Source organism: Pelagibacterium sp. 26DY04 (assembly GCF_031202305.1).
Classification (GTDB): Bacteria; Pseudomonadota; Alphaproteobacteria; order Rhizobiales; family Devosiaceae; genus Pelagibacterium.
In genome coordinates this window covers 746312-801437 of sequence record NZ_CP101731.1, presented here as the reverse complement: position 1 = coordinate 801437, position 55126 = coordinate 746312, and the positions used below count along the sequence as shown (strand labels likewise).

Below are 55126 nucleotides of genomic sequence, written 5' to 3'. Positions count from 1 at the left end.
GAGGAGCCCCGTGAAACATTCGCGTATTTTCGCCGTCCTCGCTTCTGCGCTGCTCGCTCCTGGCGTCATGGCGCAGGAAACGCCCATTTTTTCCCAAGCCACAGAAACCGTCGAAGAACTGGTTGAGCTCTATGGCGAGGCCGATGAGCAGTGCCGCCTATCGCCGAGCCGGGACGTCAAGATCGCCGTCGCATGTCATTCGCGTACGATCTACGGGGCCGCGCTTAACGAACGGGGCTGGTGTTACGGCCGCGAAAGCCAGGCCAATGCCGAGATGATCTGGCACAAATGCACGGACGATTCCATGCACTTCCCGCCGCTGGATTTTGAAGTCTGGTAGACCGGCACCGCTGCGATAACAGGTTCGGTCATTCAAGGTTATACATTGCGCTGTAAGCTATCGTTCCCCGCCGTCCGGACGCGTAGACATCCATGCTCTTGAAAATCATTGCCGCCCTGATCGGTGCCGTGGCGTTCCCCTCGATTGCGTGGGGAGCCAACCTCTGTACCCTCATCGTCGACGCGCGGTCGGCGCAGACGCTTTACGAAGCCGGCGATTGCACGACACCCGTCACGCCCGCCTCCACCTTCAAGGTGCCGCTGGCGGTGATCGGGTTCGATAGCGGCGTGCTGGTCGATCCCCACACGCCCGCGCTGGCCTTCGAGCCTGGCGATCCCGACTGGATCGAGGCTTGGCGTCAAGATACCGATCCCGCCCGCTGGATGCAGCACTCGGTACTTTGGTATTCCCAGCGCATCGCCCATGCCCTCGGCGCCGGAGCGCTCACCGGTTACGCCCGGGCGTTCAACTACGGCAACGCCGACTTTTCCGGCGACCCCGGCATGAATAACGGCCTCGACCGCGCCTGGGTCAGTTCCTCGCTCAAGATTTCGCCGCGCAACCAGGCGCAATTCTTCCTGGCCCTGCTCGACCGCGACCTTCCTGTCTCGGCTTCGGCGATCGACAATACCCTGGCGATCATCGAAGCCTTTCCCGCCGCCGATGGCTGGGTGATGCACGGAAAGACCGGTTCGGCCTATCCCCGCAACGCAGATATGAGCTTTGACTACAATCGCGGCTGGGGCTGGTTCGTCGGCTGGGCTGAACGGGGCACCGAGCGCTATATCGTCGTCCGGCTCAATCAGGATCAGACCCGCGTCTCGGGTTCGGGCGGCGTAAGAGCGCGTGACGAATTGATCGCCGAATGGCCCACCCTCGCCGCCGCCCTTCCAGCCCAATGAACCACCGGCTGGCTGACGGAAGATGAGCGGCAAGTCTTGCCACTCATCACGTAGGAATCTCTACGTTGCCGGTGCCGGCTATTTCAAAACAGGTTGAGATTGGTGGGACCGGAGGGCAGATCGCGATCGCCCGTCACTGGCACATCCTCGGCAACAGCCTCCAACCGGAAATCTCGTGCCCAGACGATACCTGACGCCTGTAGGAAGAAACCGAAATGAATGCTGTAGGCCTCTTCTGGCACGTCCAGGACAATGGCCCGTTCGGTCCAGTCGCTGTCACCCGACAGTGCGCCCTTGGTTTTTCTCCGCATCATGTTGTCAAAGCCAAGCGATCGTCGCCCCGCTACCGGATCGATCCGCATCCAGATGGTGCCGACGCCGGCCTCTCGCACCTTCAGTTGGGCCGAGAGTTGAAGTCTTTTGCCGCGATAGGCCTCAGCCGAGATCGATTGCATCAGGCCGGCAAAGGAATCTCCAGGAATACTCCGCTTGGCTATCGCTTCGGCGACCGCCACCCCGCGCATGTCCGGATCGATGCCGGTTCGGAAATGCTTGCCGCTATACCTGCCGCAAGGCACCCATCCCGTTGGCATTCCCAGCGCAACAACGGGTGCCTCTGAAGCGTCCATTCGTGCTGACAGCACGTTCCAATTGGCGTAGCCAAGCTGTCTTGCGACCACTTCGAGGGATTGGCCGTGGGAAATGAAAATGTCCTGGTCAGCCAAAGCGCTTCGCAGCGATTTGGCCATGGTTTTGGGTGCGGGGAAATCCGACATGATCTGATCCTTGCTGGGCAAGATCTTTGTCAGCGCTCGCATTACCGACAGCCTGCCCTGTCAAGGTCAAACCGTGGTCGTCATGCCGTGCATTTACCAGACCCTTCCGGGCGCGAGCGGCCGGCTGCACGAGCCTTGGGACCGAAGTCTACATTGACCTTTCGGGTCGTCAAGGCCCACATGCAAGTCGCTATCGCCCGCCCTGTTCTCGCCGCTCATCGGCTTGGGCAAAATGGGCGACCTGATCGGCATAGGCCTTTTTGAAGGCGGGGCGGGCGCATGTGCGTTCGAGGTATCCGGCAAGCGCGGGGAAATGACCGAAGTTGCGCACGGCGCGAACCCGCAGCACGTCCGTCATCAGGATGTCTGCGACCGTGAAGCGCCCCGCGACGAGCCATTCGCGCTCGGCGAGAACCGCCTCGAGCTGTTCGAGGCGCATTTTGAGCCAGCCTTCCAGCGGGTTGTTTTCAGCGCCCGACAGACCGATGAACCACCAGGGTACTGACACCATCTCGATCGAGTTGAGCGCCGCGATCACCCACGCGGTCACATCTGCTTCCCCTTGGGCATCGCGCGGCATCAGCTTGTCGCTCTTTTTGGCCAGATGCAGAAGGCAGGCGCCGCTCTCGAACACCCGCACGCCTTCATCGTCGAGGAACGGGATCTGCGCGAATGGCTGGCGGGCACGATGTTCGGGCCCGCGATCGTCGAACGGAACCGTGCGGACCTCGTAATCGAACCCTGCCTCCTCGCAGGCCCAGCGGAGCCTGAGGTCGCGCACGAACCCGCTTGGCCCCTTCTTTCCGCCGGGCACCCAATCATAGGTATAGATCTTGATGCTCATTGCATGCCCTCAGGCGTCGATGATCGGAACGAAACCGCCATAGATGCGCCGGCTCTCGTCATATTCGGCACCGCCCTGCTGCATGCGAGGATCGGCATAGACCGCCTGCCAGGCGCGATCGCGAACCTCCTTGGACGGCCATTCGATCCAGCTGAACACCACCGTCTCGTCCGGCTTTGCTGCTACGGCGCGCTTGAAATCGGTCAGTTTGCCTTCGGGCACGAAATCGCCCCAGGCCTCGACCATGCGCACCGCGCCATGCTCCTTGAACAGCTCGAAGTAATTGTCGATGCCTTGGGCGTAAGCCGACTTGCTCGCCGTGGGCACGGCAGTCACCGAGCCGTCGATATAGGCCGATTGTCCTTCCGATTGCAGGTCCGAGAGCGTTTCAAAGCCACCAAAGATCATCCGTGCGCCGTCGAAGGGCATCTTGGCACCCATGTCCTGCATGGCCGGATCGTTCATCATCTTTTCGTTGGCCGCGTCCGCGGTCGCCTTGTCGGGGAAAATCTGAAACGAATAGACGATCTCCTCGCCCTCACGCGCATCCACCGCCCGATGGAAGTCGGTCGTCTCGCCCCTGGGCACGTCGTCGCCCCAGGTTTCCACCATCCGCTTCACGCCAAGACTCTTGAAATAATCCACCGACTCCTGGGCAAACCGGCGATAGGCTTCCTTGTTGGCCGTTGGCACGGCGGCGACAAATCCCATTACGTACGACATGACTTTCGTTCCTCCATGGATAGAGCGTGTCCAGCAAAAGCATGTCCCCGGCTTGACCAAGGATCGAAACGGTTTTGCAGTCCGGACACGCGACGAAACACTTAAGCGCGGTTGACAATTTACGTTGATATCAACATATAGGAATCATGTCAAACCTTCATCCCAGCCATCAAACCACTCTCTACGTCCGCGATCACTGCCTGTGTCTGGCCACGCAGCGGGCCGCGCGGGCATTGGGCCGGCGGTTCGATGAGGCGCTGCGCCCGCTCGATCTCACCAATGGGCAGTTTTCCCTGCTGATGTCCTTCAACCGCCCGGAACCGCCCACCATCGGCGCGGTTGCCGAACTTCTGGCCATGGACCGCACGACCCTCACCGCTGCCCTCAAGCCTCTGGAGCGGCGCGGCCTCGTCATGCTTGGCGTCGATCCCGCCGACCGGCGCAGCCGGCGGCTGACGCTCACCGATAAGGGTCTTGCGCTTCTGGGGCAGGCGGTTCCGGTCTGGGAAGCCGAGCATGGAGCGCTTGAAAAGCAGCTCGAGCTGGCCGGCACACCGCTGCACGCCCGCCAGCTCGCTCCCCTCGCCCGCTTGAGCTGATCTCAGCTCGTCAAGACGATCCGGATGAGATCGGCGGTATTGCGCGCACCGAGCTTTTCCATGACGCGGGCCCGGTGCACCTCGATAGTGCGCGGGGAAATGCCGAGCTCACGCCCCGCCTCCTTGTTGGATTGCCCATTGGTGATCAGTTGCAGCACTTCCCGCTCGCGTGGCGTCAATTGCGCAAAGCCGCGGACCTCCACCTCCTGTTGTCCATCGCGCGAGGCGGTGAGATGGACGTCGCGCCGCAGCGTGTCGCGCACGGCGCGGACGAAACGCTCCGAATCCACCGGCTTGACGAAAACGTCGCTCGCCCCGCCCCGCATGGCCTCGACAGTGCCGTCGATATCGGGCTGGTCGGCCAGCATGAACACAGGAATGCCCGCGCGCATGTCCTTGATGCGCCGAAGCGCGGGCAGCATGTCCTCGCCGGCGAGATCGAAATTGAGGATCACCACGTCGGGACGGCGCTGCCCGAACCGGGCGATGAAATCGTCGCTGTTGCGCGAGACGGCGGTCTGGAACCCTTCGAGCCTGAACAGCACGTCCAGCGCCTCGCAGGTTGCCTTGTCGCTGTCCACGATATGGACCAGCCGATCGCGGTTAAGAAATGGGCGATAGGAAATTTCGGTGTTCACAGTCTTCTCCAGTCCTTTGCGAGACTCCACCGCGAATACGGAAAAGCGGCCAGTCCCCTCCAATTGCATGCCGAGCAAAAGTCGCCTTGCGTTCCCGACCCATCGCTCCCATCGCTGTCAGGACTTGTTTCCCACCTTCGGCCAGCCGCTCCCGTTCGCTTCCGCCGAGCCGGCCGGAAGCGTTGCAAAAAGCGATTGCCGAATTTGAGGACCTTGCCCCCGCAACCTACGATGAATCGCGCACGAATTTTGCGATAGGTAGCCGAGCCCGCCGATTGGCCTAAACCGTAGACTCAACTACGTAGCCATAGGAATAACGTCTTATATATGCCGGCGCAATAGGAATAACTACGTACTTCCTGGAGAAGCGTAGTCGTAAAAGGAAGAAAGGCCCATTGTGAACAATGGGCCTTTCTTAATGCTCAAGGTCTGGTCTTGAGGATATCGCGGATTTCGGTGAGCAGCACTTCTTCACGCGGGGGAGCGGGCGGAACTTCCGGCACGGTTTCGGCCGCCTTTTCACGGCGCAGCATGTTGATGCCCTTGACCAGCATGAACAGCGCGAAGGCGACGATCACGAACTTTACGAGCGCGTTGATGAACAGGCCCACATTGAGGGTGGCAACGCCTGCCGCCTGTGCCGCCGCGAGCGAGGGGACCGCCACGCCATCGGGATTGGACAGGACGACGAACAGGTTGGAGAAGTCGATGCCTCCCAACACCAGCCCGATCACCGGCATGAAGATGTCATCGACCAGCGAGGACACGATCGTGCCGAACGCTCCGCCGATTATAATACCCACGGCCATGTCGACCATGTTGCCCTTGACGGCAAATTCCTTGAATTCCTTAATCAATGACATGTGCGTCACCTCCTTGGCTTCCACCGCGCCCCTGCGGCGGTTAAAAGTAAGCCCCGATTCCGCACGCTTGTCCATTGTCATGACTTGACATATGCGCTCGGGAGGCGCCACCACAGAGCTCCGAATCGAGACGGATGCAGCCATGGCCGACCGGGCGATCTTTGCGAACGGCACCGTCGATCCCGGTCTTGCCGGTGCCATCGACCAGTTGCCCTATGGCATCGCCGTTTTCGACAAAACGCTTGCGCTCGTGGTGTCGAACGCCACCTACAGCTCCGGCCTGGGCCTGCCGCCCTCGCTGCTTGCCCCAGGCACTTCGCTTGATGAAATCCTCCTGTTCATGGCCCGCCGGGGCGATCTCGGACCGGGCACCCCGCAGGTCGTCGCCGACCAGCGCCGCCGCCTCATCACGTCCGAACCCACAACGCTCACACAGCGCTCGAACATGGCCGGTCACCAGCTCGAGATCCACACCGCGCTGCGGCCCGATGGCGGCCTGGTCATCTCCTTTTCCGACGTCACCGATCGCGCCCGCGCCGAAGCCGCCCTCGAACAGGTCAATCACACCCTCGAAGAGCGCGTGAAGGACCGCACGCGTGCGCTCACCCTGCTCAATGCCGAGCTGGAAAAGGCTCGCGCCAAGGCCGACGAGGCCAATCACGAAAAGACCCGCTTTCTCGCCGCTGCCAGCCACGACCTGCTGCAGCCTCTCAACGCGGCCCGCCTCTACACCTCGACGCTTTACGAGCGCACGCGCGGCACCCCGGCCGCCGAGCTTGCCGCCTCGATCGATGCGTCCCTCAACGCCGTCGAGGACATCATGTCGACCCTGCTCGATATCTCGCGCATGGATTCGGGTGCGCTCAAGGTCACCCGCACCAATATCGACATCTTCGATCTGCTGAGGAAGATCGAGATCGAGTTCCAGCCGCTCGCGAGTGAAAAGGACATCCAGCTGCGCGTGGTCGGCGCTTCGCTGATCGTGCGTTCAGACCGCATGCTCCTGGCGCGCGTCATCCAGAACCTGGTGTCCAACGCCATCAAATACACCCGTCCCGGCGGCCGCGTGCTGGTGGGTTGCCGGCGGCGCGGGAAGTCGGTGCGGCTCGACGTCATCGACACCGGCATCGGCATCGACCGGCACCAGCATCAGTTGATCTTCACCGAGTTCTCCCGCCTCGAACAGGGCGCCCGCATCGCCCCAGGCCTGGGCCTGGGCCTGTCCATCGTACAGCGCATCCTGGCTGCTCTCGATCACCCCATGGAGATCGAAAGCGTGGTGGGGAAAGGCTCGCGCTTTTCGGTCACAGTGCCGGTTATCGCCGGCAACCGCCCCGCGCCTGCCCCCATCGAACCTCCCGCCCGCGCCGCCGCCCAGTTCGACGGGCTGCACGTCCTGTGCGTGGACAATGAGCGGTCGATCCTTGATGCCATGTCCTCGCTGCTCGAGAACTGGGGCTGCGACATCCGCACCGCCACCTCGCTCAAGGAGATCGCTCAATTGGGCATGCTCGAGGGTTGGGTGCCCGATCTGGTGCTCATGGATTACCATCTCGACCAGACCTCGGGGCTCGATGCCATCGAATGGCTCAAGCAGATCGTCGGTGGGCATCTGCCCACGATCCTGGTCACCGCCGACCGCACGCCCGCCGTGCGCCAGCTCGCCGAAACGCGCGGCACCGCGGTGCTCAACAAGCCGGTCAAACCCGCCGCCCTGCGCGCGCTTCTCGCCCAGATGAGCAAGCAGCTCTAGCGCCCCAAGGTTATCCCTCGTCGCTGGCCATCGGGGTCTCCTCGGGCTTGTCCCGGAACAAGGTATGCATCCCCGGCTCTCGGCTCTTGCCGTACCCTCTCCCCTCGTCGTCTTCGGGCTCGACCCGGAGACCCACAAGGCTTCCGAGCATCCAGAAGAGGTGTAGTTCTACACATCCGCTCACTGCGATAAGCTACGCCTTGGTCAGCCCCTTGAACAGCTCGGCCAATACCTGCTCCCACGCCGCCCTGTCGCCACCCGCCTCGATATCGAGCGCGGCGCTGTCATAGGCCGCCGAGATCATCCGGGTCAGCGGCTCGATGGGCAGCGCCGGCATCGCGCCGGTTTCGATGGCGATCGACAGCCCTTCGCGCAGCGTGCGCGCGCTGTGGCACATATCGATCGCCTCGGCTTCGGCATGCCCCAGAACGGCGGGCGCATCGAGCAGCAGAAGCCGCGTGCGCCCCGGCACCTGCATGGCGTCGAGATAGGCCCGCCCGCCATTGAGCAGCGCTTCGGCGGCCGAGGTGCCTTCGGGCGAGGATTGCTCGATCTCGCGCGCCACTGCCGCCGCCTCCGCATCCGCCACGGCAGCAAACAGCGCCTGCTTGTCGGCAAAGTGATGATAAAGCGCCCCGCGCGTCACGCCCGCCTTGGCCACGATCTCGGGCGTGCCGATTTCACCATAGGGCCGTTCGGTGAACAGCGCCCGCCCCGCCTCGATCAGAGCGGCACGGGTGGACTCGGAGCGGTCACGATTGGAGCGGCGCGAAGATTCTGGTTGCATACATGCAGCCTGTATGTTAATTCATTTCGTACATACAGACTGTATGTTTGTTTGGATCGAAAGGAAACCCCTATGCGCCCCTCGAGCTTCTACCCCGTGGTGATGACCGACGACGTCGCCGCCTCATCGACCTTCTTTCTCACCTATTTCGGCTTTCGCTCCCTGTTCGACAGCGACTGGTATGTCCACTTGCAGTCCGAAGCCAATCCCGCCTTCAACTTCGCCGTGCTCGACAAGAGCCACGCCACCATCCCGGCCGGCCACCGCGACCGCACCGGCGGTCTTCTCCTCAGTTTCGAGGTCGAAGACGTGGATGCCGAATATACCCGCCTCAAGTCTGCGGGCGCCAATATCGCCCTCGACATCCGCGACGAAGCCTTCGGCCAACGCCATTTCATCGTCACCGACCCCACCGGCATCCTGGTCGATGTGATCAAACCCATCCCCCCCAGCGCCGAATTCGCCGCCCAATACGCACCCGAAGCCCTCCCAGAGTAAGCGCGCGGCCTGGGCTGATCGTTACCCAGGGTGGACACATCACCTGCCCACCCCTTCGCCCCGTGCCACCCGCCCCCTCCCTCGTCGTCTTGGTCTCCGGACTTGATCCGGGGCTTGTCCCGGAGACCCGCAAGCCTCTCAATGCGTCCCCCAACCTCTCCCGCACCATCGGCGATGGCTGCGGATTGTCGGGTCAAGCCCGACAACGACGAACGGAAAGGTTGGAGATGAAGAGCGACGAAATTTTTGCCGTAACGCTCCCCCAAGAGTCCCCTTCTCCCCTTGAGGGAGAAGGTGGATCGCCCGAAGGGCGAGACGGATGAGGGGTGCGCTGAGCATCAACAATCACCGCGGTGGCCGCTGATATGCCGAGCCCCCCTCATCCGACCGCTTCGCGGCCACCTTCTCCCACAAGGGGAGAAGGGTAAGAGGGAAAACCACAACACCGTGCTTGTTATCCCCAGCGCTCCCCCAAGAGCCCCCTTCTCCCCTGGTGGGAGACTTCGAGCCGTCCTTTGGCCAATCGTGCCGGTGGCACGATTGGAGGTGAGAAGGCCATGAGACGCGGAGCCTGCCCCTCGCGAAGGCGGGGGCTCGAATGGCAGGGGATGAGGGGCGCTGAGCTTCCACAGACACCCACGCAAAAACTTATCCCCGCCCTCTCGGTTTCCCCCATACTCCCCCTCACGACCCCGCGCATATGGACGCAAGCGCTACGAACGTTTGGGCGGGATCGGTTCGGGTTCCTCACGGGTCGCCGTGGGGAAGGCCCAAAGCGGACAGATGGCCGGATGTGGATAAAAGGTGTGAGCGGACCACCAATCCAATCACTCCCACGTCGCACCGGGGAAACCCGGAGGGGCAGCGAGGCAAACGGGAGACCGGGCGCTTCAACAACCCCCAGCCCAAGAAGCCGCCATAAGCCCAAAATCCCGGACGCATGGGGCGATGATCGCTTCATACTAACAAATACAGTGCGGAGCGTTCATCGCCCCATGCCGTCTATTGATATCGCGATGACCCGATGGCTTCAGCCGGAGGGCGATTTGGCATGCCGCCCCGCAGATCTAAGCCCCGGCGTCCTCGAAGAGCTGCGCGAACTGCCCCTGCTCGATCTTGGCAGCGGCGATCACCGCCTGGGTCCGGCTGTCGACGTTGAGCTTTTGCAGGATCGCCGAGACATGTGCCTTGACGGTGGCTTCCGAAATCGAAAGCTCATAGGCGATCTGCTTGTTCATCAGCCCGTCCGAGAGCATCATCAGCACGCGGATCTGCTGCGGGGTGAGGGTCGCCAGCCGCGACAGCACCTCGCTCTGCTCGTCCAGATCATCGAGCGAAACACCTTCCGGCACCCAGAGCCCACCTGCCAGGATGGTGTCGATCGATTCCCGGATGCGGGCTGCGCTTTCCGATTTCGAAAGAAAGCCCGAAGCGCCGAGATCAAAGCAGCGGCGGATGACCGAGGCGTCCTCGACCGCCGAGACGATCATCACGGGAATCTCGGGGAATTGCGCGCGCAGCAGCAGCAATCCCGAAAAGCCGCGCACCCCGGGCATATTGAGGTCGAGCAGCACGAGGTCGCAATCGCGATTGGCCTCGAGCGCGGCGCTCAGCCCCTCGATGTCGCCGGCCTCCTCGAACGCCATGTCGGCGCCCTTTCCCTCGAGCGTCTGGCGCAGGGCCGAGCGGAACAAGGGATGGTCGTCGACGATGATGATGCGATGGCTCATGGGGCGCGGTTCCTCGCCGGGCAGGTCGATACCGACGATAAACCCAAGATCGCACGATCAATCAAGCATTTCCGGCCGTTTACGACCAAAGGGTCATATTTTGTCGCCATGACCGTCGGGATCCTGCGGCTCTGCGAGCATGCCCTCGATGATCTCTTCGACGCGCGCCAGCTCCGAAAGGGACTTCTCGATGGCCGAACGGCGCTGCTGGAGCAGATGGCGCTGATGATGCACCTTGTCCAACGCGCGGCGCAGATGGTCGTAAGACCCGTCGCGCAGATCGTATGTGTCGAGATATTCCTGAATCTCGCGCAGGGTCAGCCCCACCTGCTTGCCATCGAGAATGATGCGCAGCCGCAGGCGGTCGCGGTTTGTATAGAGGCGCTTGTTGCCCACCCGTCGGGGGCGCAGCATGCCCTTGTCTTCGTAGAATCGCAGGGTCCGGTGCGTGATCGAAAAAGCGTCGGCGAGCTCGGCGATCGTGTAGATCGCCGGCCCCTCGCTTCGGCGCGCAACGCGGTCCTTGCGGGCAGGTCCGGTCATCTTGGCGTCTTGTCGCTGATGGGCAGTCATTGTGAAAGCAACATCACCACGATCGGTGATCGAGCGCAATCCATGCTCAAAAATACCAATGCAATCAATGCGGCACTCGGGCACGGTTAACGCGATGTTTACCATAAATTGCAGACAGTCATTTTTGGCGATTCTTCTCGCCCATCGGCGCGCTGATCACGCGCCTCACACAGCCGTCGGGAAGCACAATGGCGCGAACGAATCCTCATCATGACTGGCCCGAGCCGCTGTCCGGTCCCCACAGATCGAACGGTGCCGAATGGGAGAGCCTGCGCAACGAACTGGTGGCGCTGCTCGATCAGGTCGAGGATCAGGTGGCCACCGCCCACTCGGCACGCCAGCGCCCCCAGGCCGCGTCCGTTCCCCCTGCCCCGGCCGCCTTTCAGTCCGACCGGCATTCCGAAGCCCTGCGCAGCGTGCGCCAGGCCGTCAACCGGCTTGCCGAGCGCGCCACCGAAGATCGGCCGGTGATGCGCGAAAGCGTCGTGGACGCCATCCACCAGATTCGCGCCCGCCAGACCGGCGGAGCACGTCCTGCGACAACGGCACCGAACGCCGAACTGACCGGCTTCGCCAAGGCGCTCGATGCCATGGGCGAGAGGATCGGCCGTTTCGAGGCCCGGATCGCCGAGCAGATCGAGGCGCTGGGCGCCGACAGGGAGATTTCCAACCAGATCGCGCAGTTGAGCGAAGTCATCGAGCTTCTGGCCGGCGCGGTCGGGGAAACCGGCCAGATCAAGCGGCTCGAGGCCCAGATCGGCAATCTCGCCGAAACGATCGCCGCCAGCCGGCCCGCCGCCGACGAAACGAGCACGGAGCGCCTGGCCGAGCTGACCGTCACCGTCGAAAAGCTGCTCGCCCATCAGATCGAAACCAGCGCTCAGCAGGCCCAGCAGGTCGCCCGCTCGGACGACCGCCAGGCCGAGACCATGGCGATGATCGAGCAGAGCGTGCGCAACATCTACGACCGCATCGACGCCCTGGAAGCCAACAGCCAGCCTTCGGACGCCATCGACAGGCTGAGCCACGACATGGCGGCCTTGACCGAAGCGGTCAGCCGCAAATCCGAGCCCGAAGCGCTTCTGGCCAAGATCGACGCCCTGGGCGAACGCATCGGCGCGATCGAAGCCCCTTCCCGCGATGAAGCGGCGATGCTTGCCGAAAGCGTCTCGGTGCTGCGCGGGGTGATTTCCGAGACCTTCGAACCGCGCTTTGCCCGGCTCGAAGAGCGCATGAACGAACTCGGCGCATCCAAGGAGCCGGCATCGATCGATGCGGTGGAAGCCCAGTTGCGCCAGATCGCCCAACGGGTCGACGAGACCAGCGCGCAACTCAAGGCGATGGCGGCGATCGAAACCCCGGCTGCACCTGCCGCGCCGGATCTCGAAGCGCTGGCGGATCTCATTGCCGAAAAGAGCCGGGCGCTTGCTCCCGCCAGCATCCCCAGTGATGCCGACGGTGTCGAAAAGGCCGATCTCGAGGCGCTGGAACAGCGGCTTGCCGCGCTCTTTGCCCGTTCGTCCGAGAAAGGATCGGATACGCCCCACCTGGCGGGGATGCGCAATTCGATCGCGCAGGTCGACAACCGCATCGCGCGGCTCGAAACGATGCTCAACAACCGGCCGGCTGCCGCGGCCAGCGCCGCAGCGCCTGCTCCCGAGGCCGCGCCATCCCGTCCGCGCCGCAAGCCCGCCGATACGATGCCGGTCGACCCGACCACCGGTGAGGCCTCCCAGGCACCGCAGCCGGAGACCATCGAGCCGGCTGCGCCCGAGCCCGACAAGGCCGCCGAACCAAAACCGTTCACCCTCGATCCCGACACCATCGACCGGCCGGCCAAGCCGCAATCGAGCCTGAATCTCGAGCGGGCGAGCCCCTTTGCCGCCGATAGTCCCGAACGGGGCAAGACTGAAACCGCGCCAAGCGTTTCCGCTTCGACACGCGCCAGCTTCATCGAAGCCGCCCGCCGCTCCGCGCGTCAGCCCGAGGCCGGGAATTTCGAAGAGCCCAAATCCCTGATCGGCCGCGCTCTCGCCCGCTTCCAGCGCAGCGAAGCCCAGGCTGCGGAAGATGAAGCGCCGGTCGCGACTCCGCCAGTCGCCGAACCCGTCGCCGAACGCCGCTTTGACGACGATCAGGACGAGGAGCAGGCGCAGAGCTTTTTTGCCCGCAACCGCCGCGCCCTGCTGCTCGGCACGGCGCTCGTTGCCGTGGTCGCGCTCACCGTGCCGCTGGTGGCGAGCCGCATCATGCCGCCCCGCTCCGCTCCGGTTGAAGAGGCACAGGCCCTTGCCCCGATCGAAACGCAGCAACCGCCAGCCGATACCGCAGAACCGGCCGCCGTAAGCGATGCCGAAACCGCAACAGCGGCGCCCGATATCGACTCGGAAGAAGCCGCTGAAACGGGCAGTCTCACGTCGAACGTTCGCTTCATCGAGCAGCAGCCCAGCCTGACGGCGGCGCAGATCGATCATGACGCGTTCTCCGCCAATCCGACCATTGACCCGATCCAGACGGCTGCGATCGGCGCCGCTTCGAGCTATGCGGCGGCGGATGCGCCCATCGACACGGCCGCTGCCATCGTTCAGGATCTGCCCGAGGCCGTAGTGCCCGAGGAGATCGAACCGGAAGCGTTGCGGCTCGCCGCTCAATCGGGCGATCGCTACGCCCAATTCGAAGTCGGCGCCATCCTCACCGAAGGCACGCTGGTCGAGCAGGACTTCACCCAGGCGGCAGCCTGGTACGAACGTTCCGCCGCGCAAGGCTTCGCTCCCGCGCAGTACCGTCTGGGCAGCCTTTATGAAGGCGGGCGCGGCGTGGAACGCGATCTCGAAATGGCGCGGCTCTGGTATCAGCGCGCAGCCGAAGCGGGAAACCGCATGTCGATGCATAATCTTGCCTCCCTATACGCAGGGGGCGAGCTTGAAAGCCAGGATTTCGAAGCCGCCGCCCATTGGTTCGAACAGGCGGCGTCGCGCGGGCTCACCGACAGCCAGTTCAATCTCGGCATGCTCCATGCCCGCGGCCTCGGGGTCGAGCAGGATTTCGAGCAATCCTATCTCTGGTTCTCGCTCGCGGCGCGCTCGGGCGACCAGGACGCCGCGGCGTCGCGGGACGATGCGGCCCGATCGCTCGATGCTGAAACCATTCAACGCCTCGATGCCCAGATCGAGGCCTGGGCCCCCAGCGAGATCGATCTCGCCGCCAATTTCGCTCCCATCGGAACCTGGGACGAAACATTCGATCCCGGCCCGGCGATCGCCAACCGGGATGTGGTCTTGCAGGTCCAGATGCTGCTTGGCAAACTGGGCTATGACATTGGAACCCCGGACGGAATTTCCGGCCCCAAAACGCGCGAAGCCATCGCCGAGTTCGAGCGTGCCACGGGGATGACCGAAAGTGGTGCCATCAATCCCCGGCTGCTCGCGGTGCTGGGCAGTCAACCGGTCTGATCGCTCGGACCGGAGCGTAATCTCTTCGCCACAGGGCGCATTTATCAGCGCCCTGTGAACCTGCCTATGATTGGGCCCGGCCGTGCTGATCTATTTGCCCATCGCGGAAATGAGCGTGAACCTGTTCTTCCTGGTGGGGATCGGGGCAGCCATCGGGTTCCTGTCGGGATTGTTCGGCGTCGGCGGCGGGTTTCTTTTGACGCCGCTTCTGATCTTTTCCGGCGTTCCGGCTCCGGTCGCCGTCGCCTCGGTGACCGGGCAGGTCGTGGCAGCGTCCACCTCGGGCGCCCTTTCCTATTGGCGGCGGGGCGGCATCGATCTCACCCTTGCCCTGTTCCTGGTCACGGGCGGCGTGTTCGGGGCCGGGGTCGGCGTCTGGATCTTCGCTCTGCTGCGCAGCTTCGGGCAGCTCGATCTGGCGATCTCGTTCGGATACCTGCTTTTCCTCGGTTCCATCGGCACACTGATGCTGATCGAAGCGATCCGCTCGCTGATCCGCTCGCGCCGGGCGGGACCTCCCCCGCGCCGCATGCCGGGCCAGCACAATTGGGCTCACGGCCTGCCGCTGCGGTTCCGCTTCAAGCGCTCCAAGCTCTACATCTCAGTGATCCCGGTCATCGGCATCGGCTTCCTCATCGGCATCGTGGGCTCGCTCCTGGGTATTGGCGGCGGCTTCATCCTCGTGCCGGCGCTGGTTTATCTGCTGCGCATCCCCGGTTCGGTGGTGATCGGCACATCCTTGCTCCATGTCCTCGCCGTCATGGCGGCAACCTGCGTGCTGCACGCCGTTCAGAGCCAGAGCGTTGATATCCTTCTGGCCTTCTGCCTCATGGTGGGCAGCGTGGCGGGTGCCCAATTCGGCGCCTCGGCGGGTCAGTATCTGCGCGGCGATCAATTGCGGTTTCTTCTGGCGCTCATCGTTCTGGGGGTCGCCATCCGCTTCGGGCTCTCCCTGCTGCTCGCGCCCGCCGATCCCTTCTCGACAGCCGTTCTGAGCTTCGGGGAGACGCTATGATGGCGCGTCTCCTCATTCTGGTTCTCGCCTTGCTGACGAGCTCTACCGCCGCGCAATCGCAGAGCCTGATCTTCGGCACGTCGGACCCGACCATCTCGATCCATTCGAACTTTTCGGGCGAGACCATCACGCTGTTCGGCAACATCGAGCCCAACGTGGATGGCACCATGCCGGAAGGCTCCTACAATGTGATCTTCGTCATCCGCGGCCCGGTGGAAGAGCGGGTCGTGCGCCGCAAGACGCGGCAGTTCGGCATCATGCTCAATGCCGACCATGCGCTCTTTACCGGCCTGCCCTCCTTCTACCGCGTGCTCTCCAGCGGGCCCATCGAAGCCATTTTGGACCCCGAGATCATTGCCGAGCGCAACCTGACGGCCATGGCGCAGGCCGAGCTGGCGTTGACCGAAACCAGCGGCAATGTCGAATTGTTCGAGGCCGAACTGGTGCGGCTGATGACCAATGCCAACCTGTTCCGCACCGACGAGCGCGGCGTCGCTTTTCTGTCTCCGACCTTCTTCACCACGCGCGTGGTCCTGCCGGCCAATGTGCCCAACGGCATCTTTCTGGCCCAGGCGCTGGTTGTTCAGGACGGGCAGATCGTCGCTGAGCGCGCGCAGCGCTTTTTCGTGCAGAAATCGGGATTTGAACGGTTCCTGGGCGAAGCTGCCATCGACCAGCCGCTGCTGTACGGCCTCGCCTGCGTAGCCCTGGCGCTGGTGACCGGCTGGCTCGGCGGCGTCCTGTTCCGCCGTTAGCCTAAAACCAGCCGCTGGGTAGCGACCGGATAGACCCTGTCGCGCCCGAGCATCATGACCTGCAGACGCGTCCGGTTAAAGAGCCCTGCAAAGGCCGGTGAAAGCACGTTGAGGCTACCGGTCGAGGCTCCATAGGCGGGCAGGATCATCAGATGCTCGTCCCAGGCAAAGCACGGCCGGCGCGACGATTTCCCGTTCATCGCCACCCGTGCCGCCGGATGCAGATGACCCGCGATAAGCCCCGGAATCCCATGCATCGGTTCATGGCGCAGCGAGCATCCGGACACCGCCATCTGGCTGCAGCACAGCCCGCCCAGCGCATGCGGGGAAGGATCGTGATTGCCGGCCACCCAAACCCATTCGAGCTTTTCGACCAGCCGCGCCAGGCGCGCCCTGTCGTGCGGCAGCAGCGTGGTCGTGCCCTCGTCGCGATGGAAGCTATCGCCAAGCGCAAAGACACGCCGGGCACCGCAAAGCGCGATATCGCGTTCGAGCCGCGCCAGCGTCATTCCCGTGTCATAGGGCGGCAGAAGCTGGCCCGAGCGCGCATAGCTCGACAGTTTTTCGAGATGCAGGTCCGCGACCATCAGAGCCTCGGCATCGGGCCAATAGAGCGCGCCCGAAGGCAGCGGGACGAAGCTCTCGCCCGCAAACCAGATCGTCGGTGGCGTTTCGAACCCCGGAAGGGGCTGGGCCTGGGCCAAAATGAATCTCTTATTGGTTCGGATATCCGACGGCTTCGGCGATCAGATCTTCGGCAGCTTCCCGCAGCACCGCCTCGCGGGCTTCCCCGAAGATCGGCTCCTTGCCGATGTCGAGCAGAATAGGTACCGCAAGAGGCGAGATTCGGTCCAGCCGCTTGTGGCGGATATGGCGCCGGATGCGCCGAAGAGCCACGCCCAGCCGCTCGATGTCGAGCAGCCCGCGCGCAGCATCGCGCCGCGTCGCCTCGATCAGTATGTGATCTGGCTCGTGCTGGTAAAGCACGTCGTAGATGATGTCCGAACTGACGGTGATCTGCCGCCCGGACTTCTCCTTTCCCGGATGCCGGCGCTCGATCAGCCCGGAAATGATCGCGCAATTGCGGAAGGTGCGCTTCATCAGCGCCGATTCATTGAGCCAGGCTTCGAGATCGTCCCCAAGCATGTCCTCATCGAAAAGCTGATCGAGCGAGAGCCGATCGCTGGCAATCAGCGCCCCCAGATCGGACGCGCACCAGATGGCCAGCGCATAGTCGGACGCCACGAACCCCAATGGCTGCGCGCGCGCCCGTTCGAGCCGCCGGGTTAGCAGCATGCCCAGCGTCTGGTGCGCCAGCCGGCCCTCGAACGGGTAGCAGACCAGGTAATGCTTGTCGCTGCGCGGGAAGGTTTCCACCAGCAGGCTGTCGCTGTCGGGAAGCACCGAGGCATAGTTCTGCAGGTCCAGCCATTCGCGCACCTGATCGGGCAGCACCCGCCAATCCTCGGGGTTGGCGAGGATGCGGCGCACCCGGTCGGCGAGAAAGGTCGAGAGGGGAAACTTGCCGCCCATATAGGAGGGGATCTTGGGATTGTCCGAAAACGCCCGCGAGACATAGGCCTCGGTTTCGACCACCCCCTCGAAGGCGACGATCTCGCCGCCGAACATGAAGGTATCGCCGCGCACGAGCTGGTCGATGAAATATTCCTCGATCTCGCCCAGCATTCTCCCGCCGCGCCCGATCGGCCCGGTGGTCGCTCCCTTGCGCACCCCGCGCGCCCGTACCAGCCGCACCTTGAGCATCGGTTCCTCGACGATGGTGCCGACGTTCAATCGGTATTGCTGGGCGATCTGCGGATTGGCGATGCGCCAGAGCCCGTCCGGCGTCTTGCGCAGCTTGGCGAAGCGCTCATAGGCACGCAGCGCATAGCCGCCCGTGGAGACGAAATCGAGCACCCTATCGAATTTCTCCCGCGAGAGGTCGCGATAGGGCCAGGCCGAGGTGATCTCGCGATAGGTCTCGTCGGCATCGAGCGGATCGGCACAGGCAAGCCCCAGCACGTGCTGGGCGAGGACGTCCAGCCCGCCCGGGAGCGGAGTTTCGCTGTCCTGCGCCCCTTCCCTCACCGCTTCGAGCGCCGCCTCGCATTCGAGCACCTCGAAGCGGTTGGCGGGTACGAACAGCGCCTTTGAAGGTTCGTCGAGCCGGTGATTGGCCCGCCCGATGCGCTGGAGCATGCGCGAGGCCCCCTTGGGCGCGCCGACCTGCACCACGAGATCGACATCGCCCCAGTCGATGCCCAGATCCAGCGTCGAGGTACAGACCACCGCGCGCAGCACGCCGGCCACCATGGCGCTTTCCACCTTGCGCCGCTGCTCGACCGAAAGCGAGCCGTGGTGCAGCGCAATGGGCAGGCCCTCGTCATTGATGGCCCAGAGGTTCTGGAACAGCGCCTCTGCCTGGCTGCGGGTGTTGACGAACAGCAGCGTCGTCCCATGCCGCTTGATGGTCTCGTAAAGGTCGGGCACCGCATAGGCCGCCGAGTGCCCGGCCCAGGGCAGGCGTTCCTCGCTGGCGAGGATCGAGAGCTCGGGCGCCGCGCCGCCCGGCGCGTTGAGCAGCACCGCGGGCTTGGGCGAAACGGGGGCCGCGATCCAATCGCGCAGGGTTTCGGGCTGGGCCACGGTCGCCGAAAGCGCGGTGACCTTCACCTCCCGCGCCAGCCTTGCCAGCCGCGCAACGCCCAGGCTCAGCAGATCCCCGCGCTTTGAGGTGACCAGCGCATGCAATTCGTCGAGCACGATGCGCCGCAGGGAGCCGAACAGTCGCGCGCTGTCGGGGTGGCTGAGCAGCAGGGCGAGCTGTTCGGGCGTGGTCATCAGGATATGGGGCGGCGCGAAACGCTGGCGCTGCCGCCGCGCCGCGGGCGTGTCCCCGGTCCGGGTTTCGACCTTGATCTTCAGCCCCATTTCCCGCACCGGGTCGCCCAGATTGCGGGCGACGTCGACGGCCAGCGCCTTGAGCGGGGAGATATAGAGCGTATGGAGCCCATCCATCGGGTTGGCGATCAGATCCTCGATCGACGGCAGGAACCCGGCCAGCGTCTTGCCGGCCCCGGTAGGGGCGATCAGCAGCACCGAATTGCCGGCCCTTTCCGCCTCGAGCACCGCCAATTGATGCGGCCGCGCTCGCCAACCCTTGCCGGCAAACCAGTTCTCGACGATGGGTGAAAGCTGGCTCAAGCCGATGCGCTCTCTTTAATTGGCCATTGTCGGCCCCTATGTGGCATTGTGAACCTGACTGAAGAATCGAGAATGGACCGGCCGATGAGCCCCGAGACTATGGACAAGCGCGAGACAAATCAAAGACGCGGATGGCTGGAATCGTTCCTTGGCGGCACGCCGGGCCGGGTGGTCGTGCGGCTGATCCTGATGAGCCTTGTCGTCGGTTTCCTGATGTCGGTGCTCGGGCTCAGCCCGCAGGCGATCTTTTCGGCCATCGAAGGGTTCATCAATTCGATCTTCGACAATGGCTTTGAAGTGCTGCGCAGCGGCTTCGCCTATGTGCTGACCGGCGCGGTGATCGTTTTGCCGCTCTGGTTCCTGGGCCGGCTGATGTCGGCCGGGCGGCGGCGCTGATCGGATAATTGCAACAGACTGTTGAGCCTTGGAGCGCCGATCAATAGGATGACGGGGCGCTATCTGCGCCCCTTCCTTTAATCGATGTCTTTCAAGGTAAAACTCATGCCGCCCGTCATCTTCATCACCGGTGCCACCTCGGGTTTCGGCGCCGCCACCGCGCGTCATTTCGCCCACAATGGCTGGAAAGTCATCGCAACCGGCCGGCGGCGCGAGCGGCTGGCGGAGCTGGAAGCCGAGTTCCCCGAGATCGTCCACGGCATCGAGATGGACCTGACCGACAAGGCATCGATCAAGCATGCCGTCGCGGCCATCCCTGAAAACTTCAAACCCATTACGTGCCTGTTCAACAATGGCGGGTTGGCATTGGGCACGGGCGCCATTCCCGACATCGACACCGATCAGTGGCAGACCATGATCGACACCAATATCGTGGGCCTGCTGCACACCACGCTCGAGGTGTTGCCGCTGGTCAAACAGGTGGGGCGCGGCGCCTCGATCATCAATGTGGGGTCCATTGCCGGACGCTTCCCCTATACCGGCGGCAACGTCTATGGCGCGACCAAGGCGTTCGTGCATCAGTTCTCGATGAACCTCAGGACCGACACCATGGGCACGGGCATCCGCGTCACCTCGCTCGAACCGGGCCACGCCAAGTCCGAATTCACCGCCGTGCGCACAGGCGGGGATTTCGAGGCCAATGAGAAGATGTATGCGGACAACGAGCCGCTGCTGCCCGAGGATATCGCCCAGACCGTGTGGTGGCTCGCCAATCTGCCCGCCCATGTGAACGTCAACTCGATCGAGATCATGCCCGTCTGCCAGGTGCCGACGCGGCCCGTGATTCTCAACAAGGACGCGTTCCAGAACTAGGGTGTCCGGCGGCGCCATGGATTCCCGCGTCCATCCTTTCGAAATCCGTCATCGCGATGTCTGGGGCATCGCGATTCCGGCTTCGGTTGCCTTCATTACCGAACCGGTGGCCGGCGTCGTCGACACGGCGGTCATCGGGCAATTGGGCGATGCCGGGCTTCTGGGCGGGTTGTCGCTGGGGGCCGTGGCCTTTTCCATCATCTTCGCCCTCGCCTTTTTCCTGCGTTTCGGCACGGCAGGGTTGACGGCCCAGGCGGTCGGCGCACGCGATCCCCATGACGGGCTGCTGCACATGGCGCGCGCCATGGTCGTTGCCGTGGTCATGGGGCTGGCGCTTCTGGCGCTGTCGCTGCCGCTTCTTTCAGTCTTCGAAATCGCGCTGGCTCCGCCGGCCCAGTCGGCCGGAGCCTTTGCTGATTATGTCTTGATCCGCATGGTATCGGTGCCTTTCGTGCTCATCAATTTCGTGCTGCTGGGCTGGTTCTATGGCCGGGCCGATGCGCGGACCGGCATGTGGCTGCAAATCCTCATCAACGTGGTCAACATCATCCTCTCGATCCTGTTCGTGCAGGGTTTCGGCTGGGGGGTATCGGGTGCGGCCTGGGGCACGGTCATCGGTCAGATCATCGCCGCAATCCTCGGTCTTTCGATCGCCGTGCGCCACTATGGCGGGCTCAGACCCATTCTCGCCATCGCGACCCCCACCGCGCTGTTCGATCTTGCCGCCGTCCGCCGCATGATCGGGATCAGCCGCGATCTCATCATCCGCTCGGCTGCCCTGATGGCCGCCTTTGCCTATTTCGCCGCCCAGGGCGCGCGGGTGGACGAGGTGGCGCTATCGGCCAATGCTATCCTCATGCAGCTCTTTTCGATTTCCGCCTTCTTCCTGGACGGGCTGGCTACCGCCGTCGAACAGCTCTGCGGCAGGGCGGTCGGTGCCCGCTGGCGCCCCGCCTTCGAAAAAGCCATTCGCATGGGACTTGGTTGGGGGCTGGTGATCGCCGGAGCGCTTTCGATGCTGCTGTTTGCCGGCGGCTGGATCGCCATCGATTTCATGACCACCAGCGAGCCGGTACGGGAGATGGCCCGCGTCTACCTGGCGATGGCGGCGCTGACCCCGCTCACCGGCATGCCCGCCTTCGTCTATGACGGGGTGATGATCGGGGCGACGCTCAACGTCACCATGCGCAACGGCATGGTGGTTTCGCTCTTGGTTTATCTGGCGACCGCCGTGCTGTTGCAGCCGATCCTGGGCCTTTGGGGCCTGTGGCTCGCGTTGCATGTGCTCTTGCTGGTCCGCGCCGCGATCTATGCCTGGGCGATAGAAAAGCGAAAGCCCGAACTTTTCGCCTAGAGCCTTTCGCTCTAAATCATGCGCCGCCCTTCGGCCCAATCGGCAACCGCCGTATTGGTAAGCTCGGCAACATGGGCATATCCGCGCGCGGCGACCTCGTGGGAGAGGCCGGCCTTGATCTCGTCGATCATCTCGAGCCCTCCATAGACAAGCGCTGAATAAAGCTGGACCACATTGGCGCCGGCCTCGAATTTGGCAATGGCGCTTTGGGCGGAATGGACGCCGCCAACGCCAATGAGCGGAAAATCCGGGCCAAGCCGCTGACGCATCTGCGCCAGTCTCCGGGTGGCGAGATTGAACAGCGGCTTGCCGGACAACCCACCGGCCTCATTGGCGTTTGCAAGGCCCGCCACCGCATCGCGCGAGATCGTGGTGTTAGAAACGATCAGCCCGTCCACCCCGCTCGCCAGAACCACGCGGGCGATCGCATCCATCTGCGTTTCGTCCAGATCAGGAGCGATCTTGACGAGAATCGGGGGCTGGCGCGACTGGGTGGCGCGTGCCTCCAGCACCGCGCCGATCAGGCTGCCAAAGGCGTGCTCGGCCTGCAGATCGCGCAGGCCCGGTGTGTTGGGCGAGGAAATATTGACGGCCAGATAGTCGGCCACCGGGGAGAAGGCTTTTACGCCGGCGACATAGTCGGCCACGAAATCGGTGCTCGCCTTATTGGCCCCGATATTGACCCCGACCACCGGCGCCGGCGCCCGCCCTTTGAGGCGCTCAAGCGCCGCCTCATGGCCTTCATTGTTGAAGCCGAGGCGGTTGACCACTCCCATCGCCTCGGGAATGCGAAAGACGCGGGGCGTTGGGTTGCCATGTTGCGGGCGCGGGGTGAGCGTCCCGACCTCCACAAAGCCGAACCCGACCTTGGAGAGCGGCCCGAAGACCTCCGCGTTCTTGTCGAAGCCTGCGGCCATGCCCAACGGGTTGGCGAGGTTCAGCCCCAAAAAACGCGTTTCAAGATTGGCCGGGGACGGAGCGCCGGACGGGGCCAGCCCGAATTTGAGCGCGTTGATCGTCGCCCGGTGCGCGGTCTCGGCGTCCATGCGCATGAGCATGTCCTGCGCGAACCGTTGCATGCCGGGGCCGCGAAACAGATCGCCCAGCCCCATCAGCCGATCTCCGGCAGGTCGAACCCGCCATCGGTCCGGGCAGCGAGTTCGCGTTCGGCGATGACCGCCGACATGGGCAGGTGTGCGTAGAGATGGGGAAACAACTGCCCTCCGCGTGAGGGCTCCCAGCGCAGATCGGCGCCCAGAAGGTCGGGATCGATGGTGGCCAGCACCAGTCCCGATTGTCCGCGATAGTGCTTTTCAAGCGTTTCGGCCAATTGGCCGGCGGTCGAGAAGTGGATGTAGCCGTCGGCAAGATCGACCGGCGTGCCGGCAAGGAACCCTGCGGCCCTGGCTTTTGCCCAATCCTGGATAGAGGCGATTTTGTAGATCGGTTCGGCCATGTGCCCTCCTTCTCGGCAAGTGATCTAGCCTTGTGGGAAAGCGCTGCCAAGCTTGGAAATTTCTTTACAGGAGACTAATGAGATAATAGGATTACTTTCCAGTTTAATTGGATATAATTCCTTTTTCGGAAACTATCTGTCCATGTTGTCTCATCGCGCCATATGGGAAGCTCTCGACAGGCTGGCCGACCGCCATGGCCTGTCCGCTTCGGGCCTTGCCAAGCTCGCGGGGCTTGATGCGACTGCGTTCAACCCCTCCAAGCGCGTGAGCAAGGACGGGCGGGAGCGCTGGCCTTCCACCGAATCGATCGCCAAGGTTCTCGAGGCGACGAACGAGAGTTTCGATTCCCTGCTCTCGGGCGGGCTCGCCTACACACAGACGGGCGGCAATGGCAGAGCCGTGCCGCTTCTCGGTTTCGCCCAGGCGGGTTCTGGCGGCTATTTCGATTCGGCGGGCTTTCCCGTCGGCCAGGGCTGGGACGAAGTGCGCTTTCCCGGCCTGGGCGACGGAACGGCCTATGCGCTGGAAGTCACCGGGGATTCCATGCAGCCTCTTTACCGCGATGGGGATTACATCATCGTCTCGCCCACCGAGCAGCTCCGGCGTGGCGACCGCGTGGTGGTGCGCACCATTGGCGGGGAAGTGATGGCCAAGATCCTGCACCGGCGCACCGAAAAGCAGATCGAGTTGCACTCGATCAATCCCGACCACGCTCCGCGCGTCTTCAAGCCCGAGGAGATCGACTGGATCGCCCGGATTCTTTGGGCCAGTCAGTAATCAGGCGAGCCCTTTCCGCCGATGCGGCACAAAGCATTAAACACCGGCGGCAATACACCCCTAAACCGGCGATTCAATACCGGTCAACTCACCCCTAAGAGCCCGCTCGATTAAAGCCCGTGTATTTTCAACGCCGTAGAGGGCTGCGAACGAGCCGAAGCGCGGCCCGCGCTCCTGGCCGATCAGCACCTGATAGATCATCTGGAAGAATGCTCCAGAAACTCCCGGCCCGCCATGGGGACCGGTGCGGGAATGGTCCTGATATCGCTCGATCTCGCGTGCCACATCGAGCGCCGCGTTCTGGATCGTTTCCCCATCCGAGCCCTCGGGCAAGGTAGCCAGCTTTGCCGACAGGCTTTGGAGCGCTGTGCGCTCCACATCGTCCGGGGCGCGGTAATTTTTCTTAACGAAATCATGGAAATAGCGGATGGCATAGCCGACCAGCGCATCCAGATGCGGGTGGGTTTGAGGCGTCACGCCCGGCGCATAGGCCGAAATGAACCCCCACATCACTTCGCGATTTTCCGGGTTGGACGCGGTCGCAAGATTGAGCAGCAGCGCAAAGCTCACCGGCATGTCATAGGCCGGCGGGCGCCCCGAATGGATATGAAAGGCCGGGTTTTCCAGCAATGCAGCCGCATCCTGCTTTTGAGCCGACGCCGCAAAGGAGAAGTACTCGTCCACCGCCTTGGGGATCACATCGAAATAGAGCCGCTTGGCTGTCCGGGGCTTCTGGAACATGAACAGCGCCAGGCTCTCCGAAGAAGCGTAGGTCAGCCATTCATCGATGGTGATCCCATTGCCCTTGGACTTGGAAATCTTCTGACCTTCCTCATCGAGGAACAGCTCATAGACATAGTGCTCGGGCGGCGTGCCGCCCAGTATGGCGCAAATCCGGTCGTAAACCACCTGATTGGTCTGGTGGTCCTTGCCGAACATTTCGAAATCTACGCCGAGCGCCGCCCAGCGCATGCCGAAATCGGGCTTCCACTGCAGCTTAACGTTGCCGCCAGTGACGGGAATTGTGACATCGCGGCCGTCTTCGTCTTCGAAGGTCACGGTGCCATCCTGGGCATTGACCTCCTTCATGGGCACATAGAGCACACGACCGGAAATGGGCGAAATCGGCAGGATGGGCGAATAGGTAGCCTGCCGCTCCGCGCCAAGCGTCGGCAGCATCACGCCCATGATATCGTCATAGCGCTCAAGCGTGCGCAGCAGCATGTCGTCGAACTTGCCGGACTTATAATAGTCGGTGGCGCTGGCGAATTCGTAATCGAACCCGAACGTATCAAGGAAACGGCGCAGCATCGCGTTGTTGTGATCGCCAAAGCTCGCGAACTCGTTGGTCCAGGGGTCGGGCACCGCGGTCAACGGCTTTTGCAGGAACGGCTCGAGCGCTTCCTTGGACGGCACATTGTCCGGAATCTTGCGCATCCCGTCCATGTCGTCGGAAAAGCAGATCAGCCGGGTCTTGATGCTATCGCCCGTGAGAAGGCGAAACGCAGTGCGCACCATGGTGGTGCGCATCACTTCCCCGAAGGTGCCGATATGGGGCAGTCCCGAAGGGCCGTAACCGGTTTCGAAGATCACCTCGTCCTTGCCCAGCTTTTCAGCCCGTTTCACCACCTTGCGTGCTTCTTCGAACGGCCAGGCGCGGGCCTTCGTGGCAGCAACGATGGCATCGGGATCGAGCGGGGGCAGGGTGTGGGACACTTGGCCCATCCTTGGTATGATGAGAAAAATCCGGGAGCGCCGGTGTTGCACCAAGCACGGGCAAAGGTCAATGCCGATGCCCAGCGCTCTTGCACTCGGGAGCCGCGCTTTCTAGATTTCGCGGCGGCCCATTCCGAGTTCAGGTGATTTCGATGCAGCTTTCCCCCACCGACGCCCTGGTCCAGATCATGGTGATGACCGCGGTTTCCGACAAGGACGTGACGGACCGTGAGATGGATCGCTTCGCGGCTCTCATCAGCCGCTGGCCGGTGTTCGAAAGCTTCGACATTTCGCGCCTACCCGAGGTCGCCTCCTCTTGCGTTGAAACCATCAACATGGCGGGGCTCGATGCCCTGCTCGGCCAGATCGCCGAAACGCTGGAACCACGGCTGCAGGAGACGGCCTATGCCATCGCCGTCGAAATCGCTACCGTCGACCTGTGGCTCAACCAGGAAGAGTTGCGGATGCTGGAAATGATCCGCGATGCGTTTTCGATCGATCGGCTGACGACGGCGGCAATCGAAACCTCGGCCCGTATCCGCCACCGGCGGCTGTAACTCGCGTCAATAGAAGCTCACTGGGAACCAGCGCAGATAGATCTCGTCCAGCCGTCCCTCGCGCTGGAGCCGCATCAGGGCCCAATTGATCGCAACGCGCACATTGTCGAGGCCCGCCGGGACCGCGACCGAGAGCCCCGCGCCGAACAGGTCCGGGCGGAAATAAGGTTCGCCCGCAAAGCTGCAACAATCCGGGTTTTCATTGAGCCAGAACGATGCGCGCGCCGCGTCGCCGAAATAGGCCTCGGCATTCCCGGCCTCTACCGCGGCCAGTGCTTCGAACTCGCTATCGAAGCCTTCGAGTTCGACTTCGGGCAGCGTGCGCGCCACAAGCTCGGCATGGGCAGACCCCGTCCGCACCGCCAGCCGGCCCGTCATGGCCAGGGGATCGAAGCCGGCCACGGCAGCTTTAGGCGTTACGAAGCGCCCGGGAAGCTGCATATAGACGCGCGAAAAATCGAAACGCTCGGCGGCCTCGCTTCCGATGTCGAGACCGGCGATCAACGCGTCACCCTGGTTTTCAGCCAGAGCGTCCTGCACACGATCCCATGGCCAGGCCTGGACGGTGCAGCGCGCCTCTAGCCGGGCGCAAATCGCCTCGGCCAGATCGATATGGAAACCCACAAGCTGTCCACTTGCATCGGTATAGTTAAAGGGAGGAAAATCCGCTGTCGTCAGAAAACGCAACGCGGGCACCGGAGCGGGGTCGATGACATCGTCGCGAGCTCCCGGATCGACGTGAACGGGCAGGTTTTGAGCCATTGCGGCGCAGGCGAACGCAAAAAAGACGGCGACAATAGGCGCGGCCCGGAATGCTGGCATCGGTCGATTTTCCACAGCCGAACAAGAATTTCCGGCCCGTTATGGCCGATCGCGGCGACAATTGGTAGGGTCGGCGCACGGATTTGGGGGCATAGACCGGGTTGCAGACGTTTGACGATGTCGAACTCGCTGGCGCATTGGCCGCACAGCCGGGCTGGTCCCGGCATGTAGCCAATGCTGCGCTTGAGCGTGCCCGCAAAACCTGCGTCGACGTCATCGACGTGCTAGAGGGCGTCACCCCAAACGATCGAGAGTTGCCCTACCGAGAGATGGCCCGGCTTTTGGGGCTTCAATATTTCAGCGACGTCCGCCCATTTCTTGTCCCGTTGGACGCGCGCATCGACGTTGATCGGTTCGCCGGGATCAGGTCGGCTCGGGGCGAAGTCGAGGGACGCGAGGTGCTTTTCCTTGCCCCGCGCTTCGAGCACGTCAAAGCGCTGGCCCGCCGCATCGGCGACGATCCGAGCCTGCGCGATCACCTTGGCATCGTTTCGCCGGCAACACTCGAAACCGGCGTGGCGGCGGCCAATTCCGAGGTTCTGACCGCCAACGCCATTCAGCGCCTGGCTCACCGATATCCTCTTGCCAGCGCCCATCTCGATCTGCCGCTATGGGTTCGCGTCGGCTTTGTCAGCGCGGTTGCTGCGATTGTTTTGATCTCGTTACTGCCAGGCTTTTTTCTGCAGCCGTTCTTTCTCGGCGTCGTTTCCCTGACGCTGGCGGCCCCTTCCTTTTTCAGGCTTTGGGCTGCATTCACCTTTGGCCGCAACAGTCCGCTCGTTCCGCAAAAACTTTTGGGCGACGATCAATTGCCGATCTATACGGTGCTAATCCCGCTTCGGAACGAAGCGCATATGGTGCCGCAGATCGCCCAGGCCATGCGCCGCTTGGATTATCCCACCGAGAAACTCGACATCAAATTCATCGTCGAAAGCGCCAGCCCGCAAACGGCGGGGGCCGTCCGCGCTGTTCTGGGAGATCCGCGATTTTCCCTCATTGTCGTGCCGAGGCATAAGCCCTACACCAAACCGAAGGCGCTCAACTTCGCCCTGCCTCTGGCGAGGGGTGAACATGTCGTGGTATTCGACGCCGAGGACCTGCCCGACCCTGGCCAGTTGCGGGCAGCCGCGAGCCTTTTTGCCGCCGATGCCACCCTCCAATGCCTGCAGGGAGAACTGGTGATCGCCAACGCATCGCGCAATTGGATCACCCGAATGTTCGCGTCCGAATATGCCGGCCATTTCGGTGTCCTGCTGCCAGCCATCGGGAGAGCTGGCTTTCCGGTGCCACTGGGCGGCACCTCCAATCACTTCCGCACCCAGACCCTGCGCGATATCGGAGCCTGGGACGCATTCAACGTGACCGAGGACGCCGATCTGGGTATCCGTATGGCCCGTTTGGGTTTGCGCGTCGAAAGCCTGGCCACCGCGACCTGGGAGGAAGCGCCCGAGAGTGCGGGAAACTGGATTCGCCAGCGCTCACGATGGATAAAGGGATGGATGCAGACGCTGATCGTCCATTCCGCCCGGCCCCGGAAGCTCTTGGCGGATCTGGGATGGGCCAGCCTCCTCGCCTTCTACGTGTTTGTGGGCGGAATGGTCCTCTCCTTGACGGTACACGGGCTGTTTCTGATGACGACGCTGGCACGGCTGGCGCACGAATTTGTCGTCCTGGGTGCTCCGCAGGCCTGGACAGTGGCGGGACTTGGCGCGCTGCTCTTGGGCTATTGCGGTGCCGGGGCAATCAGCGCAATCGGGCTGGACCGGATCGGGCGGCCGGATCTCTATCGCACGCTCTTGGGCATTCCCCTCTATTGGCTGCTCGCCTGGTATGCGGTGATCCTTGCCTGCGGCGAGTTGATCACAAAACCCTACCATTGGTCCAAAACAGAGCATCGAGGGCTTGGCAGCACGCTGCCCGCAGGTACGGCAATTCGAGCGCCATCAGGCAAGATCCTGCCTCAGCGTACGCAGACATCCCGGTAGCTGGGATGCTGGATAACGGACACAATGCGCGGGACGAAATCAGCCCTCCTCGATTATTTGATTGAACGGGAGGGCGATTTGGACCAGATTCTCGGCCTTCGGAGTGAGTTTGGGACAAGAGTTCTTTATCGATAAGAAGGTCGACGCTGAAATGCGCACACCGGGTCTTTCCGATCGCGCAGTGGCTCTCGCGATTGCGGGCAGCATAGGTCTGCTGCTCTCGATCGGGCTCGCCATGTCCTTGTTTCTGCGCTATATTTCTGCATCGGCGCTGATTGCCCTGACAATCTATGCTGTCGGGGTGATGGCCTTGATCGTCCTCACCGCCGGCCGCGCGCGGTTCTGGGCCATCTGGCCTGTGCGCCTGCTTCTCCCCTTGCCCGCGTCGTCGTTTATCTGGTGGATTCTTTCGCTTTTCGGGCTTTAGCGCGAAATCCGGTGAGCGTTGCCTGAACGGCTCGGGCGGCGCGCCAAAGAGCCGGTGTCTGCTTGATGTTCCGTTTGGCGGCGCGGGCGGAGCGCAGGATCGGCGCTGCCAAACGGCCTTTTACGGACACCGGAACGATAATGTCGAAAACCGTTTCCTGGTGGGTCCAGTCGGTCTTGTAGTCGAAATCACCCAGCCCCATATCGAACCCGGTGATACCGTCAGCGCGCAATTTGTCGACCAGTAGTGACAGCGTGACGCCCATCAGCGAATAGCGCGAGGCTTCGCCGTAGTCGGTGGAGTTGATGTATTGCGAGTAGTGATGGGGACCGTACGTGCCGATGCTGGTGGCAACGATCTGGTCGCCGGCATAGAGTCCGTGCAAGCTGATGGCCGGGCGCGGATCGCCAAGACCGGCGATGGCGAGGGTTCGGAAGAAACGGCGGAAGGCCGGGCCAGCGAAGATGTTTTCCACTCCCATCTGTTCGAACCGCCTGCTGCGCTGGTCGAGGAAAACGGAAAGGATTTCATCCACTTCGGCTTCGGTGGCAGCTCGGCGCAATTCTACGGCGCCAAATCCTTCCTCAAGGCGACGCTGGGAGCGGCGAATGTTGGTGCGCCGCTTGTGCGGCAGGGAGTGCTCGATATAGGGGGCATCGCCCGGGATCAGCTCGTTAATATAGAAATTGTCCGGAGCCGGGCTGCCGCCCAGAGCGGCCAGGGGATTGGACATTGCGCCCACTTGGGAAGCGACACAGTGGAAATTGACGATGTCGGCCGGCAAGTCCGCAAGGCACTTGGCGAGGGTTTCCACGCTCAGTACATCAGCGTAGTCCGGGTCGAAAACCAGACCATCTCCATTGGAAATCGGCATACCGATGATCTGGGCGACGCGGACGCCGAGACGGCTGACGATTTCAAAGGGAAGGATGGCGATGGGTCGCTGACCTTCCGAAAGCATCATAACCGCGATTTGCTCGTGCGGGGAAAAGTCAGCATCAAGGTAGGCCTTGATCCAATCGAAGCGCTGATAGGGGGTAAAAACGCCACGGGCTTCTAGTTCTCGCCAAGCCGGTTCGACGGCGGCGAGACTGTCGTGGATCCGCATGTCAAGGTAGGCGCCGCCCGGCTGGACGACATGACTGAGTTTGTCGAAATCGGTAGCCGCCGGCATCGCCATGGACTGGACTTCCTCTGGTGGCGTGATGGCGACACTATTGTGGGAAAACCCTAGGAAAGGCTGAATTTGAGCGGACCTGAAGGCCGGAATGTGGCTGATGGTCAATCAAATCTAAACGGCCCGGGCGTCCGCCCGAGCCGTTGCAACGCGTTGAAATTACAGCACTTCGACGAGTTCGACGTCGAACACCAGATCTTTTCCGGCGAGCGGATGATTGGCATCGACGGTGATGGCGTTTTCGGTGGTGTCAACGACCGTAAGGGTCATGGCGCGGCCATCGGCACCGGTCGCCTGGAGGCGGGCACCGACGGAAGTGTCCACGCCATCAGGGATTTGCGAGCGGGGGACGGACTGCACGCCCTCAGGTCGATGGGGGCCGTAGGCCGCGTCGGCGGGGATGGTAACGGTCTGCTTGTCGCCGACATTCATGCCCTGCACCTGCTCGTCCAGGCCCTGGATGATCTGGCCCGATCCGAGAGTAAATTCAAGGGGATCACGGCCATCGGAACTGTCGAAACGGGTGCCGTCGGTGAGCCGTCCGGTGTAATGGATGCGCACAGTGTCCCCGTGCTTTGCCTGGGTCATTCTGTGTCCTTTTTTCGCTGGTGTTTACGCGGGGGCCGGACGCTTGAGCGCCGCGAAGTGGCCCGGCGAGGTGTCCGCTGCCTTGCTAGGCGGACCTGGTGGCAATGTAAGGGCCATGGCCCGGATGTAAACCGCACATTGCCAATATATGAGTTGAGATCAGAGTTGATTGGAAAGAATGGCGAATCCAGCCGGCGTTTGCTGCAGCGCTTGTGCGAGCTCAGTATTTGGCCGTCGCATCGGAGGCTGGAAACGTCTCGTCGGCGGCCTCGTCGGTCTCGTCCCAACCGCTCTTGTCGTCGCGGGTCGACTCCCCGCCCGCGTCACGAACCTGAACTTTCGATCCCTTGGGTCCGGGCGCGGTGCCCTTGTCGAAAGCAGCCGCCCTGTCCTTTTTCTTGTCCGTCATTTCCGGTGCTCCATTGCGGTTTACTTCGATAACGGAGCTGGCCGTGCCCGGTTGCAGGGAACCGGCATCGGACGAGCGGATTCTGTCTTAAGATCAGACGGTACAGGCAAGGACATGGCGGACAAGAAGGCTCCGGCGACCACCGATAGGTTGCGGCGCGATATCGACAGCGGCGAGACCGGGGACAAGGCGGATTGGCCCGATCCGGCGGCTGCGCCGCTGGGGACCGATGACGAAGCTTCGGGCAACCCACCCGACGCAGCGCAGGTGCGCCAGGCCAGACCCGATACGAATGTTCAAACGCCGCTGGGCTCCTCGGGCGGGGCGGCGTTGACCTATGTTGCGCTGGCCATCGGCCTTTTGATCGTCATTGCGGCGCTGGTCATCTGGGCCTTGAGCTAGACCAGCTCCACTCGCCGTCCCCTAATAGCGGTGCGGCGCGATCGAGCGAGAGAGGGCTGCGGGAAAAGCGCAAGGGAGTCCTCAGACCAGGAATGCCCTCCGGATCGATGCGCAGGGCGCGGGCGGCAATTTGCGGATCGGATAGGGCCTCGGCCACCGTGTTGATGGGGCCGCAAGGGACACCGGCAGCTTCCAGTTCAGCGATCAGATCGGACTTGCTGTGGGCTGATGTGGCGGCGGCGATGGCGGCGCAGACCGCTTCGCGATTGGCGACCCGCCCGGGGTTGGTCCTGGCGCGCGGGTCGGAGGCGAGATCGGAAAGCTCCAATGCTTTACAGAGCGAGGCGAACTGGCGGTCATTGCCGCAGGCGATGATGACGTGGCCATCCGAGGCGGGAAAGACCTGATAGGGGACGATGTTCGGGTGGGCGTTGCCGAGCCGGGTGGGGCTGGTGCCCGAGACGAGGTAATTCATCGCCTGATTAGCAAGAACGGCAACGCCGACATCGAGGAGCGAGATGTCGATGTGTTGTCCCCTGCCCGACCGCTCGCGCTCGGCCAAGGCGGCCTGGACACCGATGGCGCCGTAAAGGCCGGTGAAAACGTCGATCCAGGCAACGCCAACCTTTTGCGGTTCGCCATCCGGCGCGCCGGTCAAATCCATGACACCGCTCATCCCCTGGATCAAGAAATCATAACCGGGCTGGGCGGCGCGGGGGCCGGTTTGGCCGAAGCCGGTGATGGAGCAATAAACGAGGCGCGGGTTGAGGCCGGCAAGGGTTGGATAATCGAGCCCGTAGCGGGTGAGACCGCCGAGCTTGAAGTTCTCGACCAGCACATCGGCTTCGGCAATCAGAGCCTTGAGGCGCTTAAGCTGGGTGGGATCGTTGAAATCGCAAACCACCGACCGCTTGGAGCGGTTGGCGGCGTGGAAATAGGCGGCGACGGTTTCGGTGCCGCCCTGCCCGTCATCGCGTTCGATAAAGGGCGGCCCCCAATAGCGGGTATCGTCGCCCTGGGGGCTTTCGACCTTGATGACCTCGGCGCCGAGATCAGCGAGCGTCTGGCCGAGCCAGGGGCCGGCGAGGATGCGGGCCAGTTCGACAACGCGCAAGCCTGCGAGCGGAGGTTTGCCTAGCGGTGGGGGTGGGGTTCCCATCGGCGTGGTCAGCTCTCGGCACGCGCTGCGCTGGATTCCGGGAACACGTCCCGGAATGACAGTTGAGGGGTTGCGGACCAGCCGAACTTCGGCATGGTCAGAAAAACGCCTGATGGCCGGTTTGGGCCCGGCCCAGGATCAGGGCGTGGACGTCATGAGTGCCCTCATAGGTGTTGACGGTCTCAAGGTTCTGGGCGTGGCGCATGACGTGGTATTCGATCTGGATGCCGTTGCCGCCATGCATGTCGCGGGCCTGACGGGCGATTTCGAGGGCCTTGCCGCAATTGTTGCGCTTGACGATGGAGATCATTTCCGGAGCCATGCGATCTTCATCCATGAGGCGGCCAACCCGCAAGGAAGCCTGCAAACCCAGCGCGATCTCGGTCTGCATGTCGGCGAGCTTTTTCTGGAAGAGCTGGGTGGCGGCCAGCGGACGGTCGAACTGGGTGCGGTCGAGCCCATATTGACGGGCACGGTGCCAACAATCCTCGGCCGCACCCATGGCGCCCCAGGAAATGCCGTAGCGGGCGCGGTTGAGGCAGCCGAACGGGCCGCTCATGCCTTCGGCATTGGGAAGCAGCGCATCCTCGGGCACTTCGACGCCGTCCATGACGATCTCGCCCGTGACCGATGCGCGCAGGGAAAGCTTGCCGCCGATCTTGGGCGCGGAAAGGCCCCTAGTGCCCTTTTCAAGGACAAAGCCGCGGACCTTGCCGCCATGAGCGGCGGATTTGGCCCAGACGACGAAGACATCGGCGATGGGAGAATTGGAAATCCAGGTCTTGGCCCCTGAAATCCGATAGCCGCCATCGATCTTTTCGGCTCGGGTCTTCATGGAGGCGGGGTCCGAACCGGCATCGGGCTCGGTCAAACCAAAGCAGCCGATCCATTCGCCGCTGGCAAGCCTGGGGAGATATTTGCGGCGCTGGTCGTCGGTGCCATAGGCGTGAATGGGATACATGACGAGCGAGGATTGGACGCTCATCATGGAGCGGTAACCGGAATCGATGCGCTCGATCTCGCGGGCGATCAGCCCATAGGCGACATAGGACGCGCCGAGGCCGCCGAACTCCTCGGGTATGGTGGCACCGAGCAGCCCGGCGGCGCCAAAATCGGCAAAGATCGTGGGATCGACGCGTTCCTCGAGATAATCGTCCTGGACCCGGGGGGCGAGCTTATCGGCAGCAAAGGCGGCGGCGGACTCCCTTATCATGCGCTCTTCGGGAGAAAGCTGATCCTCGAGCAGAAAGGGATCCGACCAGACGAAACCGCCCTGCGCGCCGCTGTTGTTGCCCATTGTTCCTCCCCGGCAAATCAAATGCGTTCAAGCAAGGATAGCCTCTGCACGAAGCGGGAAAAACAGGGAAATTTCGGCAGATCGTCTAAGGAAAATGACGATTTGAGGGATCTATGTGGCGGATGAGCGATTTTTTTGCGCGGGGTAGCAAGAGCCGGAGGAACCAGGGTTCGTCCGGCTCTTGGACATCAGACCGGGCCGGTGCTGCCGACGGGCCAGACGCTGCGGAGCTTTTCGCCGGCCAGGATGCGGGCGCGGCAGCTTGCTTCGGCCTTGCCGTTCTCATCGGCGGCATCGGCGATGGTCTTGACCAGTTCGCGCGGGATGACGACGACGCCGCTGATATCGCCGAAGATAACGTCGCCGGGCCGGACGCGTACGCCATCAATGTCAAGATCGATATGCGCCTTGGCCGGTTCCATGCGCCCCGACACCCCGACCGGGCTCGTGCCGCGGGCAAAGAGCGGATAATCGAGGTGGCGCACCTCGGCCAGATCGCGGGCCGTGCCATGGACGACAGTGGCGGCGGCACCCGCCATCTTGGCGCCGGTGGACATCAATTCGCCGGTGCCCGAGCCCTCCGCGCAGGAGGAATCCACCATCATGATGCCGCCCTTGACCACCCCGTCGATGGCGCCGTGATAGACGTCCTGGGGCTGGCCCACGCGGGTGCTGGGCTCATAAAGCACAGTGACGGCGGGGCCGCAGACCACCTGGCCGGGAGCCAGGGCCCCAAAAAGGGAGATGCCCTTGAGGTGGCCATAAGTGCCGTGCTTATCCATCACGTCATGGATGTCGCCCGAATACCATTTCGATAGCCGTTCGATCGAGTTCCAATCAGTGTCGGCGTAGTCGTAAGTCATAGTCTTTTTCCCTGAAAATGCGGCATCACCAGGCGGTGAAGCCGCCATCGACCACCACGTTGGAGCCCGTCATGTAGGAGGAGGCGTCCGAAAGCAGGAAGCGCACGACCCCGTTGTACTCGTCGATCTCGGCCTGACGGCCCATGGGGACGCGTTCGAGGAAGGCGTCGATGAATTCCTTGTCGAAGCTGGCTGTTTTTACCCCGCCGAAGGAGATGAGATTGACGCGCACCTTCTTGGGCGCCCAATAGGTGCCCAGATAGCGGGTGAAATTGACCAGGCCGGACTTGGACGCGGCGTAGGACGCGGCCTTGATGAAGGGCACGCCATCGCGCTTTTCGCGATAGGCATAGAGCGCCTGGTTGGGCGAGACCATGCCGTAGATCGAGCCTACATTGATGATCGAGCCGCGCTGTTCGGCGGCCATGACGCTGCCGACCACCTGGCTGGTGAGCATCACCCCGGTCAGATTGGTTTCGATGATCTCGTCCCAGTAATGCTGAGGATAGACCTCGAAGGGGGCGTTCTGTTCGGCCGAGCCGTCGGGCTTGGAATCGATGCCGGCATTGTTGACCAGCCCGTGCGGGGCGCCCCAATCGGCAACGAGCTTTTGGGTGGCGGCGGAGAGCGCCGCCTTGTCGGTGACGCTCGCCTCATAGACGCGGATGTTGCCTGCAACGCTGGGGAACTTGTCGGCGAGCTGCTCGTCGGAGAACGGACGGCGCGAGAAGATGGCTACCTTGGCCCCCGCCTGGGCGAGGGACCTGGAGAACTGGGTGCCCAACTGGCCCAAGCCGCCGGTGACGACGATGACGCGGCCTTCTACTGAAAATGGATCATGCATTGAAAAGCTTATCCTATGTGGAGGAGGAGATATCGGGCTGCCGGGACTGGGGCCGACGCCGTGAAATGATGCGGATGAGCGTCCGCACGAGCGGGATCAGAATGACCGCGCAGACAATTACGCCGAGCCCGGCTGCAACGGGCCGACTGAAAAAGCCCAGAAGATTTCCGTCGGCGATCTGCATCGACATGATGAAGTTGCGCTCAAGGATGGGGCCGAGCACCAGCCCTAAAATGACCGGCGCAAGCGGGAACCGGTTTGCTTCCAGCACATAGGCCACCAGCCCGGCGGCCAGCATCACGCCGATATCGAACAAGGTGTTGTTGATGGCGAACGAACCCACCACGCAGAACACCAGAATGGTCGGGACGATCAGGCTGCGCGGAATCGAGAGCACATAGCGGGCGCCCTTGATGGCGAAATAGCCGATGGGAAGGAGCAAAAGATTGGCGAGGCCAAAGGTGAGGATCACGGCCGTCAGCATTGTGGGGCTATCCACGAAGAGCTGAGGGCCGGGATTGAGCCCCTTCATGAACAGGACGCCGATAGCAATGGCGGTCACCGCATCGCCGGGGATGCCGAAAACCAGTGCCGGCACCCATGCGCTGGAGAGGCCGGCGTTGTTCGAGGAACTGGCTTCGACCAAGCCCTCCTCATGACCCGTGCCGAACTTTTCGGGGGTCCTCGAGAAGCGCTTGCTCATGCCATAGGAGATCCAGGCGGCCAGATCGCCTCCAATGCCAGGAAGTGCGCCCACCGCCGAGCCTAACGCGGATCCCCGGATGAAACTCCATGGATATTTGCGGAACATGCCCCACACGCCGGCAAAGGAATTGCTCCAGAAACTCCCCTTTTCGGGAACGGGCGGAATTGTGCCTGCCGCCGAAAGGCCCCGGAGCAGTTCGGCAAAGGCGAACATGCCGATCATAGTGGGGATGAAGCTCACCCCGCCGTAAAGGTCGATGACCCCGAAGGTAAAGCGCGGCTGACCTGAGGTGACATCGAGCCCGACAGTGCTGATGAGCAGACCCAGACACAGCGAGAACAAGCCGCGTGCCGGGGCGTTGGTGCTCACCAGAGCCGAGGTCAAGAGCCCCAGCAGAGCCATCCAGAAGAACTCGAAGCTCGAAAAGCTCAACGAGGCGCGCGCCAGGATGGGCGCGCTGAGGAGCAGGACCGCCGCGCCCACCAAACCGCCTGCCGCCGAAAAGACGATGCCGATGCCCATCGCCAGTTGCGCCTTGCCTTTGAGGTTGAGCGCGTACGCTTCTTCGACATACGCCGCCGAGGCCGGCGTTCCGGGGATACGCAGCAGCACGCCGGGGATATCGCCAGCGGTGATGGCCATGGCCGTCGTGGCCACGATGGCCGCGATGGCAGCGACCGGGTCCATGTAATAGGTCAGCGGGATCAGCAGCGCCGTTGCCATGGTGGCGCTGAGGCCGGGTATCGCGCCGATGAAAAGGCCGTAGATGGAGGCCAGCAGCACGACGATGAGCACTTGGGGCTGAACGATGACCCACAGCGCGGAGACCAGAACGTCAAAACTCATGGGGTTAACCGAGGAATGTCAGAGGGCCGGCGGGCAGGGGCACGTAAAGCAGCCGCTTAAAGGCGAAATAGGCGGTCAGTACCACCACCAGCGCGACGGGCACGGCCGCCACAAGCCGGGTGCCCATGAGCAGCATGAGCGGAACCGAGTATAAAAGTCCGAAGATGGGGAAGCCAATGACCGGCATGAGAGCGATGCCGAGCACCACCCCGAGGATGGACCACGCCGCAGTTATCAGCGCCCGCGGCCGGCCTTTCCACACAGAAACATCCATGAGCGGCACGCTGCCGGCGGCGCGTAAGCCGCCAATGAAAACTGCCGCGCCGCACCCCGCCATAACGAGACCGAGCAGAGTGGGCATCAATGCGGGACCAAATGTCGTCCCCGGCACGGATGGGATCTGCTGGCCCTGCCAGATCACGAAAAGGGCAAGGAGCACCAATGCGGCACCAACAATGCGATCGTCGAAACGCATGGCGCTCCTCCCTTTCGAGCCTTACTGCGCCAGGCCGACGGCCTGCATGGCGCTCACCAGATCGTCGCGCGAACGCATCACGGTTTGGGTGAAGGTTTCCGCATCCTGATAGGCGACCGAGAAGCCCCGCGACTCCATCATGGCGATGAACTCTTCGTCCTGGGTGATCTCGGCCAGAGCGTCGGAGACCTTGGTCACCACTTCCTCGGGAAGGCCTGCCGGGCCCGCCACACCGCGGAAGGGCAGCGGCGACCAATCCACGCCGAGCGCTTCCTCAACGGTGGGGATGTCGGGGTAGAGCGAGCTGCGTTCATCGGCCATCAGCATCAGGGTTTTCGCTTCACCCGCATCGACCAGCGACTGCGCCTCAGCCGGAGAGGTGGAGACGATGGCGATCGCGTTCGCGGCAAGCTGCTGCATGGCAGGAGCCGAACCGTCGGAGGCGACCCAGGGGCCTGCTTGCGGATCGATTTCCAGCCGGTTGAGCAAACCGGCCCATGCCAGATGGCTCAAGCCGCCCTGATTGGCGCCGGATGCCTTGAGCTGCCCAGGATTGGCCTGGACGGCGTCGATCAGGTCCCGCGCGTTCTCATAGGGCGCATCGGCCCTGACATTAATGCCGATGGCATCGGCATTGAAGCGGCCCAGCAAGGTGAAATTCTCGGGCGCGGCTCCGGGCAGGCCCTGAGCTTCGAACATCGTGGTCTCGATGGTGATCACTCCGAGGGTGTAACCATCGGGCGCAGAATTGGCGATGGTGATGTGCCCCACAAGACCGCCGCCGCCGGTGCGATTGACGACGTTGAACGGCTGGCCGAAGCGTTCCTCGAGTTTCTGTGCCACCGCACGCGCCGTAGCGTCGGTGCCGCCGCCGGCAGCCCAGGGCACGATAACCGTAACCGCGCGCTCGGGCCATTCTGCCATGGCCTGGCTGGCCGTCGCGAAGGCGCCGCCAAAGAACAAGGAAGCGGCAAGCGCTGCTTTGAAAGCTTTCATCGAAAAATTCCTCCCAAGCTGCCCAGGCTGGCGCGCAGCAATCGAATTTTAAGGATCAGCCAGCGGCAATGGCTATCTCATGACATAAGTCATATGTCAACTCTTGTCACAGGACCCTGCTCCTCTTATGAGAGACTGGATAGCTCCGGATTCGAAGGCCCTCGGATGACCTCAACGAATGCGCAAACACGGGACAAGCTGCACACGGCGATCGCCGCGGCGGTCGAGGAACGCATTTTGGGCGGCGAATTGCCGGTCGGTGAAAAGCTGCCATCAGAGAGCGAGCTTGCTCGCGAGTTCGGCGTTTCCACCCGGACCGTGCGCGAGGCCGTGCAGATTCTCGAGACCAAGGGGCTGGTTCGGCGTCGACATGGGGAACGCACCTCGGTGGTGCGGGCCGATGTGGGGGAATTCCTCGAAACGCTGGCGGTAACCGTTCGGCAGTTGCTGCGGACCAACCCCCGATATCTGATGGAGGTCATGGTTGTCCGCCGCATGATCGAATCCGACGTGATCGACCTCCTGCTTTCGGGCGGCAATCTCGATCTTTCCAAGGCCGAGGCCGCGCTGGCGGACATGCGGCGGGCGGGAGACATGAAAGACTACGCGCGCTTTACCGAAGCCGACGCCGCATTCCATCAGGCCCTTGTAGATGCTGCCGGCAATGGGGTTCTGTCGATCGTCTACAACAATCTCCATGGCCTGGTGACCGAAGTGATCCGGGTAACGTCGAGCGTTCCCACCAAGTCTTATGATGCGGCTTATGCCGAGCATGTGGATATCTACAACAAGATCCGGGCGGGCGATCTTGATCGGGCGAAGTCGCTGATGCGGGCGCATATCGACAATAGTGCCGAATACCTCAAGGTGGCGATCGAAAAGAGCAAGGCGGAAGACCGGACCTGATCGGGCTAGCCGTCGGGGCTGAAGGCGGGGGCGTTGCGCAGGCTCAGGGCGCTTTTCTGCATGGCCTCGATCAGCGCAGCCATACCCTCGGCGGCGGCTTCGGCATCGCCTTTAATGAATTCGTCCATGACCTGGCGATGCGCGGCGACCGAGGATTCGAGGCCCGTATCGGCGAAAAAGCGGTACCAGAAGCGGCGCGAATGGGACTGGAGAGGGCGCAGGGTGGCGGCGAGGTAGGGATTGGGGCAGGCATTGCCCATGGCGGTGTCGAAAGCCTTGTCGGCCTCAAGGAAAGCGCCGGTGTCGCGGCGCTCGAGGGCAAGGGCCATCTCCTCGCGGCACTCTTCGACGCGGCGGCGCTGGGGGCCGGTGGCAAAGCGGGTGGAAAGCAGCGTCAGGCGCGGTTCGAGAACGCGGCGCACTTCGAGCACGTTGGAGAAATCGTCGGGGCGGATTTCGGCGATGCGGATGCCGGCGCGGGGGCGGATTTCCACGAGGCCTTCGAGCGAGAGGCGCTGAAGCGCTTCGCGCGCCGGTGTGCGGCCAACGCCCGAAAGCTCGATGATCGCCGCTTCGCTGACAATGGCGCCGGGCTCGATCTCGAGCATGATGATCTTGCGCTCGAGAGCGAGATAGGCGGTCTGGGATTGGCTTTCCGGTGTGTGCCGCATGAGAAAATCTAAAGCTTGTTGGGCCAGGTGTCGGCGATCTTGTAACCGCCCGGCCAGGGATCGGCGGGGTCGAGCATTTCCTGGCGCGTTCCTGTAACCCAGGCGCGGCCGGTAATCGAGGGGATGATGGCGGGCTTGTCCCCGACCATAGTGTCGCGCTCGATGCGGCAAACAAAGCGTGAATCGATGATCGAACGGCCGATGAAGCGGTCCCCTACCCCCAATTGGCCACGAGCCTTCAGCACCGCCATGCGGGCCGAGCAGCCAGTGCCGGTGGGGGACCGGTCGATCTTGCCAGGCTGGATGACTACGGCGCTCTTGCCGCTCATCGCGCCCCCCTCGGCGCCCAGCGGCCCAGCGATCTGGCAGAAGGAGATGTGGCTCCAGTCGGGATTTTCGGGGTGGGTGAAACCGAGCTGCTCATTGGCGGCGCGCGTGATCTTTACGCCCAGAGCTGAAATCTCGCGCGCTTCGTCGGGGGTGAGGGCAAAGCCGAGCGCCCGGGCATCGACGATCACGAAGCTGTCGCCGCCATAGGCGGTGTCGACGGTGAGGGTGCCGATGCCCTCCACTTCGATCTGGGCGTCGAGCCGGTCGACGAAGCTCGGAACATTGTGGACCGTGATCTTTTCGGCCTTGCCGTTGGCGCATTGGGCGACGACCTCGACAAGGCCGCCCGGCGCTTCGAGGACCATGCGGGTTTCCGGTTCAGTCATCTCGATGATGCCGGTATCGAGCAGCACGGTGGCTACGCAGATGGAGTTCGACCCGCTCATGGGCGGGGTGTCCTCGGGCTCCATGATGATCCAGCCCATCTGGGCGCGCGGGTTTTTGGGAGGCACGAGCAGGTTGATGTGGCGGAAGACGCCGCCACGCGGCTCGTTGAGGACGAAATTGCGCAAGGTCCGGTCGCGGGCGATCCAGCGCGATTGTTCCCATAGGGTTTCGCCCGGCGGGGGCGCGACGCCGCCCACGATCACGTCGCCGACCTCGCCTTCCGCGTGGCAGCCTACGATGTGGATGGTTTTGACCGAGCGCATCTAGATCACCTGAAAGCCGTGGGCGAAGGGGTCGCGGTCATCGATGGTGATGGTGTTGAGGCCCGTCTGGCGCGCCCAGCCGCCGATCGAAGGGATAATGGCGGGATAGTTTCCGACAGTGGTTTCTGCCTCGACACGGCCCTTGAACAGGGAACCGATGATGCTCTCATGGACGAAATCATCGCCCGCCTTCAGCCTGCCCTTGGCTGCCCAATGGGCCATGCGCGCCGAGGTGCCGGTGCCGCAGGGGGAGCGGTCGATGGCCTTTTCGCCATAGAACACGGCGTTGCGGGCATGGGCCCCGGGCTCGCGGGGGGCGCCGGTCCAAAGGATGTGGCTCAACCCGTTGATTTCGGGATGGAGCGGATGGACGAAGCTGTGGGCCGCGTTGAGCGCGGCGCGCAATTGCGGGCTCCAGCGCACGAGGTCACCGGCGGTGACATCGGCGATGTCGGTGAAATTTTCCTGCGGCTCGACGATGGCGTAGAAATTGCCGCCATAGGCGACATCCACCGTGATAGGCCCCAGGCCGGGGCAATCGACGGTGAGGCCTTCGGCATAGAGGAAGGACGGCACATTGGTGATGCGGACTTCCTCCACATATTGCCCCTCCTGCCGGTAATGGGCGACCACCAGGCCGGCGGGGGTTTCGAGCCTGAGCACGCCAGGCTCGCGCGGTTTGACCAGCCCGTTCTCGATGGCCATGGTCACCGTGCCGATGGTGCCGTGGCCGCACATGGCGAGACACCCCGACGTTTCGATGAAGAGGATGGCGATGTCGCAATCGGGGCGCGAGGACGGATAAAGGATCGAGCCCGACATCATGTCGTGGCCGCGCGGCTCGAACATCAGACCGGTGCGGATCCAGTCATACTCGGCCTGGAAATGGGCGCGGCGCTCGAGCATGGTCGTGCCCTTGAGTTCAGGGCCGCCGCCGGCAACGAGCCGGACGGGATTGCCGCAGGTGTGGCCATCGATGCAGAAGAAGCTGTTGCGCGCCATTTATATCCTCGAAAACGCGAAGCGCTGGGGGCGGAAGGGGGAGAGATCAATCGCTGGTGTTTCCCGGTCCAGCAATTGGGTGACCAGCCGCGCGGTGCCCGCCGATTGGGTGAGGCCGAGATGGCCGTGGCCGAAGGCATAGACGATGTCGGGGCTGGCGCTTGAGACGCCGATCGCCGGCAGGCTGTCGGGCAGCGAGGGACGATAGCCCATCCATTGGCGGCCGCCTTCGGTCTTGAGATCGGGGAGGAAGGCCTTGGCTTTCTTGAGCATCGCGTCTGCGCGGGCGTAGTTGGGTGGCAGTTTGAGGCCGCCCAGCTCCACCGCGCCGCCGATGCGGATGCCCGTCGAGAGCGGAGAAACCACGAAGCCGTGACCGCCGAAGATCAACTGGCGGCTCAGCGTTATGGCATCGGGCGGCAGGGTGGTGTTGTAGCCACGCTCGGTTTCGAGCGGGATGCGATCGCCCAACTGGGCGGCGAGCGTTTTGGACCACGCGCCGCCGCAAATGACGACCTGGCGGGCGATGATTGTGCGGCCATCCTCCAGCGTCAGCACAGTACCGTTCTCGGTGGGGCGCAGCGCCGCGACGGCGCCGAGCGCGAATTGGGTGCCGCGCTGGTGCCCCGCTGTGGCCAGGGCGCAGGTGTAGGAATAGGGATCGTCCACCATGTTCCATTGCGGCACATAGGTGCCGGCGACGAAGCGGTCGGAAAGCCCCGGCTGCTGCTCGGCGAGCGCGCCGCCGCGCACATGCTCGAAACCGATGCCGTGCTTTTCTCGCTCGGCCCAGCCAGGGAGCGAAGCCTTGAACTCGGCTTCGCTTTCATAAAGTTCGAGCGAGCCGATGGTCTGGACCTTGTCGGCGATGCCCGCCTCGGAGACCAGCCAGTCGGTGGCCGCTTGCGAGAAGTGCATCATTTCAGCCTGAGCGCGGATCGAGGATTCGATCTTGTCGGGCCAGCCGGCGCGCCAGAAGCGCATCAGCCAAGGGGTAATCTGCGGCAGATAGCGCGGCGGGATGGAGAGGGGGCCCAAGGGATCTGCGAGCCATTTGGGCACCTTGGCCAGCATGCCCTTGGTGGCAAGCGGGATGATATCGGAAAAGGCGAAGGCGCCGGCATTGCCGGCACTGGTTTCCCCGGCGATGCCCTTGCGGTCGATGACCAGCACCGACCGCCCCGCCGCCTGCAGCGCAAAGGCCGTGGATGTGCCGATGACGCCGGCGCCCACGACCACCACGTCGGCGGAAGGGGGAAGCATTTCGAGATGAGGAGGAGTTGGGGAGGTGGTCATGGCAGGCTCATATCGTCCGGTCTGTTCGGACCTACTCCCCAAGGTAAGCTTGAATAATCGACTTGTCCTCGCGCAATCGCGATGCATCGTCCTGCATGCGGATCTTTCCGCTTTCGAGGACATAGCCGTAATGGGCGAGCTTAAGGGCAAGGCGGGCGTTCTGTTCGACGAGAAGGATGGTGGTTCCCGCTTCGTTGAGGCGTTTGACGATGCCCATGGTTTCCAGAACCAGCTTGGGCGCGAGGCCCATTGAAGGTTCATCGAGCAGCAGGACGCGAGGGCCGTGCATCAGGGCGCGGCCGATGGCCAGCATCTGCTGTTCGCCGCCCGAGAGCAGCGAGCCGTCGCCGTTCTGGCGCTTTTCGAGGATCGGGAAAAGATCGAACACCTCGCGCATGCGCTTTTTGCGCAAGGCGGGATCCTTGACGGTGAAGGCACCCAGTTCGAGGTTTTCCTTGACCGAAAGTCCGCGCAGAACGTGCCGGCCTTCCGGGACGTGGACGAGCCCGGTCCGGGCGATGTCATGGGCGTTCTTTCTGGTGATGTCCTCGCCCATGAATTCGACGTTTCCGGCGCTGGCGCGAACGAGGCCGGAGATGGTCTTGAGGGTGGTCGACTTGCCTGCCCCGTTGGCCCCCAGGAGGGTGACGATCTGGCCCTCGCGAACTTCGAGATCGATGCCTTCGAGCGCGCGGATGCGGCCATAGCCGGCTTCGAGCCCGCTCAGTTTCAGAACGACGTTTGCGGGTTTGGTCATAGCACCTCCTCGGCGTCTTCCTGGCCCAGATAGGCTTCGATGACCTTGGGATTGGACTGGATCTCGCGGGCGGTGCCCTCGGCGATCATCTTGCCGTGGTCGAGCACGCTGATGCGTTCGGAGATCTTCATCACGAGGCCGGTATCGTGCTCAATGAGCAGAACCGAAACACCGCGTTCGGCGCGGATGCGGCCGATCAATTCGATCAGCGCCGCCTTTTCTCCCGAATTGAGGCCGGCGGCCGGTTCGTCAAGCAGGAGGAGCTTGGGCTGGGTTGCGAGCGCGCGGGCGATCTCGACCAGTCGCTGATGGCCATAGGCAAGCGTCGTGGCTTCCCGGCCGGCCTCATCGGCGATGCCGACGAATTCGAGGCAATCGAGGCAATAGTCGTAGATCTCCCTTTCCTCGCGGCGTTGCGAGGGTAGCCGCAGGACGGCGGCCAAGGCCCCGGCCCTGGTGCGGCAGTGCATGCCGCTCATGACGTTTTCCATGACCGTCATTTCGCGGAACAGGCGCACATTCTGGAAGGTGCGGGCGATGCCGGCCTGGGTGACCTGATGCGGCTTGAGCTTGAGCAGATCCTGCCCCGCAAACATCACCCTGCCCTTTTGCGGTTTGTAAAAGCCGGTGATGGAATTGAAGAGCGAGGTCTTGCCCGCGCCGTTGGGGCCGATAAGGCTGACGATGGCATCGCTGGGAATTGCGAAATTGACGTCATCGAGAACGGTGTTGCCGGCAAAGGCCAGGGTGACGCCCGAAAGTTCGAGAAGGTTGTCCTGCTCCATGTCAAGTCCTCCTTCCCGGCCAGATGCCCGAGGGGCGGAACAGCATGATGAGCAGCAACCCCACCGCAAAGACCAGCAGGCGGAATTCGCCGAGATTGCGCAGCAATTCGGGGCCCAGGATGATGATGAAGGCGCCCAGGATGACGCCCGGTATCTTGCCCATGCCACCCAGGATCACCGCCATCAAAACGAGCACCGATTGCTCGAACGAGAAGCTTTCGGGGGAAATGGCGCCGAGATTGGTGGCAAAGAACGCGCCGCCGACCGCGCCGAAGATGGCGCCGATGACGTAAGCTGCGAGTTTGACCTGTACGCGGTTAATGCCCATGGCTTCGGCCGCGTCCTCGTCGTGGCGGACATAGAGCCAAGCCCGCCCCAGGCGCGAATTGGCGAGCCGGAAGGACGCGACGACCGCCAGGGCGGCGAGCACGGCAAAGACATAGTAGTATTCGATGCCGATATTGATGTGCCAGCCGAACAGCCAGGGGTCCTGAATGCCCGAGAGGCCGGTCGCGCGGCCGGTGATTTCGAGGTTACGGGCCGAGAACCGCACGATCTCGCCGAAGCCTAAGGTCACGATGGCCAGATAGTCCGAGCGCAGGCGCAGGGTGGGGCCGCCGATGATGACGCCGGCCAGCATGGCGGCGAGGATGGCGAAGGGAAAGGCCACCCAGAAGTTGAAGCCGAACTGGACGGTGAGGATACCGATGGTATAGGCGCCGACGGCGAAGAAGGCGGCATAGCCCAGGTCGAGCAGACCAGCATAGCCGACGACGATGTTCAGGCCCAAGCACAAAACGACATAGAGCAGCGCGTTGGTGAGGATCACCGTGCCATAGGGGCCGAAAATGCTCGGCGCGACGATCAGCAGAGCGAGGAGCGCGAGGCCCACGACCCAGCGCACGCGGGTATCCTGCAGGAACGGGCCGATGCCATGGGCGGGGACAGCGGTTTGGGTCTGGTTGGACATCACATCCGCTCCTGTTCTGATTTGCCCAGCAGTCCGGTCGGCTTGAACACCAGCACCAGGATGAGGATGGCAAAGGAGAAGACGTCCTTCCAGGCGCTACCGACGCCGGGCAGGAGCGTGCCGAAGGATTCAAGAAGGCCCAGGATCAACCCGCCAAGCATGGCGCCGGGGATGGACCCGATGCCGCCGATCACGGCGGCGGTGAAGGCCTTCAAACCGATCAGGAAACCCATGAAATACCAGATCGAGCCGTAATAGGCGCCGGCCATGGTGCCGGCGGCGGCGGCGAGCGCCGAGCCGATGAGGAAGGTGACGGCGATGATGCCGGACACGTTGATGCCCATGAGCTGGCACATGTCCTTGTCGATCGCCACGGCGCGCATGGCGCGGCCATATTGAGTGCGCGAGACAAAGAGTTCGAGGCCGATCATCAGGAACGCGGCAATGCCCACGAGGATCATCTGGTTGTAGGTTATGAAGAGGTTGCCCAGATTGACGCCGCCGAAGCCGAAATCGGAGCGGAAGGCGGTGTATTGCCCATGGGTGAGCGAGAGGACGGTGTTCTGGAGCACAAGCGAGACGGCAAGCGCGGTGATGAGGATGGACAAGCGCGGCGCGCGCAGCATCGGATGATAGGCGACGCGCTCGATGACCACTCCCAGGCAGCCCACGGCGATCATTGAAAAGAACATGGCGATCGCAACGCCGGTCCAGCCGGCTCCGACGATCCCCGAAATGGCGGAAAGCACCAGAAAGCCCACGAAACCGCCGACCATGTAAAGGTCGCCATGGGCGAAATTGAGCAGCTTGATGACCCCGAAGATCATCGTATAGCCCAGCGCAACAAGAGCGTAGAACGAACCCAGGACCAGCCCGTTCACGACCTGCTGCATCACGACATCGAACGCTGTCATGCGCGATCGTCTCCTTTTGGGCAATGCGGCAGGGAGCCGGCGCGCGAAACCCGCGCGCCGGACATGCGCATCAGCCGGTTGACCGGACTATTCCTGGGCGCGGGTCCACGCTCCACCCTGCCCTTCGAGCACGATGAAGTTCGAGCGGGCGAGCGTGTTTTCCTCGGTGAAGGAAATGGGACCGGCCAGCCCTTCAAAACCATCGGCCGCAGCGAGGGCATCGATGATCGCCTGCGGCTCGGTGGAACCGGCCTGTTCGATGGCCGAAGCGAGGAGCTTCATGCCGTCATAGGCGAGCGGCGCGTAGGGGCCGGGGGCGGTTCCGTAGTCGGCCTGATAGGTCTCGATGAACGAGGCGGCTTCGGGGATGAACTGCGCCGTGGGATTGGAGAAGGCGAAGACGCCTTCGGCGGCCTGTCCGGCGATTTCAAAAAGCTGCGGCGAGTTCGAACCGTCGCCCACAGCGATGACGCCCTGATAGCCCATTTGGCGCAACTGACGGATCAAAAGCCCCCCATCGGCGAAATAGGCCGTCCAGAACACCGCGTCGGGGTTGGCGGAACGGATATTGGTGACGATGGCCGAATAATCCTGCTCGCCGCGATTGGCGGTTTCGGTGGCGACCACGGTATGGCCCGCCTCTTCCCAAGCGCTGGCCGTGAGGCTGGCAAGGTCCTGCGAATAGGCATCGCCCTGGTCGATGATGGCAAGCGTTTCGACGCCCTGGCCGGACAGGAACTCGACGGCCTTGGTGGCCTGATCGGCGCCGGTCGAATTGATCATGAAGGCGTTACCCGGATTTTCCGGGATGAGCTGGGTGGAATTGGCGGCGGCGATCACGAACGGAATGTTGGCATCGCCATAGATCTGCAATGTGGGGAGCGTCGAACCCGAGCAATAGCCCCCGACAACACCGACGACACCCGAGGAGGCGAGCATGGTGGCGGCGTTGACCGCCTGCTGCGGATCGCAGGCATCGTCGCCGGTCACAATGGCCAGCTCTTCACCTAATAGGCCGCCGGCCTCATTGATCTCGTCAATGGCGATCTGGACGGCGTTGATCATATCCTGACCGTAGGTGGCTTCCGACCCGGTGGTCGGGACCATGACGCCGATATCCATGGCCTGCGCTCCGCCGGCGGTCAGCGCGGCGACGCCCAGGAGGCTGGCGACTTTGAGTTTGTTGATGATGTGCATGACTTAACTCCCTTTGTTAAGCATCCGGACCCCTCCGGATGGATGACCGTACCCCACATACGGTGATCTGGGACAGCCCAGAATCGGCGGTGCTTCCGCGGCTTTGCTGGAATGGATTTCCGTCGCTGCATGTGCATCGCTGATATATCTATCATGCATGAGATGGATATCTGTGCAAGCGTCTTGCCGGGAGTTGTCACAAGAACTGTGTTGATGGGGTGTCGATTACCCCTGACATATTGACGATCGATATCAGATATATCAAGCTGAGCTATGCTGGACGAGGAATACGATCCGCATCCGGCTCCGATCTTTCAGCAAGAGCCGCAGGCTGCTTTAACCGGCGGGAACCGACGAGACACGACCATGAACACCGAAATCTTCAACGGCTGCATGCCGGCCCTGATGACCCCCTGCTCCGCCGACGGCAAACCCGATTATGACGCCCTGGTCGCCAAGGGACAGCGGCTGATCGCGGCCGGCATGTCCGGCATCGTCTATTGCGGCTCAATGGGTGACTGGCCGCTCCTTACCGACGAGCAGCGCCAGGAAGGAGTGGCTCGGCTCGTGGGCGCGGGCATTCCGGTGATCGTGGGCACCGGGGCGATCAATTCGGCGAGCGCTGTGAGCCACGCAGCCCATGCGGCCAAAGTGGGCGCCGCCGGCCTCATGGTCATCCCGCGCGTCCTTTCGCGGGGCCCGAGCGCGACAGCCCAGAAGGCACATTTTAAAGCGATCCTTGCGGCGGCGCCCGAGCTGCCTTCGGTGATTTACAACAGCCCCTATTACGGCTTTGCCACGCGCGCGGACCTGTTTTTCGAGCTGCGCGCCGAGCACAGGAATCTCATCGGCTTCAAGGAATTCGGCGGCGCCGACGACCTGCGCTATGCCGCCGAGTTCATCACCAGCGCCGATCCGGAGATCACGCTGATGGTGGGCGTGGACACCATGGTCTATCACGGCTTCGTCAATTGCGGCGCGCGCGGCGCGATCACCGGCATCGGCAATGCGCTGCCCAAAGAAGTGCTGCACCTTGTCGAGCTTTCGCGCAAGGCGGCTCAAGGTGATGCAAAGGCGCGGACTGCCGCCAAGGAGCTCGACCAGGCCATGCATGTGCTGGCCTCGTTCGATGCCGGGCCGGACCTGGTGCTCTACTACAAATATCTCGCAACGCTGGCAGGCGACGACTGCTACGAGCACCATTTCATCGAAACTGACAGGCTGTCGGACAGCCAGCGCGAATATGCCCGCACACAGTTCGAGCTGTTCCGGGCATGGTACGCGGATTGGTCGGCTGCGCAGTAAATTTGAGACGTCGAGGGCAGGCGGAATTGTTCACCTGCCCGCTCAAGTGTCCAGATTAGGCACCTTGGACGACCGAGAAGCCTTCAAATTGCGGATGGCCGAGATAGATGTCGCGGCCGGCCCCTGAGCCTGCATGGGCGTCACGGAAGTTCTGGGAGCGGGTCCAGGCTTCGAAATCCTCGCGGCTTTTCCAGACGGTGTGCGAGGCGTAAAGGACATAACCCTCATCGGTGTTTTCCGGGCCGCGCAGCAGGTGGAATTCGACGAAGCCAGGATTTTCCGCGAGCTTGGAATCGCGCGACTTCCAGATTTCTTCGAAGGCTTCGGTTGCATCCTGTTTGATCTTGAACCGGTTCATGGCGATGAACATGAGGCTTGTCCCCTTTTTGGTGGAAGCGCCGGGGAATTCCCCCCGGCGCGGGAATGTCAGAAGCGTACGGTGGCGCCGAGCTTGAGGCTGAAGCCAGGTTCGTAGACCGGGGATGTGGTCGAAGCGCTGAGCGGGTTGGCATACTGAACGTCGAAGAGATTATCGACACGCAGGTTGAATGACACGTCCTCGGTCGCCTCATAGCTCGCGAAGAGATTGACGAGCGTATAGTCATCGGCCGCGACGCCTTCGGGCATCCAATTGTGCTGCACTTCGCCGCCAACCGTGAGGGCCCCTTCGAGCAGCCGCACGCCGGCTTGGCCGGTGACCTGAGTGGTCGGGATGCTCGCAAGCGGAGTTTCGACGCCGCCCTCGATGGTATGGCCTTCGACCACCGATGCGCTGAGGCCGGCGAACCAGGTCTGCTGGTCGTAAAGGGTTTCGAGTTCGAAGCCGGAAATCTCGGCTTCGGCGAAATTGTCGTACTGGTAGCAAATCGGGATGACGCCCGGGCCCGGAACGAAGGTGCAGCCACTCGTCGGATCGAAGGCTGAAAGCGTCCGCGACCCGATGTAGTCGTCGATCGAATTGTCGAAATAGGCCGCCTTGAGCCGCAGGCTGTCATCGGGGGTCACAAGGCCATCGAGCGCATAGTTGACGCCGAATTCCCAGGTGGTGGCCGTTTCCGGCTGCAGGTCGGGATTGGGCAGGAAGGGGAAGACGACGCCCGAAGGATGCAGGCCGCTCATCAGCGTTTCGGTTGTCGAGGGCGAGCGGTAGCCTTCGGCATAGGTGCCATAGACCTGCAGCCCGGAGAGCGGGCCTTCGGCGAAGGGCGACACGCCAACCGTCAGGCGCGGCGAGAAGCGGTCACCTGAGGCAGAATTCTCATCACTTTCAAGGCTGTAGGAATCGTAGCGAACCGAACCGATGACTTCGAGCCAGTCATAGGTCAGCTTGTCCTGGATATAGGCGCCCCAGACGGTGCGATCGCCCGAAGGCGTATAGACGTCGCTGCCGCCTTGGTAGGAGTCGGTGACGACCTCGTCGAACACCCAATCGCCGCCATAGGTCAGCTCGTGCTGGACGGCGCCGGTGTCGAAACGCGAGGTATTCCAGATATCCAGGCCATAGGTGGTGAGGTCGTAGGTGGTGTCCGAGCCAGCCGGGATGGTGATCGGCAGGCCGGTTTCGGAGGAATATTGGGTGCGATCGACCAGCGTTGTTGACGTCATGTCGACGGTATTGAACGAGCCGTTGATATGTAGGTCGAGCATTGGGTTGTCCGGGTCAACCAACTCGTACTGACCCGTGAACGTATTCTGGTAAACGTCGATGGCGCTGGTGCCACTGCTTTCCTCCCACCCATCGTCGAGACCGCTCCAGGCGAGGTTGAGTTCGCTGTTCTCGGTGGGGCGCACGGTGGCCTTGAGCAGGCCGCTGATCGCGTTGAAATCGGTGCCATCGACGGTGTTGCCGTCACCATCGGTGTATTGGCCGAAGTCGCGGAAGGCGATGTTGCCCAGGACATCGAAGTTTTCGGTGAGCCTGACCGCTCCGGTGGTGCTGGAGGTGATGCCGGTGGCGTTGCTGTCAAAGGACAGGGTCGTTTCCAGCGCGTATTGTTCGGACGGGCGCAGGAAGGTGTCGGCGGTCTTGGTGTTGTACATGACGACGCCGCCGATGGCGCCCGAGCCGTAGGTGTTGGCGACCGGACCGCGGATCACTTCGACCGATTCGAGCAGGTTGGGATCGACAAAGAACATCTGCGAGGTGCCGTGGCCGGACCGCGAGAAGTTCTGCCGCGCGCCATCGACGATCACCTGGACGCGGCCGAAATCCTGGAGGCCGCGGATGTTGGCGGCCGAGCCGGCGCGGCGGGCGTCGGTCTGGATGGCGACGCCGGGGACGCCGAAGAAGACGTCATTGGCGGTCGAGGGCATGCGCCGAGCGAGGGTTTCCGCATCGACCTGGCTGACCGAAGCCAAGGCTTCGATGGGCGTTTCGCCGGTGCGGCTGACGACCGTGATGCGGTCGAGCAGCATTGAGCCCTGGGCGACATCGCACAGCGCCACATTGGACGCCTCGACCGGCTCGGCGCAGTAATCGGGTTGGGGCAAATCCTGAGCGTATGTCACGCCGGCCATGGCGCCATAGGCCACGCCTGCCAGAAGGGCGCCGCGGACAATTCCGCCCGTGCCGCCCCCAAAGTTGAAATTGCCTGTCGCACGTACGCGGACCTGCATCTGCCATTGCTCCTTTGATCGGACTAGTCATGCGATGCTGGCTGGCTTCAGGCTGGCTTGCGTCGACTTATCCCGCGCCTCCGTTTGGCCATAATCGGGATTGGAGTGGGTGCAATATTAAACTTGATTCTTAGAGTCAACTATTGACATCAAATTTAAGGTGACTGATTAAGTCATCATTTGAACGCGCCCGCCCAGGCGGGTCGAACCAAGGTTTCCACGCGCCGGCCAATGGTCCCGAATTTGCCTTCCAGAGATGAGCCACAACCCCGGGAAAAGGGCTCCGACCGCCCAAAGACCGTTTCGACTGCCCAGCTTTTCGGGCAGTTCCGGGAGATCGCCATCGACCATGAAGGCACGATCTACAGGCTCAGGATCACCCGGCAGGGCAAGCTGATTTTAAACAAATAGGACGCTGAGATGACCTCACCTTTGACGCCCTCCGAAATCCGCGATTTGCGCGCCAACCAGCCGCAGATGCGCGAACGCGATTTCGCCCGCATTCACAAGATCAGCGAGGCCCAATTGGTGGCGGCGCATGTGGGCGGAAGCGCCACCCGGCTCGATATCGATATCTCGGCGATTCTCGAAGGCGCCAGGACGCTGGGGACGGTGATGGCGCTGACGCGCAACGAAAGCGCCGTGCATGAAAAGATCGGGCCTTATGAAAAGGTGCTGGTGGGCGCGCACAACGCCATGGTGCTGGGTGAGCAGATCGACCTGCGCATCTTCCAGGGCAAGTGGGCTTCGGGGTTTGCCGTCACCAAGCAGGGCGAAGACGGGCCCAAGCACTCGCTGCAGTTTTTCGATGCGGCCGGGGACGCGGTGCACAAGATTCATCTGCGGCCCGAATCCGACCTCGACGCCTATCAGGCGCTGGTTGCAAAGCTGCGCTCTGCCGACCAGAGCGCGGAGCAGGCGACCGGGGTGGTCGCCGACGTCGAAGCCGTGGACGCCACCCGGCCGCAGGCCGATGCCGATGCGTTGCGCGACGCCTGGAGCCGGCTGACCGATACGCATCAGTTCTTCGGCATGCTGCGCGACCTCAATCTGCCGCGCCACCAGGCGCTGCGCATGGTGGGGCCGGAATACGTGCGGCAGGTCGCGACCGATGCCGTCGAGACGATGTTCAACCTCGTTGTCGACAACGGGCTGCCGCTGATGGCGTTCGTGGGCAATACCGGCTGCATCCAGATCCATTCGGGACCGGTGCACAAGGTGGCGCGAATGGGGCCGTGGCTCAACGTCATGGACGAAACCTTCCACATGCACCTGCGCACCGACCACATCGAGCACGCCTATGTGGTGCGCAAGCCGACCAGCGCCGGCTTCGTTTCCTCACTCGAAGCCTATGACGCGGGCGGCAAGCTCATCATCCAGTTCTTCGGCAAGCGGATCGAAGGCCATGACGAGCGTCCGCTATGGCGCGAGACGCTTGCAGCCCTGCCCGAAATCAACGCCACCGCAGCCGCCTGAGGTTCATCATGCGCCACATTCTTCTTGCCCTGACCGTTTTTTCCGCCCCTGCCCTGGCCTTGGGCCAGGAGATTACACCTTTCGAGGATCCTTCACGCCTTGTCACCATCGGCGGCTCGCTCACCGAAATCGTCTTCGAATTGGGGGCCGAGGATTATCTCGTTGCCCGCGATTCCACCGGCACCTATCCCGAGGCGGCGGCGGAATTGCCCGATGTGGGCTATATGCGCGCCCTGGCGCCCGAGGGGGTGCTTTCAGTGGAGCCCACCGCGCTTCTGATGCTCGAGGGAGCGGGACCGCTCGAGGCGCTCGAGGTGCTCCAGAGCGCCAGCGTACCCATTGTCACGGTGCCGGAAAGCTATGATGCGGCGGGGGTGGCCGCCAAGGTCGAGATGGTGGGGGCCGCGCTGGGGGTAAACGAGGAGGCCGAAGCGCTCAACGCCCGGATCGCCGCCGATTTTGCTGCGGTGGAGGAGCTGACCGCCGAAATCAACGAGCGCAAATCTGTGCTGTTCATCCTTTCGATGGCTGGCGGACGGCTCAACGCCTCGGGCACGGGGACGGCGGCGGATGGGATCATCGCACTGGCGGGAGCCGACAACGCGATCACCGA

The 55126-nt window shown here is 62.9% G+C and carries 57 protein-coding genes (2 of these 57 cut by a window edge); 22 read left to right on the top strand and 35 right to left on the bottom strand.

All coding sequences use genetic code 11. The annotated features are described in order from the left end of the window. The 3 genes from NO932_RS03710 to blaOXA all read left to right on the top strand — a co-directional run. On the top strand, positions 1-14 hold the 3' portion of the coding sequence (locus tag NO932_RS03710) for a hypothetical protein (RefSeq protein ID WP_309209721.1). Its footprint begins 373 nt before the window's first position; the window shows 14 of its 387 coding nt (coding positions 374-387); the start codon falls outside the window, past its left edge; it ends in the stop codon at positions 12-14. Continuing rightward, a complete protein-coding gene (locus tag NO932_RS03705) occupies positions 11-340 on the top strand; it encodes a hypothetical protein (protein ID WP_309209720.1) in 330 nt (109 codons plus the stop codon). The genes NO932_RS03710 and NO932_RS03705 overlap by 4 nt, the downstream gene beginning before the upstream one ends. Before the next feature lie 92 nt (positions 341-432). Then, complete coding sequence (gene blaOXA, locus NO932_RS03700; protein ID WP_309209718.1) at positions 433-1242, top strand: class D beta-lactamase; 810 nt, start codon at positions 433-435, stop codon at positions 1240-1242. Positions 1243-1325: 83 nt separating this feature from the next. On the opposite strand, the gene NO932_RS03695 is transcribed toward blaOXA, so the two are convergent. The 3 genes from NO932_RS03695 to NO932_RS03685 form a co-directional block, all read right to left on the bottom strand. Beyond that, positions 1326-2018, bottom strand: coding sequence for a glyoxalase superfamily protein (locus NO932_RS03695; protein ID WP_309209717.1), 693 nt, complete (start codon positions 2016-2018; stop codon positions 1326-1328). 190 nt (positions 2019-2208) lie between these two features. Continuing rightward, positions 2209-2862: a glutathione S-transferase family protein gene (locus NO932_RS03690; RefSeq protein WP_309209716.1), complete on the bottom strand. Its 654-nt coding sequence runs from the start codon at positions 2860-2862 to the stop codon at positions 2209-2211. Positions 2863-2871: 9 nt separating this feature from the next. Beyond that, the gene (locus NO932_RS03685; RefSeq protein WP_309209715.1) at positions 2872-3585 is read right to left on the bottom strand and encodes a DUF1428 domain-containing protein; all 714 of its coding nucleotides are present in this window, start codon (positions 3583-3585) and stop codon (positions 2872-2874) included. Positions 3586-3731: 146 nt separating this feature from the next. Here NO932_RS03685 and NO932_RS03680 point away from each other — a divergent pair, with 146 nt between their 5' ends. Continuing rightward, positions 3732-4184: a MarR family transcriptional regulator gene (locus NO932_RS03680; RefSeq protein WP_309209714.1), complete on the top strand. Its 453-nt coding sequence runs from the start codon at positions 3732-3734 to the stop codon at positions 4182-4184. Positions 4185-4186: 2 nt separating this feature from the next. On the opposite strand, the gene NO932_RS03675 is transcribed toward NO932_RS03680, so the two are convergent. Continuing rightward, on the bottom strand, positions 4187-4822 hold the full coding sequence (locus NO932_RS03675) for a LuxR C-terminal-related transcriptional regulator (protein ID WP_309209713.1): 636 nt from the start codon (positions 4820-4822) through the stop codon (positions 4187-4189). Between the two features lie 422 nt (positions 4823-5244). Next, positions 5245-5679 carry a large conductance mechanosensitive channel protein MscL gene (gene mscL / locus NO932_RS03670; protein WP_309163651.1) on the bottom strand — a complete coding sequence of 145 codons (435 nt, stop codon included), beginning with the start codon at positions 5677-5679 and terminating at the stop codon, positions 5245-5247. A gap of 148 nt (positions 5680-5827) precedes the next feature. On the opposite strand from mscL, the gene NO932_RS03665 reads away from it, so the two are divergent. Further along, positions 5828-7438 (top strand): hybrid sensor histidine kinase/response regulator, encoded by a 1611-nt coding sequence (locus NO932_RS03665; RefSeq protein ID WP_309209712.1) that lies wholly within the window; start codon positions 5828-5830, stop codon positions 7436-7438. A 193-nt stretch (positions 7439-7631) separates the two neighbouring features. On the opposite strand, the gene NO932_RS03660 is transcribed toward NO932_RS03665, so the two are convergent. Beyond that, positions 7632-8225 carry a TetR/AcrR family transcriptional regulator gene (locus NO932_RS03660; RefSeq protein ID WP_309209711.1) on the bottom strand — a complete coding sequence of 198 codons (594 nt, stop codon included), beginning with the start codon at positions 8223-8225 and terminating at the stop codon, positions 7632-7634. 72 nt (positions 8226-8297) lie between these two features. Between NO932_RS03660 and NO932_RS03655 the strand changes: the two genes are divergently transcribed. Then, complete coding sequence (locus tag NO932_RS03655; RefSeq protein WP_309209710.1) at positions 8298-8723, top strand: VOC family protein; 426 nt, start codon at positions 8298-8300, stop codon at positions 8721-8723. A 1067-nt stretch (positions 8724-9790) separates the two neighbouring features. Here the strand turns inward: NO932_RS03655 and NO932_RS03650 are convergent. Both NO932_RS03650 and NO932_RS03645 read right to left on the bottom strand, forming a co-directional pair. Continuing rightward, positions 9791-10453, bottom strand: a complete 663-nt coding sequence (locus NO932_RS03650; protein ID WP_309209709.1) for a response regulator transcription factor — start codon at positions 10451-10453, stop codon at positions 9791-9793. Positions 10454-10546: 93 nt separating this feature from the next. Beyond that, positions 10547-10996: a MerR family DNA-binding transcriptional regulator gene (locus tag NO932_RS03645; RefSeq protein WP_309162528.1), complete on the bottom strand. Its 450-nt coding sequence runs from the start codon at positions 10994-10996 to the stop codon at positions 10547-10549. Between the two features lie 218 nt (positions 10997-11214). Here NO932_RS03645 and NO932_RS03640 point away from each other — a divergent pair, with 218 nt between their 5' ends. The 3 genes from NO932_RS03640 to NO932_RS03630 all read left to right on the top strand — a co-directional run bounded on the left by NO932_RS03640 (position 11215) and on the right by NO932_RS03630 (position 16248). After that, positions 11215-14478, top strand: a complete 3264-nt coding sequence (locus NO932_RS03640; protein ID WP_309209708.1) for a peptidoglycan-binding protein — start codon at positions 11215-11217, stop codon at positions 14476-14478. Between the two features lie 82 nt (positions 14479-14560). Then, the gene (locus NO932_RS03635; RefSeq protein ID WP_309209706.1) at positions 14561-15493 is read left to right on the top strand and encodes a sulfite exporter TauE/SafE family protein; all 933 of its coding nucleotides are present in this window, start codon (positions 14561-14563) and stop codon (positions 15491-15493) included. After that, positions 15490-16248, top strand: a complete 759-nt coding sequence (locus NO932_RS03630) for a TIGR02186 family protein (protein ID WP_309209704.1) — start codon at positions 15490-15492, stop codon at positions 16246-16248. Before NO932_RS03635 ends, NO932_RS03630 begins: the two co-directional genes overlap by 4 nt. Here the strand turns inward: NO932_RS03630 and pdeM are convergent. Beyond that, positions 16245-16952, bottom strand: coding sequence for a ligase-associated DNA damage response endonuclease PdeM (pdeM, locus tag NO932_RS03625; protein WP_309209702.1), 708 nt, complete (start codon positions 16950-16952; stop codon positions 16245-16247). The two genes, NO932_RS03630 and pdeM, sit on opposite strands and share 4 nt — an antisense overlap. A 10-nt stretch (positions 16953-16962) precedes the next feature. Next, the gene (locus NO932_RS03620) at positions 16963-19452 is read right to left on the bottom strand and encodes a ligase-associated DNA damage response DEXH box helicase (RefSeq protein ID WP_309209701.1); all 2490 of its coding nucleotides are present in this window, start codon (positions 19450-19452) and stop codon (positions 16963-16965) included. An 84-nt stretch (positions 19453-19536) separates the two neighbouring features. Between NO932_RS03620 and NO932_RS03615 the strand changes: the two genes are divergently transcribed. From NO932_RS03615 to NO932_RS03605, 3 genes are all read left to right on the top strand, one after another. Beyond that, positions 19537-19848 carry a DUF6460 domain-containing protein gene (locus NO932_RS03615; RefSeq protein WP_309162535.1) on the top strand — a complete coding sequence of 104 codons (312 nt, stop codon included), beginning with the start codon at positions 19537-19539 and terminating at the stop codon, positions 19846-19848. 105 nt (positions 19849-19953) lie between these two features. Next, positions 19954-20721, top strand: coding sequence for an SDR family NAD(P)-dependent oxidoreductase (locus NO932_RS03610; RefSeq protein WP_309209700.1), 768 nt, complete (start codon positions 19954-19956; stop codon positions 20719-20721). A gap of 16 nt (positions 20722-20737) precedes the next feature. Further along, positions 20738-22075, top strand: coding sequence for an MATE family efflux transporter (locus NO932_RS03605; RefSeq protein WP_309209699.1), 1338 nt, complete (start codon positions 20738-20740; stop codon positions 22073-22075). A gap of 11 nt (positions 22076-22086) precedes the next feature. Here the strand turns inward: NO932_RS03605 and NO932_RS03600 are convergent, their stop codons facing one another. Both NO932_RS03600 and NO932_RS03595 read right to left on the bottom strand, forming a co-directional pair. Further along, entirely contained in the window at positions 22087-23187 is a 1101-nt protein-coding gene (locus NO932_RS03600; protein ID WP_375142826.1) for a quinone-dependent dihydroorotate dehydrogenase, read from the bottom strand. Further along, positions 23187-23531 (bottom strand): DUF952 domain-containing protein, encoded by a 345-nt coding sequence (locus NO932_RS03595; RefSeq protein WP_309209698.1) that lies wholly within the window; start codon positions 23529-23531, stop codon positions 23187-23189. The genes NO932_RS03600 and NO932_RS03595 overlap by 1 nt, the downstream gene beginning before the upstream one ends. A 142-nt stretch (positions 23532-23673) precedes the next feature. On the opposite strand from NO932_RS03595, the gene NO932_RS03590 reads away from it, so the two are divergent. Then, a complete protein-coding gene (locus tag NO932_RS03590) occupies positions 23674-24309 on the top strand; it encodes a helix-turn-helix transcriptional regulator (protein WP_309209697.1) in 636 nt (211 codons plus the stop codon). Between the two features lie 60 nt (positions 24310-24369). On the opposite strand, the gene NO932_RS03585 is transcribed toward NO932_RS03590, so the two are convergent. Further along, positions 24370-26025: a lysine--tRNA ligase gene (locus NO932_RS03585; RefSeq protein WP_309209695.1), complete on the bottom strand. Its 1656-nt coding sequence runs from the start codon at positions 26023-26025 to the stop codon at positions 24370-24372. 152 nt (positions 26026-26177) lie between these two features. Here NO932_RS03585 and NO932_RS03580 point away from each other — a divergent pair, with 152 nt between their 5' ends. After that, complete coding sequence (locus tag NO932_RS03580) at positions 26178-26582, top strand: tellurite resistance TerB family protein (RefSeq protein ID WP_309209694.1); 405 nt, start codon at positions 26178-26180, stop codon at positions 26580-26582. A 6-nt stretch (positions 26583-26588) separates the two neighbouring features. On the opposite strand, the gene NO932_RS03575 is transcribed toward NO932_RS03580, so the two are convergent. Next, positions 26589-27404, bottom strand: coding sequence for a transporter substrate-binding domain-containing protein (locus tag NO932_RS03575; protein WP_309209693.1), 816 nt, complete (start codon positions 27402-27404; stop codon positions 26589-26591). 101 nt (positions 27405-27505) lie between these two features. Between NO932_RS03575 and NO932_RS03570 the strand changes: the two genes are divergently transcribed. Further along, on the top strand, positions 27506-29389 hold the full coding sequence (locus NO932_RS03570; RefSeq protein ID WP_309209692.1) for a glycosyltransferase family 2 protein: 1884 nt from the start codon (positions 27506-27508) through the stop codon (positions 29387-29389). A gap of 103 nt (positions 29390-29492) precedes the next feature. Beyond that, positions 29493-29816: a hypothetical protein gene (locus tag NO932_RS03565; RefSeq protein ID WP_309209691.1), complete on the top strand. Its 324-nt coding sequence runs from the start codon at positions 29493-29495 to the stop codon at positions 29814-29816. Here NO932_RS03565 and NO932_RS03560 read toward each other — a convergent pair. From NO932_RS03560 to NO932_RS03550, 3 genes are all read right to left on the bottom strand, one after another. After that, positions 29782-30996, bottom strand: coding sequence for a GNAT family N-acetyltransferase (locus tag NO932_RS03560; protein WP_309209690.1), 1215 nt, complete (start codon positions 30994-30996; stop codon positions 29782-29784). The genes NO932_RS03565 and NO932_RS03560 overlap by 35 nt on opposite strands. Positions 30997-31152: 156 nt before the next feature. After that, positions 31153-31581 (bottom strand): peptidylprolyl isomerase, encoded by a 429-nt coding sequence (locus tag NO932_RS03555; protein WP_309162549.1) that lies wholly within the window; start codon positions 31579-31581, stop codon positions 31153-31155. A 220-nt stretch (positions 31582-31801) separates the two neighbouring features. Further along, positions 31802-31990 carry a hypothetical protein gene (locus NO932_RS03550; RefSeq protein ID WP_309162550.1) on the bottom strand — a complete coding sequence of 63 codons (189 nt, stop codon included), beginning with the start codon at positions 31988-31990 and terminating at the stop codon, positions 31802-31804. A 114-nt stretch (positions 31991-32104) separates the two neighbouring features. Between NO932_RS03550 and NO932_RS03545 the strand changes: the two genes are divergently transcribed. Then, complete coding sequence (locus NO932_RS03545) at positions 32105-32392, top strand: hypothetical protein (RefSeq protein WP_309162551.1); 288 nt, start codon at positions 32105-32107, stop codon at positions 32390-32392. Here the strand turns inward: NO932_RS03545 and NO932_RS03540 are convergent. The 7 genes from NO932_RS03540 to NO932_RS03510 all read right to left on the bottom strand — a co-directional run bounded on the left by NO932_RS03540 (position 32373) and on the right by NO932_RS03510 (position 39578). Next, positions 32373-33551 carry a CaiB/BaiF CoA-transferase family protein gene (locus NO932_RS03540; RefSeq protein WP_309209689.1) on the bottom strand — a complete coding sequence of 393 codons (1179 nt, stop codon included), beginning with the start codon at positions 33549-33551 and terminating at the stop codon, positions 32373-32375. The two genes, NO932_RS03545 and NO932_RS03540, sit on opposite strands and share 20 nt — an antisense overlap. A gap of 97 nt (positions 33552-33648) precedes the next feature. Then, on the bottom strand, positions 33649-34848 hold the full coding sequence (locus tag NO932_RS03535) for an acyl-CoA dehydrogenase (protein WP_309209688.1): 1200 nt from the start codon (positions 34846-34848) through the stop codon (positions 33649-33651). A gap of 188 nt (positions 34849-35036) precedes the next feature. After that, positions 35037-35711, bottom strand: coding sequence for an RraA family protein (locus NO932_RS03530; RefSeq protein WP_309209687.1), 675 nt, complete (start codon positions 35709-35711; stop codon positions 35037-35039). A gap of 25 nt (positions 35712-35736) precedes the next feature. Then, on the bottom strand, positions 35737-36555 hold the full coding sequence (locus tag NO932_RS03525) for an SDR family oxidoreductase (RefSeq protein WP_309209686.1): 819 nt from the start codon (positions 36553-36555) through the stop codon (positions 35737-35739). 13 nt (positions 36556-36568) lie between these two features. Next, entirely contained in the window at positions 36569-38107 is a 1539-nt protein-coding gene (locus tag NO932_RS03520; RefSeq protein WP_309209685.1) for a tripartite tricarboxylate transporter permease, read from the bottom strand. Positions 38108-38111: 4 nt separating this feature from the next. Beyond that, a complete protein-coding gene (locus NO932_RS03515; protein ID WP_309209684.1) occupies positions 38112-38582 on the bottom strand; it encodes a tripartite tricarboxylate transporter TctB family protein in 471 nt (156 codons plus the stop codon). A 21-nt stretch (positions 38583-38603) separates the two neighbouring features. Beyond that, positions 38604-39578, bottom strand: a complete 975-nt coding sequence (locus NO932_RS03510) for a tripartite tricarboxylate transporter substrate binding protein (RefSeq protein ID WP_309209683.1) — start codon at positions 39576-39578, stop codon at positions 38604-38606. 165 nt (positions 39579-39743) lie between these two features. Between NO932_RS03510 and NO932_RS03505 the strand changes: the two genes are divergently transcribed. Beyond that, positions 39744-40484 carry a FadR/GntR family transcriptional regulator gene (locus NO932_RS03505; protein WP_309209682.1) on the top strand — a complete coding sequence of 247 codons (741 nt, stop codon included), beginning with the start codon at positions 39744-39746 and terminating at the stop codon, positions 40482-40484. A gap of 5 nt (positions 40485-40489) precedes the next feature. Here NO932_RS03505 and NO932_RS03500 read toward each other — a convergent pair whose 3' ends face one another. The 9 genes from NO932_RS03500 to NO932_RS03460 form a co-directional block, all read right to left on the bottom strand. Further along, on the bottom strand, positions 40490-41155 hold the full coding sequence (locus NO932_RS03500; protein ID WP_309209681.1) for a GntR family transcriptional regulator: 666 nt from the start codon (positions 41153-41155) through the stop codon (positions 40490-40492). A gap of 8 nt (positions 41156-41163) precedes the next feature. Then, positions 41164-42195 (bottom strand): proline racemase family protein, encoded by a 1032-nt coding sequence (locus tag NO932_RS03495; RefSeq protein ID WP_309209680.1) that lies wholly within the window; start codon positions 42193-42195, stop codon positions 41164-41166. Next, entirely contained in the window at positions 42196-43197 is a 1002-nt protein-coding gene (locus NO932_RS03490) for a 4-hydroxyproline epimerase (protein ID WP_309209679.1), read from the bottom strand. It lies immediately after the preceding gene. Then, a complete protein-coding gene (locus NO932_RS03485) occupies positions 43198-44493 on the bottom strand; it encodes an FAD-binding oxidoreductase (RefSeq protein WP_309209678.1) in 1296 nt (431 codons plus the stop codon). 31 nt (positions 44494-44524) lie between these two features. Continuing rightward, positions 44525-45250, bottom strand: coding sequence for an ABC transporter ATP-binding protein (locus NO932_RS03480; RefSeq protein WP_309209676.1), 726 nt, complete (start codon positions 45248-45250; stop codon positions 44525-44527). Next, positions 45247-46035, bottom strand: coding sequence for an ABC transporter ATP-binding protein (locus NO932_RS03475; RefSeq protein WP_309209675.1), 789 nt, complete (start codon positions 46033-46035; stop codon positions 45247-45249). The genes NO932_RS03480 and NO932_RS03475 overlap by 4 nt, the downstream gene beginning before the upstream one ends. A gap of 1 nt (position 46036) precedes the next feature. Further along, a complete protein-coding gene (locus tag NO932_RS03470; RefSeq protein WP_309209674.1) occupies positions 46037-47005 on the bottom strand; it encodes a branched-chain amino acid ABC transporter permease in 969 nt (322 codons plus the stop codon). Then, positions 47005-47919 (bottom strand): branched-chain amino acid ABC transporter permease, encoded by a 915-nt coding sequence (locus NO932_RS03465; protein WP_309162574.1) that lies wholly within the window; start codon positions 47917-47919, stop codon positions 47005-47007. Before NO932_RS03465 ends, NO932_RS03470 begins: the two co-directional genes overlap by 1 nt. Before the next feature lie 87 nt (positions 47920-48006). Beyond that, positions 48007-49116, bottom strand: a complete 1110-nt coding sequence (locus tag NO932_RS03460) for a branched-chain amino acid ABC transporter substrate-binding protein (RefSeq protein WP_309209672.1) — start codon at positions 49114-49116, stop codon at positions 48007-48009. A gap of 366 nt (positions 49117-49482) precedes the next feature. Here NO932_RS03460 and NO932_RS03455 point away from each other — a divergent pair, with 366 nt between their 5' ends. Next, positions 49483-50421 (top strand): dihydrodipicolinate synthase family protein, encoded by a 939-nt coding sequence (locus tag NO932_RS03455; protein WP_309209671.1) that lies wholly within the window; start codon positions 49483-49485, stop codon positions 50419-50421. Between the two features lie 55 nt (positions 50422-50476). Here the strand turns inward: NO932_RS03455 and NO932_RS03450 are convergent, their stop codons facing one another. Together NO932_RS03450 and NO932_RS03445 are read right to left on the bottom strand one after the other, a co-directional pair. Continuing rightward, complete coding sequence (locus NO932_RS03450; protein WP_309209670.1) at positions 50477-50791, bottom strand: antibiotic biosynthesis monooxygenase; 315 nt, start codon at positions 50789-50791, stop codon at positions 50477-50479. A 56-nt stretch (positions 50792-50847) separates the two neighbouring features. After that, positions 50848-53037 (bottom strand): TonB-dependent receptor domain-containing protein, encoded by a 2190-nt coding sequence (locus NO932_RS03445; protein WP_309209669.1) that lies wholly within the window; start codon positions 53035-53037, stop codon positions 50848-50850. A 231-nt stretch (positions 53038-53268) separates the two neighbouring features. On the opposite strand from NO932_RS03445, the gene hemP reads away from it, so the two are divergent. The 3 genes in view from hemP to NO932_RS03430 are tightly spaced (at most 9 nt apart) and all read left to right on the top strand, a layout consistent with a single transcriptional unit that may run on beyond the window. Further along, positions 53269-53448, top strand: coding sequence for a hemin uptake protein HemP (hemP, locus tag NO932_RS03440; protein ID WP_309162580.1), 180 nt, complete (start codon positions 53269-53271; stop codon positions 53446-53448). 9 nt (positions 53449-53457) lie between these two features. Continuing rightward, complete coding sequence (locus NO932_RS03435) at positions 53458-54513, top strand: ChuX/HutX family heme-like substrate-binding protein (protein WP_309209668.1); 1056 nt, start codon at positions 53458-53460, stop codon at positions 54511-54513. Between the two features lie 8 nt (positions 54514-54521). Next, positions 54522-55126, top strand: partial view of an ABC transporter substrate-binding protein gene (locus tag NO932_RS03430; RefSeq protein ID WP_309209667.1) — the 5' portion only. 256 nt of this gene lie beyond the right edge of the window; the window shows 605 of its 861 coding nt (coding positions 1-605); it begins with the start codon at positions 54522-54524; its stop codon lies off the right edge, out of view.

What these genes read in the sequence shown, in the direction of transcription:
- NO932_RS03460 (WP_309209672.1), bottom strand. Translation starts at nt 49,116, where the DNA reads ATGCACATCATCAACAAACTCAAAGTCGCCAGCCTCCTGGGCGTCGCC.
- NO932_RS03545 (WP_309162551.1), top strand. Translation starts at nt 32,105, where the DNA reads ATGGCGGACAAGAAGGCTCCGGCGACCACCGATAGGTTGCGGCGCGAT.
- NO932_RS03470 (WP_309209674.1), bottom strand. Translation starts at nt 47,005, where the DNA reads ATGTCCAACCAGACCCAAACCGCTGTCCCCGCCCATGGCATCGGCCCG.
- NO932_RS03485 (WP_309209678.1), bottom strand. Translation starts at nt 44,493, where the DNA reads ATGACCACCTCCCCAACTCCTCCTCATCTCGAAATGCTTCCCCCTTCC.
- NO932_RS03455 (WP_309209671.1), top strand. Translation starts at nt 49,483, where the DNA reads ATGAACACCGAAATCTTCAACGGCTGCATGCCGGCCCTGATGACCCCC.
- NO932_RS03435 (WP_309209668.1), top strand. Translation starts at nt 53,458, where the DNA reads ATGACCTCACCTTTGACGCCCTCCGAAATCCGCGATTTGCGCGCCAAC.
- NO932_RS03490 (WP_309209679.1), bottom strand. Translation starts at nt 43,197, where the DNA reads ATGGCGCGCAACAGCTTCTTCTGCATCGATGGCCACACCTGCGGCAAT.
- NO932_RS03450 (WP_309209670.1), bottom strand. Translation starts at nt 50,791, where the DNA reads ATGTTCATCGCCATGAACCGGTTCAAGATCAAACAGGATGCAACCGAA.
- NO932_RS03540 (WP_309209689.1), bottom strand. Translation starts at nt 33,551, where the DNA reads ATGGGAACCCCACCCCCACCGCTAGGCAAACCTCCGCTCGCAGGCTTG.
- NO932_RS03590 (WP_309209697.1), top strand. Translation starts at nt 23,674, where the DNA reads ATGTTGTCTCATCGCGCCATATGGGAAGCTCTCGACAGGCTGGCCGAC.
- NO932_RS03505 (WP_309209682.1), top strand. Translation starts at nt 39,744, where the DNA reads ATGACCTCAACGAATGCGCAAACACGGGACAAGCTGCACACGGCGATC.
- NO932_RS03550 (WP_309162550.1), bottom strand. Translation starts at nt 31,990, where the DNA reads ATGACGGACAAGAAAAAGGACAGGGCGGCTGCTTTCGACAAGGGCACC.
- NO932_RS03665 (WP_309209712.1), top strand. Translation starts at nt 5,828, where the DNA reads ATGGCCGACCGGGCGATCTTTGCGAACGGCACCGTCGATCCCGGTCTT.
- NO932_RS03650 (WP_309209709.1), bottom strand. Translation starts at nt 10,453, where the DNA reads ATGAGCCATCGCATCATCATCGTCGACGACCATCCCTTGTTCCGCTCG.
- NO932_RS03480 (WP_309209676.1), bottom strand. Translation starts at nt 45,250, where the DNA reads ATGACCAAACCCGCAAACGTCGTTCTGAAACTGAGCGGGCTCGAAGCC.
- NO932_RS03655 (WP_309209710.1), top strand. Translation starts at nt 8,298, where the DNA reads ATGCGCCCCTCGAGCTTCTACCCCGTGGTGATGACCGACGACGTCGCC.
- NO932_RS03610 (WP_309209700.1), top strand. Translation starts at nt 19,954, where the DNA reads ATGCCGCCCGTCATCTTCATCACCGGTGCCACCTCGGGTTTCGGCGCC.
- NO932_RS03520 (WP_309209685.1), bottom strand. Translation starts at nt 38,107, where the DNA reads ATGAGTTTTGACGTTCTGGTCTCCGCGCTGTGGGTCATCGTTCAGCCC.
- NO932_RS03500 (WP_309209681.1), bottom strand. Translation starts at nt 41,155, where the DNA reads ATGCGGCACACACCGGAAAGCCAATCCCAGACCGCCTATCTCGCTCTC.
- NO932_RS03605 (WP_309209699.1), top strand. Translation starts at nt 20,738, where the DNA reads ATGGATTCCCGCGTCCATCCTTTCGAAATCCGTCATCGCGATGTCTGG.
- hemP (WP_309162580.1), top strand. Translation starts at nt 53,269, where the DNA reads ATGGTCCCGAATTTGCCTTCCAGAGATGAGCCACAACCCCGGGAAAAG.
- NO932_RS03660 (WP_309209711.1), bottom strand. Translation starts at nt 8,225, where the DNA reads ATGCAACCAGAATCTTCGCGCCGCTCCAATCGTGACCGCTCCGAGTCC.
- NO932_RS03530 (WP_309209687.1), bottom strand. Translation starts at nt 35,711, where the DNA reads ATGACTTACGACTACGCCGACACTGATTGGAACTCGATCGAACGGCTA.
- NO932_RS03475 (WP_309209675.1), bottom strand. Translation starts at nt 46,035, where the DNA reads ATGGAGCAGGACAACCTTCTCGAACTTTCGGGCGTCACCCTGGCCTTT.
- NO932_RS03560 (WP_309209690.1), bottom strand. Translation starts at nt 30,996, where the DNA reads ATGGCGATGCCGGCGGCTACCGATTTCGACAAACTCAGTCATGTCGTC.
- NO932_RS03445 (WP_309209669.1), bottom strand. Translation starts at nt 53,037, where the DNA reads ATGCAGGTCCGCGTACGTGCGACAGGCAATTTCAACTTTGGGGGCGGC.
- NO932_RS03510 (WP_309209683.1), bottom strand. Translation starts at nt 39,578, where the DNA reads ATGAAAGCTTTCAAAGCAGCGCTTGCCGCTTCCTTGTTCTTTGGCGGC.
- NO932_RS03695 (WP_309209717.1), bottom strand. Translation starts at nt 2,018, where the DNA reads ATGTCGGATTTCCCCGCACCCAAAACCATGGCCAAATCGCTGCGAAGC.
- NO932_RS03595 (WP_309209698.1), bottom strand. Translation starts at nt 23,531, where the DNA reads ATGGCCGAACCGATCTACAAAATCGCCTCTATCCAGGATTGGGCAAAA.
- NO932_RS03555 (WP_309162549.1), bottom strand. Translation starts at nt 31,581, where the DNA reads ATGACCCAGGCAAAGCACGGGGACACTGTGCGCATCCATTACACCGGA.
- NO932_RS03580 (WP_309209694.1), top strand. Translation starts at nt 26,178, where the DNA reads ATGCAGCTTTCCCCCACCGACGCCCTGGTCCAGATCATGGTGATGACC.
- NO932_RS03495 (WP_309209680.1), bottom strand. Translation starts at nt 42,195, where the DNA reads ATGCGCTCGGTCAAAACCATCCACATCGTAGGCTGCCACGCGGAAGGC.
- blaOXA (WP_309209718.1), top strand. Translation starts at nt 433, where the DNA reads ATGCTCTTGAAAATCATTGCCGCCCTGATCGGTGCCGTGGCGTTCCCC.
- NO932_RS03640 (WP_309209708.1), top strand. Translation starts at nt 11,215, where the DNA reads ATGGCGCGAACGAATCCTCATCATGACTGGCCCGAGCCGCTGTCCGGT.
- NO932_RS03615 (WP_309162535.1), top strand. Translation starts at nt 19,537, where the DNA reads ATGAGCCCCGAGACTATGGACAAGCGCGAGACAAATCAAAGACGCGGA.
- NO932_RS03515 (WP_309209684.1), bottom strand. Translation starts at nt 38,582, where the DNA reads ATGCGTTTCGACGATCGCATTGTTGGTGCCGCATTGGTGCTCCTTGCC.
- NO932_RS03680 (WP_309209714.1), top strand. Translation starts at nt 3,732, where the DNA reads ATGTCAAACCTTCATCCCAGCCATCAAACCACTCTCTACGTCCGCGAT.
- NO932_RS03645 (WP_309162528.1), bottom strand. Translation starts at nt 10,996, where the DNA reads ATGACCGGACCTGCCCGCAAGGACCGCGTTGCGCGCCGAAGCGAGGGG.
- NO932_RS03535 (WP_309209688.1), bottom strand. Translation starts at nt 34,848, where the DNA reads ATGGGCAACAACAGCGGCGCGCAGGGCGGTTTCGTCTGGTCGGATCCC.
- NO932_RS03465 (WP_309162574.1), bottom strand. Translation starts at nt 47,919, where the DNA reads ATGACAGCGTTCGATGTCGTGATGCAGCAGGTCGTGAACGGGCTGGTC.
- NO932_RS03630 (WP_309209704.1), top strand. Translation starts at nt 15,490, where the DNA reads ATGATGGCGCGTCTCCTCATTCTGGTTCTCGCCTTGCTGACGAGCTCT.
- NO932_RS03575 (WP_309209693.1), bottom strand. Translation starts at nt 27,404, where the DNA reads ATGCCAGCATTCCGGGCCGCGCCTATTGTCGCCGTCTTTTTTGCGTTC.
- NO932_RS03600 (WP_375142826.1), bottom strand. Translation starts at nt 23,187, where the DNA reads ATGGGGCTGGGCGATCTGTTTCGCGGCCCCGGCATGCAACGGTTCGCG.
- NO932_RS03525 (WP_309209686.1), bottom strand. Translation starts at nt 36,555, where the DNA reads ATGCATGATCCATTTTCAGTAGAAGGCCGCGTCATCGTCGTCACCGGC.
- NO932_RS03690 (WP_309209716.1), bottom strand. Translation starts at nt 2,862, where the DNA reads ATGAGCATCAAGATCTATACCTATGATTGGGTGCCCGGCGGAAAGAAG.
- NO932_RS03685 (WP_309209715.1), bottom strand. Translation starts at nt 3,585, where the DNA reads ATGTCGTACGTAATGGGATTTGTCGCCGCCGTGCCAACGGCCAACAAG.